Here is a 57,671-nt window from a genome sequence, read left to right on the forward strand (position 1 = left end):
TACCCCAGCTTCTGCAACTGAACCGCAGACTCAGGCGTCATCGCAACCCGATTCTCACCCTCATATATCTCTCTTGGTGTGCCTATTTTCACTGGCAATCTCCCGTGGTTCCAAGGCCGAGCAGGTCCTCGGTATTGATTGTTAAGAAAACGTGTATCTCGCGCAATTTTATTTCGCAAGCGCAGCATTTGTTACGTTGTGTCATTGCCGCCCCCTCCTAAACCCAGCGCCGTGTCTTGCGTTCGTAACGGGCGAAATCGGCGCGAAAGGTGCGGCGCAGCCGGTCTTCTTCGGGCAGGATGAAGCGCCGCTCCAACACCCAGACAAAGATCGGGACAAGAGCAAGCGACACGACCGCGTCGAACCGCAGGATCAGCCCCGCCAGAATAAGAACGTCGCCCAGATAGATCGGGTTGCGGCTGCGCTTGTAGATGCCGGACTGCACCATCGCGCTGGGTGTTCCATGGGGGATGACGGTGGTCTGATGCCGCCGAAACTCGACAACGGCCAGGACCGCCAGAAGGATGCCGCCGCCGATCAGCACTCCGCTGATCAGATCGGTCAGCCCCCCGTCAAGCGACAGACCAAAGCTGAGGAACCGCGCCTGCAGCCAGGCCAGCAGGACAAAACCCGCAAGCCAAACAGGGGGAACATCAATCCAGCGCATTGCAATCCTCGAAGATTGACGCCACGTAAGGGCACGTGTCGTTTCTGGGCGCTGTCCTATCGTTTTCAGACCAAAATAGCAAAACCCCAGTATGTCGCATCAATGGACAGGGCGGCGGGGATCGTTTACGCCCAAGGTAACCCGCGACTTTGAAACGATAAAGTGAGCTGCCATGACTGATTTCGCCGCAACCAAGGCCATGTTCACGCTGCCCGATGGCATGGTGTATCTGGACGGGAACTCTTTGGGGCCTGTACCCAAAGGGGCGGCGGACCGGGTTCAGGCCATGATGTCCGATGAATGGGGCCAGATGCTGATCACGGGCTGGAACAAGGCCGGGTGGATGGGGATGCCGGTGGGTCTGGGCGACCGGATCGGGCGGCTGCTCGGTGCCGAGCCCGGCAGCGTTGTTGTCGGCGACACGCTATCGATCAAGGTCTATCAGGCCGTTGCCTCGGCTTTGGAACTGAACCCGGACCGCCGGGTTGTGCTGTCAGACAATGGCAACTTCCCGTCCGATCTGTATATGGCCGAAGGGCTGTTGCGATCGCTCGGCGCGGAATACGAGCTGCGCGTGGTTGACCCCGAACAGGTGGCCGAGGCGCTGACGGACGAGGTTGCCGTTCTGATGCTGACCGAGGTCGACTATCGCACCGGGCGGATGCATGACATGAAGGCGCTGACAGAACAGGCCCATGCCAAAGGCGTGGTGACAGTTTGGGATCTGGCGCATTCGGCAGGTGCGATCCCGGTGGATCTGGCCGGGTGCAATGCCGATTTCGCCGTGGGTTGCACGTATAAATATCTCAACGGCGGACCGGGTGCGCCCGCCTTTATCTACGTCGCGCCGCGCCTTTCAGACCAGGTGCGCCCGGCCTTGTCCGGCTGGTTGGGGCACGAGGCTCCGTTTGCCTTTGATCTGGATTATCGCCCCGGTACCGGGATCGAACGGATGCGGGTCGGGACTCCGCCGGTTATTCAGATGACCGCATTGTCAGCAGCGATGGACATTTGGGACTTGGCTGAGATGGACGATGTGCGCGCCAAGTCCATCGAACTGACCGAACGTTTCATTGCCCGCGTCGAGGCCACCTGCCCCGATCTGGAACTTGCCAGTCCGCGTGATCCGGCCCAGCGCGGCAGCCAGATTTCATTCCGGTTCTCCGACGGTTATGCCGCGATGCAAGCGCTTATTGCCCGTGGCGTGATCGGTGATTTCCGGGCCCCGGACATCATGCGCTTTGGGTTCACTCCGCTTTATATCGATGAAGGGGACGTGGATCGGGCCGTCGAAATTCTGGCAGATATCATGAGCAACCGGCTTTGGGACCGGCCCGAATACAAGATCCGCCAGCGGGTTACCTGACCTCCAACCCGGCCCCGATCAATGCCGCCAACTGGGCAATGCGCCGTTCAAAATCCTGGGCACTGGATGAGGTCAGCTTGATGCCCTTCAGGCTTGCTGTAATGGTCGTGGCCGTCTCATGCGGCGCGGCGAAGATTTGCGCACGGCCTTCGGCTTGCATCCTGGTCAGCCACGCAGCGAAAAGATCGGTCAGATCGGCTTCACCCTGTTCGACTATGTCGGTCGACATGGATTTGGTCGTATCCAGCATTTCGACCCCGTGGGGCGAGGCCAGAATAGCCGCCATACCATCCATTTGTGCCCTGACAGCTGACGCAAGAATATCCGAAACCGATCCTTCGACCGCCAGAGCCTTGGCCACGGCGGCAATCTTCTCTGCGTAATGCAGTTGCGTCAGCTCGCGAACAATCGCCTCTTTGTTCTTGTAGTGCAAATAGACAGCAGGGCGGGACATTCCAGCGCCGCGCGCTATGTCATCCATCGAGGTCTTGCGGAAGCCATAGCTGGAAAACGCCTGAAACGCCGAGTCCAGGATGGCCTTTTGCCGTCTGTCTTCACTTGAATCCTTCATTTCCGAAGCTCTGACAGTTTTCGTCTATTTTGTCAATTGACACACTGACACTTTTCACCAATTATGTCAGAAACTGCCACAGCGAGCGAGAGGTGTGCCATGGCGACCACCCTGAAAATCAACGGAACAGCGCATCAGGTTGACCTGCCTGATGACGTCCCCCTGCTTTGGGTTTTGCGGGACGAGGTCGGATTGACCGGCACCAAATTCGGCTGCGGCGTCGCTGCCTGCGGGGCCTGCACGGTTCATATCGATGGCGAGGCTGTTCGATCCTGTCAGGTCGCCCTGTCGGATGTCTGGGGCGATGTGACCACGATCGAAGGCGTCGGCAGCCCCGCGGCGATGTCGGCGATCCAGCAGGCTTGGGTTGACCATCAGGTGGCGCAATGCGGCTACTGCCAGTCCGGGCAGATCATGCAGGCGGCGGCTTTGCTGGCCGAAAACCCCTCGCCCACGGACACTGACATTGACGAGGCGATGCAGGGCAACCTGTGCCGCTGTGGCACTTACCCCCGCATCCGCGCAGCGATCCACGACGCTGCTGGCAAGTTGAAGGAGGCGTAAGTTATGGGCAAAGTTGGAAAAATCCTGCGCCGCACCTTCCTGATCGGGTCTGCCGCTATTGTTGGCGGCGTGGCCTTTGGGGCCTATTACGTCACCCGGCCCGCCGCCAACCCGCTGAAACCCGGCGACGGCGAGGCCGCGCTGAACCCGTTCATCCTGATCGACCAGAACGGCGTGACGCTGTTTGCCCCCCGCGCCGAGATGGGACAGGGCGTACAAACCACCTGGGCCGCGTTGATTGCCGAGGAACTGGACGTCGATCTGGACCAGATCACCGTTCTGCACGGCCCCGCAGCGGCGGCCTATTACAACTCGGCCCTGATTGGTGAAGGTCTGCCCAACAAGGGCTACGATATCTCGAATTTCCAGCACAATCTGGGCGAGGCTCTGGGCGTTCTGGGCAGAACACTCAGCCTGCAGGTCACCGGCGGTTCGACCTCGATGAAGGACGGGTTCGAACGGATGCGGCAGGCCGGGGCATCGGCGCGTGAGACGCTGAAACGGGCTGCGGCGGATCGTCTGGGCGTTGATCCCTCGCAACTGCAAACCGCCTCGGGCCATGTGATCGCGCCGAATGGCGACAAGATTTCCTATACCGAGCTTGCGATGGACGCCGCTGGTTTGGAACCGGTCGAGGTGTCCCTGCGCGATCCGTCCGAATGGCGTTATCTGGGTCAGACCCAGCCACGTCTGGATATGGTGGAAAAGGCCACCGGCACCGCTGAATTCGGCGTCGATGTGCGCCTGCCCGGCATGAAATTCGCCGCCGTTCGTATGAACCCCAAACTGGGCGGAGCGATGAACGGCTTTGATGACAGCACCGCAAAATCCATGCCCGGCGTCGAACAGATCGTCGATCTGGGCACCGGCGTTGCGGTCATTGCCAACAACACCTGGCTCGCCAATCAGGCGGTCGAGGCCATCGAGGTCGACTGGGGCGACGCCTCTTACCCACCCGACACCGATGGCATTTTCGCCAAGATCGCCGAGGCCTTTGACGACTCGCCGAACTCGACCATGCGCGACGACGGCGATGTCAGCGTCACCCCCGAAGGCGCAACCGAGATCACGGCGGAATACCAGCTGCCCTACCTTGCCCACGCGACGATGGAGCCGATGAACGCCACTGCGCTTTACACCGGAGACGCGCTGGAACTGTGGTGCGGCAACCAGGCCCCGACCCTGATCCAGTTCCGCGTCGCCAACACCGCCGGGCTGGAGACCGAACAGGTGCAGATTCACACCACCTATCTGGGCGGCGGTTTCGGTCGGCGCGGAGAGCTGGACTTTGGTGAGATCGCCACCAAGGTTGCCATGGCCATGCCCGGAACCCCGGTGCAAACCACCTGGAGCCGCGAAGAAGACATGCGCCACGACTATTTCCGCCCCGGTGCCATCGCCCGGATACGGGGCGCGGTTCTGGACGGCAAGGCAGTTCTGATCGACGGTCAGGTGGCGGCACAATCCTGCACGCAACAGGCGGTTCAGCGCTATACCGGCATGCCAGGCGCAGGCCCCGACAAGGTTCTGGTCGAAGGGTTCTTTAACCAGCCCTATGCGGTCCCGAACTATCGCGTGAGCGGCCATATCGCCGATCTGGATGTCCCCGTGGGCTTCTGGCGCTCGGTCGGGAACAGCCATAACGGGTTTTTCCATGAAACCTTCATGGACGAACTGGCCCACGCCGCTGGCCGCGATCCGCTGGAATTCCGGCTGGAGTTGATGAAGGGTGAACATGCACCCTCGGCCGGTTGCCTGGAAGCAGTGAAAGAAATGTCCGGCTGGACGGGTCAAACACCCAACGGCGTCGGGCGCGGCGTGGCCTTCACCTACAGCTTCGGAACACCTGTAGCTCAGGTCATCGAAGTGGTCGACAAAGACGGCACCATCCGCATCAACAAGGCGTGGATCGCGTGCGACATGGGGCTGGCGCTGGACCCGGAAAACGTCAAGGCCCAGATGTTTGGCGGCATGATGTATGGCCTGTCGGCGGCCTGTTACGGCGAGATCACCTTTGCCGAAGGCGAGGTCGAGCAGTACAACTTCCCCGACTACGACGCGATCCGCATGCACACAGCCCCGCAGGTCGAGGTGCGCGTGCTGGAAACCAACCGTCATATGGGCGGCGCGGGCGAGCCCGGCACGCCGCCTTCAATGCCAGCACTGGGCAACGCACTGTTCGACCTGACCGGCGAACGCGCCCGCACCCTGCCGTTGATGAAGCAGTTCAATCTGCTGATCTGAGCGAACACCCCGGCCCTGTCCGTGCAGGGCCGGGGATCAATCTGCATTCGACACAGTCAGAAATTGACCGACAGGAAGATGGATGCCTCGGTCGCATCCAAATCATCCTCGAACAGACCCAGATATCCCAGTGTCGCTTCCAGGAAAACGGCCTCGCTAGCACGTCCCCGTACGCCGATACGCGTAGCCCATGTCACATCTGACTGCGATGTTGCGCTGACCCCAATTTCGTCCCGCTCGAACCAGTAGGTTGCGCTGAGCGACGCAAACGGAGATACAACGGACCGCGACGTGACAAACGGCCTGCTCACCTCCAACTCCGGCGTCAGGGCACTGTATCTGACTTTGGCAACCTCGCCGATTATGTTGGTAGGCTGGCCCAGAACCGTGCCGGTCAGGTCGTACTCTTCGGCGCTGTAATTGTAGTAGTCAAAGGCGATAGACGGTCTGATCAGGTACCGCCCGGCCTCGTATTGGCCAATAGCTTCCAGATTGGCGCGCCATCGCGTGCGGTCGAAATCGCCGCTCAGCTCAAGCACACCGACATCCGTTGAAAACTTACCAAACGTTGCCAAGCCATTGAGGACCCATCGGTCTGACATGCGCCAGGCGAAATAGGGACCGGCCGCGAATCCTTGGGTGTCCTGCGTGAACTGACCCTCAAAACCTTCGACATCAATACTTTCCATCTCGACCTGAAAGCCAATCACCAGATCTTCTCGTACCAGCCGATCGATACCAGCAGCGAAATACCTGTCATTGACATCAACCTCATTGACGCCGCGCGTATCCTCGATTTCCGTGTAGGAGAAATCCGTCCAGACGTTCCATGGCGATGGCAGCGCAAGATCCCGGCCTTCCGTCAATGGCGGCCCGGCAACAATAGGAACAACTTGAGGGTCACATAGCGCGGGATCCAGCTTGCCTGTCGCCGCGTTTACACATTCCGCTCGGGCAACGCCGGTTCCACCACCAGACGAGCCGGGCTGTGTACGCGGCACAACGACCGCTGTCGACCCACCTCCGGGAAACCCGCCAGATCCTCCAGAACTCCCCGCGAAACCACCCGTTCCGCCGCTGCTGCCAGTGCCGCCGCTGCTGCTGCCAGTGCCGCCGCTGCTGCTGCCACCGGTGCCGCCGCCGCTGCCACCGGTTCCACCACTGCTACTGCCGCCGCCAAAACCGCCGCTTCCGCCGCCAAAGCCGCCACCGCTGCTTCCGCCACCGAAGCCACCACTGCCGCCACCGGTTCCACCACTGCTACCACCGGAACCGCCGCTACCGTTCCCTCCACCGGACCCGCCGTTGCTGCCACCAGAGCTACTGCCACCACCGGGCAAGCTCCAATTTCTTTGTTGGTTTTGGGTGTCGATCAAACAATCGCGACCGTTTGGGGCTCCGCCTACCTCGAACAGCCGATGCACGCCGCCGTTTCCGTTCGACACAAAAGGTGAAAAACTCAGATGAACGCCACTGCGTGACCTGCTCCATGTATCGACCGTTGTGTTGCGCTGCGCGGCTTCAAGACGGAATTTTCCTTGCCCTGTCGCGGATAGCCAAACGGATGACGCCGAGTTCGGGGTGCGACCGATATAAAGTAACTCACCCAAAGAACCGCATTGCTGCGCCGCTACATCAGCGGCAATACCAAAAGTCGCAAAACACGCGGCCATAAAGAGACCAGAGTACCGCCGCATCCGCTTTAAAGGTCGTCGCATATCAGGCCCCAAAGTTGCGTTTCGGGCAAACGGCCCAAGGCAAAGCACGATGGCCCAAGCCTCTCAAACGCAAACACGGCCAAGCAAGCCAAATTGGCTACAATAAAATCTAAATTTGAGAATGTGGCGGATATGCAAACGCCCGATACGTATCAGGCCGATTTCTGAAAGGCACCTGTTTTGTGGCCGCAACTCCATAAATGCACAGCCGCCCCAAAGGCTTCGAACAATGGGCGGGACACCGGGTCGTTGACCGCATCCCATTCCGGATGCCACTGTACCGACAACGTAAAGCCCGGCGCATCCTTGATATACATCGCTTCTGGCGTCCCATCCGGCGCGTGACCATCGATCACAACCCGCTGGCCGACGGTCTTGATCCCCTGTCCGTGCAACGTATTGGTCATCACCTCGGAAGCACCAAACAGGTCGTGGAAAACGCCACCTTCGGTCAGCGTCACCACATGGCGCAAGGCGAATTTCTCCTCCAGCGTACCGTCCGGCGGCATCCGGTGGTTCATCCGGCCCGGCAAGTCCCGGATCTCGGGGTACAGCGTACCGCCCATGGCCACGTTGACCTCCTGAAACCCGCGGCAAATGCCCAAGAAAGGCTGACCACGCTCCACACAGGCGCGCACCAGCGGCAAGGTGATCGCATCCCGCGCCCGGTCGAAATCGCCATGGGCATCGGTTGCAGGCTCGCCATATTCCTCGGGGTGCACATTGGGGCGACCACCGGTCAGCAGAAACCCGTCGCAGGTCTCAAGCAGCTCATCGACCGAGACAAACCGCGGATCCGCCGGGATCAGCAGTGGCAAACAGTCCGAGACATTGGCCACCGCATCCGAATTCATCGTCCCGCCCGCATGGGTCGGGTATTGATCATTCATCAGGTAAGAATTGCCAATGATGCCTACGACGGGCCGCGCCATTCCAATGTCCTTGCTGTTGCACTGATTGGAATGGACGCTAACGGCAGACTTGGGAACGTGCAACAGAACACGCCCTGCATGACAGCGCAACGCAATGTTCAACTGCGCACAAGCGTAAACCTGCGACCGGTTGATCAGATCTCCCCGGTCAACCCGGCGGCCTCGATCCCGGCCATGCCCGCCACGGCGTCGTTGTCCGAGGTATCGCCGGTCACGCCAACCGCGCCAATCACAGCGCCCTTCTTGTCCCGCAACAGAATGCCGCCCGGCACAGGAATGACCTGACCACCATAGGCGCCGTTCACCGAGGCCATGAAATAGGCCTGCGCCTCGGCCCGTTGCATCTGCGCCGTCCCCGCCATGCCCAGCATGACAGAACCATAGGCCTTGCCCTGCGCAATCGCGAACCGACCGGGGGCCGCGCCATCCTCGCGCTCAAACGCAATGACATGACCGCCCGCGTCCAGAACCACAACGGACAGAGGCTTCAGCTCCATCTCATGCCCCTTTTCCAGAGCCTTACGAATGATGGTGCGCGCCTTGCGCAAGGAAATGCCCATACCTGATCCCTTTCATCTGGCCAAAAATATCTTCGGGGGAGTGCGAGGGGGCAGACAGCCCCCTCGTTCCCGCCATTGCCGCCTAGCCCCGGCTGGCTTTGAATTCCAACCGCCGCGCATGCAGAACCGGCTCGGTATAGCCCGAAGGCTGAATGCGGCCCTTGAAAACCAGATCGCAAGCGGCCTGGAAAGCAATACCGTCGAAGCCGGGTGCCATAGGTACATAGGCCGCATCGTCCGCGTTCTGGCGATCCACCACTGCAGCCATCTTCCGCATCGCCGCCATGACCTGTTCTTCGCTCACCACGTCGTGGTGCAACCAGTTGGCCAGTGCCTGAGACGAAATCCGACAGGTCGCCCGGTCCTCCATCAGGCCGATATCGTTGATATCCGGCACTTTCGAACAGCCCACGCCCTGATCGACCCAGCGTACTACATAGCCAAGAATGCCCTGCGCGTTGTTCTCGATCTCGCGGTTGATCTCATCCGCGCTCAGGTTGCGCCCACCCAGCAGCGGGATGGTCAGCAGATCCTCCAGCGTGCCACGGGGTCCACCACCGGCCAGTTCGTCCTGACGGTCCAGGACACTGACTTTATGATAATGCGTCGCGTGCAGGGTCGCGGCAGTTGGTGACGGCACCCAGGCGCAGGTGGCACCGGATTGCGGATGGCCGATCTTGGCCTCCAGCATGTCTCCCATCCGGTCAGGCATCGCCCACATGCCTTTGCCGATCTGTGCCTTGCCTTTCAGGCCGCAGGCCAAGCCGATATCGACATTGCGATCCTCGTAAGACGCAATCCATGGCGTGTTCTTGATGTCGCCTTTCGGCAGCATCGGGCCGGCCTCCATCGAGGTGTGGATCTCATCCCCCGTCCGATCAAGGAACCCGGTATTGATGAACGCCACCCGCGATTTCGCAGCCCGAATACACTCGCCAAGGTTCACCGACGTGCGGCGTTCCTCATCCATGATGCCCAGCTTCACGGTATTGCGCGGCAGGCCCAGAATGTCTTCGACCATGTCGAAAATCTCGACCGAGAAAGCCACTTCTTCCGGCCCGTGCATCTTGGGTTTGACCACATAGACCGACCCGGCGACCGAGTTCCCGCCCTCGCGCTTGAGGTCATGCATCGCGATCAGAGTGGTACAAAGCGCATCCATCAGCCCTTCGCCGATCTCGCTCCCTTCACCGTCCAGTACCGCGGGGTTGGTCATCAGGTGGCCCACATTGCGCACCAGCATCAGCGAGCGGCCCTTCAGCGTTGCCTGCTCTCCCCCAGCGGTGGTGTAACCCACGTCATCCGCCAATTTGCGGGTAAAGGTCTTGCCGCCCTTTGTGACCTCTTCGGTCAGGTCGCCCTTCATCAGACCCAGCCAGTTGCTATAGGCCACCACCTTGTCCGCGGCATCGACACAGGCGACCGAGTCCTCGCAGTCCATAATCGTGGACAACGCAGATTCCAGACGCATATCCGCGATCCCGGCAGGGTCCGTCGCCCCGATATTGCTGGTTGGATCGATCATGATCTGAATGTGCAGGCCGTTGTTCTTCAGCAGCACAAATTCGGGCGCATCCGCAGCGCCTCCAAAGCCCACAAAGCCCGCCGGGTTGGCCAGAGCGGGCACCAGCGTACCGCCCGCGACGCGCAGGCCGGTAACATCTGCCCACGACCCTTCGGCCAGTGGCACGGCATCATCCAGAAACGATTTGGCCCAGGCGATCACGCGGGCGCCGCGCTCGGTATCGTACCCGCCACCTTCGGGCAGATCGCCCATCGCGTCGGTGCCGTACAGCGCATCATACAGGCTTCCCCAGCGCGCATTGGCGGCGTTCAGCGCAAAGCGAGCGTTGGTGATCGGCACCACCAGCTGCGGGCCGGGGGTCAGCGCGATCTCGGGGTCGACACTGGTGGTTTCGATCTGAAACGCCGCGCCGTCTTCGACCAGATAGCCGATCTCGCGCAGGAAGGTCTGATAGGCGGCGGCGTCATGATCCTGACCCATATTCGCCAGATGCCAGCCATCGATGCGGCCCTGAATCTCATTGCGTTTGGCCAGCAGCGCCTTGTTCCTTGGCCCCAACTCTTCGACCATTCGGGACAGGCCGGACCAGAATGTTTCCGGCGACACGCCCGTTCCCGGCAGCGCCTGACCTTCGATAAAACCGGTCAGTTCTGCGGAAATCTGCAGGCCGCTCCGGGTTTCTCTGCTGCTCATCTACCACGTCTCCCGCTTTTGTACGCCACTGTATGCCGTTCTCAATTAGGACGGATGTTTCCGATAGGCAACTCTTCTTGGGAAATTCATCCACCAAACCCACCACACACACCAGAGCAAACCAAAACCCGAGAACCGGATGGCCGACGCCACCCTGCTTGCAGCCCGGCGGCGCACCCCCTAACGTCGCGCCCGAAGCAATCGATACGAGGCCCCGATGCGCGACGCTGCCCCAACCACGATCTATCTGAAAGACTACACGCCCTTCGGCTATCTGGTGGATAATGTGCATCTGACCTTTGATCTGGCCGATCACGCCACCCGCGTCACCTCGCGCATTGCGTTCCGGCCGAACCCCGAGGCCACAGACCGCACGTTTTTCCTGCATGGCGAGGATCTGACCCTGATCCGCGCCGCCATTGACGGTGTCGATGTCACGCCCGAAATCACCGACAAGGGCCTGACTGCCACTGCCCCGGATGCCCCGTTCATCTGGGAGGCTGTCGTCGAGATCGACCCCGGCAACAACACCGCGCTTGAGGGGCTGTATATGTCGAACGGCATGTACTGCACCCAATGCGAGGCCGAGGGGTTTCGCAAAATCACCTATTACCCCGACCGCCCCGATGTGATGTCCACCTTCACCGTGCGCATCAATGGCGACCTGCCTGTGCTGCTGTCCAACGGCAACCCCACCGGCCATGGCGAGGGCTGGGCCGAATGGACCGATCCGTGGCCCAAGCCCGCATACCTGTTCGCGCTGGTCGCAGGTGACCTGATCGCCCACTCTGACCGTTTCACCACCATGTCGGGCCGCGAAGTCGATCTGAACCTCTGGGTCCGCCCCGGCGACGAGGGCAAATGCGCCTTCGGCATGGACGCCCTGAAAAAGTCGATGAAATGGGACGAGGACGTCTATGGCCGCGAATACGATCTGGATGTGTTCAACATCGTCGCCGTGGACGATTTCAACATGGGTGCGATGGAGAACAAGGGACTGAACATCTTCAACTCCTCGGCCGTTCTGGCCAGCCCGGAAACCTCGACCGATGTGAATTTCGAACGGATCGAGGCGATCATCGCGCATGAGTATTTCCACAACTGGACCGGCAACCGCATCACCTGCCGCGACTGGTTCCAGCTGTGTCTGAAAGAGGGGCTGACCGTCTTCCGCGATGCACAGTTCACGTCCGACATGCGTTCGGCCCCGGTAAAGCGCATCCATGACGCCATCGATCTGCGTGCACGGCAATTCCCCGAGGATAACGGGCCACTGTCGCATCCGGTGAGACCAGAAAGCTTTCAGGAAATCAACAACTTCTACACCGCGACCGTCTATGAAAAGGGGGCCGAGGTGATCGGCATGCTGAAACGACTTGTCGGGGATGAAGCCTACGCAAAGGCGCTGGGCCTGTATTTCGACCGCCATGACGGGCAGGCCTGCACCATCGAGGATTGGATCAAGGTGTTCGAGGACACAACAGGCCGCGATCTGACCCAATTCAAGCGCTGGTACAGCCAATCCGGAACGCCTCGGGTATCGGTTGCCGAACATTGGGAAGATGGCGCCTATACCCTGACGTTGCGCCAGCGCACCGAACCCACGCCGGGTCAGGACACCAAAGAACCGAAGGTGATCCCCGTCGCCGTGGGCCTGCTTGGCCCCAATGGCGATGAGGTCCGCGCAACCGAGGTGCTAGAACTGACCGAGGCCGAGCAGAGTTTTACCTTCACCGGTCTGGCGGCCAAACCCGTGCCCTCGATCCTGCGCGATTTCTCGGCCCCGGTGATCTTGGAACAAGATCACTCGAATGCCGAACGGGCGTTTCTGCTGGCCCATGATACCGACCCGTTCAACCGCTGGCAGGCGGGGCGCGCGCTGGCCGAGGATACGTTGCTGCGGATGATCTCGGATGAGGCGGTGCCGGATGCCGATTACCTGGATGGTTTGCTGGCGGTATTACGCGATGGCGATCTGGACCCGGCCTACCGCGCGTTGATGCTGGGCCTGCCCACGCAATCCGAACTGGCGGCGGCTTTGTATGAACGGGGCGAAACGCCCGACCCGATGGCAATCTGGACAGCGACCGAGACCCTGCGGCAGGCCACGGCACAGCATCTGCAAGACCTGCTGCCCCGCCTGCACAGCGAGGCTTTGGTGGACGCGCCCTACAAGCCGGATGCGGAACAATCCGGCAAGCGCGCGCTGGGAGGTGCGGCTTTGGCCCTAACCACGCGGTTGGACGGCGGCGCGATGGCGGCGGAGGCCTATTCCAAATCGGACAACATGACCCTGCAACTCTCGGCCCTGTCCTGCCTGTTGCGCGCCCGCAAGGGCGAGGCCGAACTGGCCGCGTTCTATGATCAGTGGCAGCATGACCGTCTGGTGATCGACAAATGGTTCGGGCTGCAGATTGCGATGGCCGCGCCCGAGGCAACGCCAAAAACCGCCCAAACGCTAACACAGCACGCTGATTTCAATTGGAAAAACCCCAACCGCTTCCGCGCCGTGATGGGCGGGCTGGCGATGAACCATGCCGGGTTTCATCAGGCCGATGGCGCAGGGTATCGCTTGCTGGCCGATTGGCTCATTCGCCTGGACCCGGTGAATCCACAGACCACCGCGCGCATGTGTTCGGCATTCCAGACATGGAGGCGATACGACGCAGACCGTCAGGACCTGATCCGCGCGCAACTGACCCGCATTTCCGAGACACCAGACCTGTCACGCGACACGACCGAGATGGTGTCGCGCATTCTGGGCGCATGACGACCTACACGTTCACGCGGCACAACCGGAACCCGCGTACGATCCTGATTCTGATCGGCGTCTATGCCGCTTTGCTGTCCCTGATCATCCTGTTCGACGCGGTGTGGTGGATCGTCGGGTTGCTGTCCCTTGCGACCTTGCCCGCCATCTGGGACGTCGTTCAGGACAGCAGCGCCGGCGTTCAACTGGATCAGGATCATCTGCGCTGGTTTTCAGGCAAAAGACAGGGCGAAATGGCCTTGGATGAAATCCAATACATCCGCTTTGACACGCGCTGGGATTTCTCGGTCCGCGTCTCACTGGTTCTGCACTCGGACAAAAAGGTCCGCCTGCCGGATGAGTCGATTCCACCGCATCGCGCATTCGAAACCGTGCTGGAACAGGCCGGTTTTCGCGTCAAACGCCACCATTTTACCGTTTTCTGAAACGATCCGTGCAACAATGCAAGATTGCGCAGAATTCATAAAAGGTAACGAGCATTTAACTTGAAATAGCCGCAGTTTCCGGCCAATTTTGAGTCGTACGTTACCAGTTTTTAAGTTTTCGAGTTCCACCATGTTCCGGTTTGCACGGGCGCTTTCTGCCCGATTGACAGCTTCCAAACCCCAAACCGCGTCTGATTTCAGCGCAACGTCCGCCTTGGCTGCGGCCTTGCCCGAGCAGGGTCAGCTGAATATTCCCGTGGCCAAATTGGGCCCCGAGGACATGGTCGGGCGCGAAACGATTGAGCGTGGCCGCCATCTGGCGCGTCAGGATCGCTGGGCTGAACTGTCCAAGGAAATGCGTGCCGCTGACGACGCGTGCAAGGCGGCCCCGGACGGGATGCCAATCGCCGATCTTTTGGCCTTTGGCGCGCGTTCCGATGTGGTGCTGGCGGCAGAACATGCCCTGTCCGACGGCAAACCGATTTCGGATTACGACCTTCTGGGTGGCATTTCAGATCTGGAATCCGAATTGCGCGACAATCCCGACGACCCGATGATCGCTCTGGTCGTGGCGCTGGCCCATATCGACATCGCATGGGCGTGGCGCGGAAACGCGGCGGATGCGACCCTACCGCCGCTGCATCGATCGCGCTGTGCGGCGCATTTCGACCGGGCGGCGCAAATCTTGCCGGATTGCAAAGCCGCCGCCCCCAACAGCCCGCTGATCGCGGCTGCGGCATGTGCCTTGCTGGCCGGTCAACGCAAGGCGACGGCGCGGGTTGCAGATGAATATGAACGCCTGATCACCCTGGACCCGAATAATCAGCGCCACATGCGCGCGATGGGCAGCCACCTGCTGCCCCGTTGGTTCGGAAGTTACGAGGAGCTGGAAATTCAGGCCCTGCGCAACGCTGCCCGCACCCATAAGACATGGGGCGCAGGTGGTTATACCTGGGTTCAGTTCGACGCCATCGCGCTGGATGAAGAGGCCTGCGCGCGGTTGGATGTCGAGTATTTCCTGGAAGGTCTGCGGGATATCCTGCAACGGCGACCCGATCAGCAGATGGTCAACATGCTGTCCGCCTATTGCGCAATCACGCTGCAAAACGGGCTGGGCCTGAACGAACAAGCCGATCTGGTGCGCAGCCAGATGCGCGAAGCTGCAAACTGGCTGATCCGCGATCACCTGACCGAGCTTCACCCGCTGATCTGGGCCCATGCGGCGGCCGGATTTAACAACTCGGTCCGCATCAACTCACCCGAGCGGTTTGCCGCGCGCGGACAGCGCGATGCTTTGCGAGCGATTGGCGATTTCTTCCGGGATGAGCTGGGCAGCGGCAAGGATGTGACCTTCACTCCGACCGGCCTGCGGTTTTCGCAGCACTGAATCGCGCCTTCCCCCTTGCCCCTTTGGCGCGCCGGGCATAATACGCTGGTCTAGATTTCTGCGGATATGAGGCGCGCCATGCTCGACCTGACATACGATATGCCCAAAGTCAAAACCATTGCCGGGGCCAAGCACGATTGGGAACTGGTGATCGGGATGGAGGTGCACGCTCAGGTCTCGTCCAATGCCAAGCTGTTTTCTGGCGCATCGACCCAATTCGGGGCCGAGCCGAACGCAAACGTGGCCTTTGTGGACGCGGCGATGCCGGGGATGCTGCCGGTGATCAACGAGTTCTGCGTGGAACAGGCCGTGCGCACCGGGTTGGGCCTGAAGGCGGATATCAATCTGAAATCGGCGTTCGACCGTAAGAACTATTTCTACCCCGACCTGCCGCAGGGCTATCAGATCTCCCAGCTGTACCACCCCATCGTGGGCGAAGGTGAAGTGCTAGTTGAGATGGGCGACGGCACCGCGCGTATGGTCCGCATCGAGCGTATCCATATGGAGCAGGACGCGGGCAAATCGATCCACGACATGGACCCGCATATGTCCTTTGTGGACCTGAACCGCACCGGCGTTTGTCTGATGGAGATCGTGTCGCGCCCCGATATTCGTGGCCCTGAAGAGGCCGCCGCTTATATCGCAAAGCTGCGCCAGATCATGCGTTATCTGGGCACCTGCGACGGCAACATGCAGAACGGCAACCTGCGGGCGGACGTGAACGTCTCGATCTGTTTGCCGGGTGCGTATGAGAAGTATCAGGAAACGCAGGATTTCTCGCATCTGGGCACGCGTTGCGAGATCAAGAACATGAACTCGATGCGCTTTATCCAGCAGGCAATTGAGGTCGAAGCCCGCCGTCAGATTGCCATCGTTGAAGGCGGCGGCACGGTTGATCAGGAAACCCGCCTGTACGACCCGGACAAGGGTGAGACGCGGTCGATGCGGTCCAAGGAAGAAGCGCATGATTACCGCTATTTCCCTGACCCAGATCTGCTGCCGCTGGAGATTGAACAGGCGTGGGTAGACGACATCGCCGCCAAGCTGCCCGAACTTCCTGACGACAAAAAAGCGCGCTTTATCAGCGAATTTGGCCTGACCGATTATGACGCATCCGTTCTGACCGCCGAGGTCGAAAGCGCCGCCTATTTCGAAGAGGTCGCACAGGGCCGCAACGGCAAACTGGCCGCCAACTGGGTCATCAACGAGCTGTTCGGCCGGTTGAAGAAAGAAGATCACGAGATCACCGACTCGCCGGTTTCTCCTGCACAGTTGGGCGGGATCATCGACCTGATCGCCTCGGACGCCATTTCCGGCAAGATCGCCAAGGATCTGTTCGAAATCGTCTATACCGAAGGCGGCGACCCGGCGCAGATCGTCGAAGAACGCGGCATGAAGCAGGTGACGGACACCGGCGCCATCGAGGCTGCCTTGGACGAGATCATCGCCGCCAACCCGGCGCAAGTCGAAAAGGCCAAGGTGAACCCGAAACTGGCGGGCTGGTTTGTTGGTCAGGTGATGAAAGCCACCGGCGGAAAGGCCAACCCCAAGGCCGTGAACGAACTGGTGGCCAAAAAGCTGGGATCGTAAGCCCCCGCTCACCCGGATAGAACGGAGTCAGGCCATCGGCTTGACTCCGTTTTCATTTGCGCCCTTTCTTCGGCAGAGATGACGGAAGGTGCCATGCAGAATAGATTTGATCAGGAACTCGAGGACCGTCTGGTCCGCTACGCGGCCATCGACAGCCAAAGCGATGAGACCTCGGCCACCACCCCCAGCACCGACATTCAGTTCGACATGCTGAACCTGCTGCGTGACGAGCTAAGGGCAATCGGCGCGCAGGATGTCGAACTGACCGGCGACAGCGTGGTTGTGGCGACCATCCCCGGCACCGCGCCCGGCCCGACCATCGGCTTTCTGGCCCATGTCGACACCGCCCCCCAGTTCAACGCCACCGGAGTCAAACCGCGTGTGATCAAGGGGTATAACGGCGGCGACATCTCCTTTCCCGATGATCCCGATCTGGTGCTGTCACCTGCGGAACATCCTTATCTGGCGGAAAAGATCGGTCATGACCTGATCACCGCATCCGGCACCACGCTGCTGGGCGGCGACGACAAGGCGGGCGTGTCGATCCTGATGACAATGGCGCGGCATCTTATTGAAAACCCTGACATCCCCCACGGCCCGATCCGCATCGCCTTCACCCCCGACGAGGAAATCGGCCGTGGTGTGACCCCGCAACTGCCCAAAGATCTGGGGGCCGATTTCGCCTATACGCTGGACGGTCAGGAAGTGGGCGAGATCGAATACGAAAGCTTCTCGGCCGACCGCGCGGTGATTAAAATTACCGGCGTCTCGATCCATCCCGGACTGGCGAAGGACAAGATGGTCAATGCCGCCCACCTCGCCGCCAAGATCGTGCAGACCTTGCCGCAGGCGACCATGACCCCGGAAACCACTGATGGGCGTGATGGTTTCATCCATATCACCGATATGAATGGCGGCTCATCCGAGATGGAGCTCAAACTGATCCTGCGCGATTTCGAGATGGAGGGGCTTGAGGCGCAACGGCAGATCGTGCGTCAGGTCTGCGACGCCGTGCAGGCCACCGAACCGCGTGCGACCATCACCTGCGACATCAGCCATCAATACCGCAACATGCGCTATTGGCTGGAAAACGACATGACGCCCGTCGATCTGGCCCGCGAAGCCTGTCAGGAGCTTGGCATCGAACCACTGTCCGTTCCCATTCGGGGCGGCACGGATGGGTCCCGTCTAACCGAGTTCGGAACCCCCTGCCCCAACCTGTTCACCGGGATGCAATGCATTCACGGACCGCTGGAATGGATTTCGGTACAGGACATGGCACAGGCAACCGAACTGTGCCTGTCGGTTGTGGCCAAGGCGGCGCAGAAAACCGGCTGAATGACGCCATTTTCGCAACCTCCCTTTCGCCCATGGACTGGCGTGCTAAGTTGGCCGCAACAGGCATTAGGAAACAATTGATGCAGCGCTACGAATACAAGGTGATCCCCGCCCCGCAAAAAGGCACCAAGGCCAAGGGCGTCAAAACGGTCGAGGGGCGCTTTGCGGCCTCGGTTGAGCAGGTTTTGAACCAAATGGCGCAGGACGGGTGGGAATACCAGCGGGCGGAACTGCTGCCTAGCGAGGAACGCTCGGGCCTGACCAAATCGACCACGAACTGGCGCAATGTTCTGGTGTTCCGGCGGATGATCGCGGCGGCTGTTGTGCCCACCCCGTCCCCGACCGAAACACCCGAAGGCGTGCCGCTTGCGCAACCTGTTCCGGGGCCGGAGGCCGTGCAAGCGCCCGAGCCCATCGCCGAAGAAGCAGACGAACCGCCCCTGACGCTGAAACACAGCGATGATGCGGCAAAAGAGCCGGACAAAGCCTAAGCCCTGCCGACTGTACCCAACCGCTAAGACGTGACTTCCGCGATCAGGTCATCCCAGACCGAAAACACAAGGTCCGGCGCCAGCCGGTGGCGGATGTCAGTGTGATTGGCCGCCATTTCCGTGCGCATGTGCGGATCCTGTATCAGCTGCAAAGCAGACGCGGCCAGCGCATCGACATCTCCGGTCGGCACCAAAAAACCATTTCGACCGTGATCAATAAGATCGGATGGGCCATAGTCGCAATCGAAGGACACAATGGGGATACCACTGACCGCCGCCTCGGCGACAACATTGTGAAACCCTTCAAAGCGGGACGTCGCCAAAACGATCTCACTGTTTTTTGCCCAAAGACCGACCTCGGGCGTATTGCCCGGCAAATTCACAACGCCCTCAAGCCCCAGATCCCGACGCAGCGTTTCCAATGCGCCGCGTTCGGGGCCCTCTCCGTATATTGTCAGAGTCGTTTCGGGGCTGTGCGCGTGAATACGTTGCATGGCTTGCAAAAGCATATCGAAGCCCTTTTGGGGCACCAGCCGTCCGATCGAAACCAATTGACTCGCGGGTCCGGTCTTTGTCGGGGCAACGACATCAAAGGGCGTAATCGGGTTCGGAATAACAATGCCGCGCTTGCGCAGTGTCGGTGGCAAATCCGCCAGACCTTTCTGTGTCAAAGCGACCACTTTGGCAGCCCGCATCCCCAACACGGCCTTGAGCTTCAACCACAAGGGATGGGCATTTTGCCGTTTTGGGTTGTTGCGCTCGCAAATGATGACTGGAATGCGCTTGTCCAGCGTCGCCAGCAAGGTCAGCACGTTGACCTTGGTCAGAAATGAGATCACCAGATCTGGCTTGAATTGGCGCACTGTTTTTCGGATGTGCATCAAGCGCCTGAGCTGCCCCGACTTCCCGGTCAGCGCGCTGATTTCAACATCGGGGTGATTTTCGAAGTACGGCCCCTGCTCGGGCATGCTGAAGGCCGTCACATGCACCTTCAGCCCACGCCGGGCGAAATGCCCCGACAACATTGAGATGACTTTTTCCGCCCCACCCGGCCCAAATCCGGCCTGTACAAATAGTACTCGCACCAAAACACCCTAAAACAAATCAGCAGGCTTCGTGACGCTAAACCACGCCAGATGTTCGTACAACAAATCGTTTGTTAAATTAAAATTAAGACGAAAAACGGCGCTCTAATTGGTCCCTGGCCTGTTTCTATAACTCTCGCCAAAGTCATAGCCTGAACAATCGCTCTGCAAGTCCGGAATCCCATGCGAATTAGAAACGCAATTTTGACGGCGACCGCTGGAAAACGGCCCAAGCGATTCTGTGATTTGCTTGGAACAGGGTCAGACGTCGATATCCAGCGCCAAAGCATGGATCCGGGGCACAATATCCCCCAACGCCTTGTGCACCGCGCGATGGCGGGCGACGCGGGACTGCCCCTCGAATGCAGAGGCTCGGATGCGGACGTTGAAATGGCTCTCGCCTCCGTCCTGATACCCCGCATGCCCACGATGGCTTTCGCTGTCATCGACAACCTCAAGCTCGCGCGGATCGAATGCGGCTTGCAGGCGGGTTCGGATTTCGTCGGTCACGCTCATTTTTATGCTCAGCGGCAAAAATTTTGCCGCGCCCCTCTTCTACTTTCGGCTGCTTAGACTAAACTGCTGCCTCCGAGTCGAAAAGATGCGTTCGTGAGGATCACAGCATGGCGAAGTCAGACCCCTTCGGATTTGATATGTCCGTTTCCAGCGCCAAGAAAAAGAACCCGCGCGGGCGTCGGGGTATGTCGGGCGCGTCTGAGACCTCGGTGCGGATCTGCGACCACCCGGGATGTGAAGAACCCGGCAAGTACCGCGCGCCCAAAGCACCGGATGTATTGGATGATTTCTACTGGTTCTGCCAGCAGCATGTGCGCGAATATAACCAGAAATGGAACTTCTTCGACGGCACGACCGAGGCCGAGCTGAACGCGCAGCGTTCGAAAGACAAGGTTTGGGAACGTGAAACCAAACCCATGGGCGATCCCGAAGCCCGTGCCTGGGCCCGCCTGGGCATCGAAGACCCCCATCAGGTGTTGGGTTCGAACAGCACCCAGAACAAGGGCCGCACCTCAGGCGGAGGAGGCCGTCGCCTGCCGCCCACCGAGCGTCGTGCAATCGAGATTCTGGAAGCCAATGACAGCTGGTCCAAAGCCGAGGTCCGCAAGGCCTACAAGAAGCTGATCAAGGTACTGCACCCGGACATGAACGGCGGCGACCGCTCGCAAGAGGAACAGCTGCAAGAGGTCGTCTGGGCCTGGGATCAGATCAAGGATAGCCGGAACTTCAAGTGACGTCTGGCCCAAGCCTCGCTTGTTAATAGGGTTGTGGGATCATCAGATACGCCTGATTTGAAGATCGAATTGCACGGGCTGGAATCCCCCACCCCATGCAATAGGTCTTGCCAAGCACAATCAGAATTTACCGTTGTCGTGGGCCATTTCGTTTGGGATGGGCGAAACGACGTCCCAGTGTTCGACGATTTTGCCATTCTCGACGTGCCAAAGATCAAAAAACGCCCACGGCTCGCCACCCATGACGGCATCCGACGCCACGAAGACAAAGTTCCCCTCGGCAACAACAATCTGCGGTTCGAACTTGGTGATGACCATCCCTTGCGCCGCAAATGCCTCGACCGCTGCCATTAGGCCATCCAAGCCATCCGCGATGTTCGGATTGTGCTGACGATAAACGGCAGGGTCCATGTAATCGGTGACTTTCTCGGGGGCATTTCCGGCAAGGACATCCCGCACGAAGCCGACGACAAGCTGTTTGTTTTCAGCCGTTTTCCCATGATCGGCCAACTCGACCGGCCCATCTGTCATTGAGCGTCCCGACGCCGTGGTCTCAGGCGGGGCTTGCAAGTTGTCCCAGTGTTCAGCAACCAGCCCGTCTTCGACCCTGAACACATCGAAGGCAACAAGGGTCGGGGCGCCAAAAGCATCGGCGTTTTCAAAAGTGTTGTGCAAGACGACATAATCCCCCTCGGCAATGACGCGGTGGGTTGTGACGGTCATGCCTGAGGCTTCGATTGCCGGAATAACGCTCAGCAATGCGTCGGCCCCGGTTGGAATTGAAGGATTGTGTTGAATGTAGTCCGGGGCCAGCAGATCTTTGGCCGCTTGCGGGTCATGTTCAACAAAGGCTGCTGTAAACAGAGCCATAACCAGTTCCTTAGGTGTCATCGTGCGTCCTTTCGATTCGCGTTATGGCAATAGCTGGTATCAAAAATGCACTACGTTTCAATTACGCACTAAAATGAAACAAGGTATGTTTTAGGATACCTGGTCTGGTCCAATGGCGCTTGAATCGCCGAACATCGGTATGGTAATCGACGCTGGTATTCAATTTGCACCGAGGCGAAAATGCTACCCATAGGCGTTGAAAGCAAAGCCGAAGCATCGAACTGCCCCATTCGCTCCGTTCTGTCGAATGTTACGGGCAAGTGGCGCATGATCATCATCTTGTCGCTTGAGGATGAACCGAAAAGGTTTGGAGAGATCAAGCGCTGCATCGGCGATGTGACACAGCGGGTTCTCACCGAAAACCTGCGGGGGCTTCAGCGCGATGGGTATTTGACACGGACCGTTGATCCTGGTCCTCCGGTCGCTGTGTCTTACGAACTGACCCCGTTGGGTCGTAGCCTTCTGGAGCATCTGAAACCGTTGGTCTTCTGGTCCAGCACGCGACAGGAGCAGGTCAAGGCTGCGCGGCTGGAATATGAAAAAGCGCATCAGGACTGAGCGGTTCTGGCCGATCACCGGCGCTAGTAAATTGCAACTCTGACGCCTGCATGCGGTGGCCCCACAGCCCTCAAACGTGACGTCCAATACGAACCTGATCGTTCAGAGCATCTCGTCGTCCTCAACCTGTTACAAACCCTTGTTACGGCCTGTCCCGTGGGCCGCGTACTCTGCCCATATCCGATTTGACGCGAACAGCGAGTTTGGACTGCGATATGGACAACCTGATCTATACCGTACACGAGGTCTCACTAGTGCTGGCCCTCGGTTCGGCCCTGATGCTGAGCCTGTATCTTGCCCTGAACCTGCGCTTGCCGCGTTTGGGTCTGTGGCCCAGCGCCAGCGGGTGGCGGCATCACGCGGCGTTCGGGCTGTTTCGGCTGTTTTGTGGCGCCACCGTCGTGTTCGCCTTGTCCGAGGTTTGGGTGAACGGCTGGGGCCATTGGGTGCGTTACGCCATCGGCGTGCCGATCATGGTTCTGTCATTCGGTATTACTCTGCGCGGGTACAGGTTTCTGGGGCTCGACAATACCTACTGCGAAAGCGACGGGCTAGTGACAGGCGGCATGTATGCCTATTCGCGCAACCCGCAATATGTCGCCTCAGTGCTGGCAACGGTGGGTCTGGGGATCTCCAGCGGATCGTGGCTGACCCTAGCCTTGGCCGTCATTCTGTTCCTGATCTACTTTCTGTTCGTTCTGAACGAGGAAAGATGGCTGCTTCAAGGCTATGGCCGCGCCTTTCAGGACTACATGCGCCAAACGCCACGATTTGTTGATGAGCGCAGCCTGATCAGATTGCGCAAAGCGATCCTGCACTAATCGTTTCAGACCAACCGATAAGGCCAGTTGAAAAGAAACATCCGGTCAGCTTCTTCAAGTGGCGGCTTTCCCTTGCCCTTGCCTGCAATATGTTGCACCACACACGGGTTCAAACCCGGCAATACGGGTCAAAGGATAAGGACAAGGCGCATGGCTGACGGATCGATCGACATCAACGCAAAACCAACCGAAGAGATCTCGGTCCGTGAAGTGTTTGGCATTGACAGCGACATGGCGGTCAAGGGCTTCGCCGAGGCCAGCGACCGGGTGCCTGCCATTGATCACACCTACAAGTTCGACCCGGAGACGACGCTGGCGATTCTGGCAGGCTTTGCCCATAACCGCCGGGTGATGATCCAGGGCTATCACGGCACCGGGAAATCGACCCATATCGAACAGGTCGCCGCCCGTCTGAACTGGCCCGCCGTGCGTGTGAACCTGGACAGCCACATCAGCCGGATCGACCTGATCGGTAAAGACGCGATCAAGCTGCGCGACGGCAAGCAGGTGACTGAATTTCACGAAGGCATCCTGCCTTGGGCGCTGCGCAACCCGGTCGCCATCGTTTTCGACGAATACGACGCAGGCCGCGCCGACGTGATGTTCGTGATCCAGCGTGTTCTGGAGCATGACGGCAAGCTGACCCTGCTGGACCAGAACGAGATCATTACGCCGAACCCGAACTTCCGCCTGTTCGCCACCGCCAACACTGTTGGTCTTGGCGACACCACGGGCCTTTATCACGGCACGCAGCAGATCAACCAAGCGCAGATGGACCGCTGGTCACTGGTCTCGACCCTGAACTACCTGAGCCACGACGCCGAAACGATGATCGTTCTGTCGAAGGCCCCGCATTACAACACCGAGAAGGGCCGCAAGACCGTCAGCCAGATGGTCACAGTCGCCGACCTGACCCGGACCGCGTTCATGAATGGCGATCTGTCCACCGTCATGAGCCCACGGACCGTGATCAACTGGGCCCAGAACGCCGAGATTTTCCGTAATGTCGGCTATGCCTTCCGTCTGTCTTTCCTGAACAAATGCGACGAGTTGGAGCGTCAGACCGTGGCCGAGTTCTATCAGCGTTGCTTTGATGAGGAACTGCCGGAAAGCGCGGCGAGCGCGAGCTTGGGGTAAGCACCCGAATTGCGCCCGTTTCGGGCGCAATGCCTCCGGCGGGGATGTTTTTGGCCAGATGAAGGCGGATCCGTTAGTCTTCTCCGCGTTTGGCAGGTCACTTTGATGAGGGCTTAGGACATGGCACAGAAGAACGACAACCCTGCTGATCCGTTCAAGAAGGCCCTGGCCGAGGCCACCAAGGTCATGGCCGATGATCCCGAACTGTCGGTGACCTATACAGTCGATCCCTCGGGCATGTCGGGTGAGTCGATGCGGCTGCCTCAGGTGTCGCGCCGGATGACTCGAGAAGAGGTGTTGCTGGCGCGCGGCACGGCGGATGCCTTGGCGTTGCAACGCAAATACCATGATGACGCGACCCATGCGCGCTATGCGCCTCCGGGCGACATGGCGCGGGATCTTTATGAAGCGATGGAGGTCGCGCGGTGCGAGGCGATGGGTGCGCGGGATATGCCCGGCACGGCGTCGAACATCGACGTAAAGATTGGCCACGAAGCGCTGCGGCGCGGGTATGATCAATGCAAGCAACCGGCCGAAGCGCCCCTGTCGGTGGCGGCAGGCTATCTGATCCGGCATCTGGCCACCGGGCGCGATCTGCCGCCTGCAGCGGAAAACGTCATGAACCTGTGGCGCGGGTTTATCGAGGAACAGGCGGGCGGCACGCTGGAAAACCTCGACGATATTCTCTCGGATCAGGCCGAGTTTGCCAAATTCACCCGTCAGGTGATCAAGGATCTGGGCTATGGCGACCAGCTGGGCGATGACCCGGATGAGCTGGATGACGAGCAGGAAGATCAGGCCGAGGACGACGCGGACGAACAGCCCGATCCCGACAGCACCGGGCAGGATGATCAGGACGAGCAAGACGCCGACGCCACGCCCGAGCAAACGCAGGAAGAACAGCAAGATCAGTCTCAGGCACAGGTCTCGATGGATGAGACGGCCGAAGATGAGATGGGCGATGAGGCCGAGATGCCGGACGGCGAGGCCCCACTGGAACCGCCTGCCCCGCCCCCCGCGTCCGAGGCTGACCCGGATTACAAGGTCTACCTGAACACGCATGACGAAGAGATCGCCGCCGAGGATCTGGCCGAACCGGCCGAGCTTGAACGGCTGCGCGCCTATCTCGATCAGCAGCTGGACCAGTTGAAAGGGGCTGTCAGCCGTCTGGCCAACAAGCTGCAACGCCGTTTGCAGGCGCAACAGAACCGGTCGTGGGAGTTTGACCGCGAGGAAGGCATTCTGGATGCCGGGCGTCTGGCGCGTGTCGTGGCAAACCCGACCACACCGCTGAGCTTCAAGGTCGAGAAAGACACCGAGTTCCGCGATACCGTGGTGACCCTGCTGCTGGATAACTCAGGCTCAATGCGCGGGCGTCCGATCTCGATCGCCGCCGTCTGTGCTGATGTTCTGGCAAGGACGCTGGAGCGCTGCAATGTGAAGGTCGAGATTCTGGGCTTTACCACGCGCGCGTGGAAAGGCGGTCAGGCGCGTGAGGCATGGCTGAACGATGGCCGCCCGCAACAGCCCGGGCGTCTGAACGATCTGCGCCATATCATCTACAAAGGGGCCGATGCGCCCTGGCGGCGCGCTCGGGCCAATCTGGGTCTGATGATGAAAGAGGGGTTGCTTAAGGAAAACATCGACGGTGAGGCGCTGGAATGGGCCCATCGCCGCATGCTGGCGCGGCGAGAACAGCGCAAGATCCTGATGGTGATTTCGGACGGCGCTCCGGTCGATGATTCAACGCTGAGCGTGAACCCGGCAAATTATCTGGAAAAACACCTGCGCGATGTAATCGCCATGGTCGAAAAACGCAAGATGGTCGAATTGCTAGCTATCGGGATCGGCCACGACGTGACCCGGTATTATGATCGGGCCGTCACGATCACCGATGTCGAGCAGTTGGCTGGCGCGATGACCGAACAACTGGCGGCGCTGTTTGACAGCGATCCACGCGCCCGCGCCCGTGTGATGGGAATGAAAAAGGCCAGCTAAGGCTGGCCTTGCCTCCGGCGGCTGTATTTTAGACAAGAAGAAGAGGCGGCGTTTCAAGCCGTCCTTCGGTTTGAGGGAGGGAATGATGTTTCAGTCTTTTGAAGTTACGGCGCGTCCGGAACAGGGGCCGCCGCGCTTGGCTGCATTGCGGGCCGAGATGGAGCAAGAGGGGCTGGACGGGTTTCTGATCCCGCGCGCAGATGCGCACCAGGGGGAATATGTGGCCCCACGGGAAGAGCGGCTGGGCTGGTTGACCGGGTTTACCGGCTCGGCCGGGTTCTGCGCTGCGCTGCGCGATGTGGCCGGTGTGTTTGTCGATGGGCGGTATCGGACGCAGGTCAAGGCGCAGGTTGCCGAGGTCTACACTCCGGTCCCCTGGCCGGATGTCAGCCTGAGCACCTGGTTGAAAGAGCAGTTGCCGCAGGGCGGCAAGGTCGGGTTTGACCCCTGGCTGCACGCGGCCGGTCAGGTCTCGGCCGTGGCGAAAGAGCTTGCGGGTAGCGATATTGAACTGGTGCGCAGTGACAATCTGGTAGACCGGATCTGGGCGGATCAGCCTGCCCCGCCAATGAACCCTGTGGCAGCCCATCCGATTGAATTTGCCGGGGAAACCGCCGAAAGCAAGATCGCGCGACTGGCGGAGGGTTTGAATACGTCCGGGCGCGCGGCGGCGCTGATCACCTTGCCGGATTCGATCATGTGGCTGCTGAATATTCGCGGCTCGGATATCGCCTATAACCCTGTGGCGCATGGGTTCGCGATTTTGCACGCCTCTGGGCAGGTTGATCTGTTCATGGCCGCCGGAAAGCTGGACGGTGTACGCGAGCATTTGGGGGATCAGGTCTCGGTCCGGGACCCTGCGGCGTTTCTGGATGCTGTCGGTCGGTTGGAAGGACGCGTTCAGGTGGATCCGAACACGGTACCTCAGATCGTTGCAGACGCTTTGGGGGACAAGATGGTTGACGGCGGCGATCCCTGCGCCGTGCCGAAAGCCTGTAAAAACCCGGCTGAAATCGCAGGCAGCGCCGAGGCGCATTTGCGTGATGCGGTTGCGGTGATCGAAACCTTATGCTGGTTGGATGGACAAGGCCCCGGTACCGTCTCTGAAACCCAGGTCGTGACGCGGCTGGAAGAGAGCCGGCGTAAAGACAATGCGTTGCAGGACATTTCGTTCGACACAATCGCGGGAACCGGCCCCCATGGAGCGATCATGCATTACCGGGTGACCGAGGCGACCGATAGCAGGTTGGAAAATGGCCATCTGCTGGTGCTGGACAGTGGCGGGCAATATCTGGACGGGACCACCGATATCACCCGAACCATTGGGATAGGTGAGGTCGGAGAGATCGAGAAAGCCTGCTTCACCCGCGTTCTGAAGGGCATGATCAATCTGTCGATGCTGCGCTGGCCGGTCGGGCTGTCTGGACGTGACATTGAATGCATCGCCCGGGTGCCGCTGTGGCAGGCGGGACAGGATTTCAATCACGGGGTCGGTCACGGTGTCGGCGCTTACCTAAGCGTGCACGAAGGCCCGCAGCGCCTGTCGCGGATCAGCCACGTGCCATTGGAACCCGGCATGATCCTGTCGAACGAGCCCGGATATTACCGCGAAGGCGCGTTTGGTATCCGCATCGAAAATCTTGTCGTGGTCGAAGAAGCCCCCAACCTACCTGACGGCGATGATGAACGCGCCATGCTGCAATGGCGAACGCTGACTTACGTGCCGATTGACCGGCGCCTGATCTTGGTAGATATGCTTACCTCCACCGAACGCGCCTGGCTGAACAGCTATCATCAGGCCGTTGCAGAAAAGATCCGGCCAAGGCTGGGCCCTGAGGCTCAACTGTGGTTGGATGCCGCAACAGCGCCGATTTGACATCGGACTGTTACATGGAACGGGCAGAGGAGAGGCCCGAAAAAGGCGAGGAAAAGACGAAATATGACTGAGATCACAATCGAGAAGGCGGACGGAAAGTGGAGCGTTCGCTCGGGCGGTGCGGTTCTGGGCGAAAGCAGCAATGCTCTGGTACTGCTGGAAGGCGATCTGGATCCAGTGGTCTATTTTCCTCGCGCGGATATCGCGATGGCGTTTCTGGATCAGACGGACAAGGTTACGCATTGCCCGCATAAGGGCGACGCGACGCATTATTCGATCGTGAACAAGTCATCGGTGACAGAAAACGCCGCCTGGAGCTATGAAAACCCGATCCCTGCCATGGCCGAGATCAAGGGTTATCTGGCGTTTTATCCGGCGGAGTCAGTGAAGGTTGAACAGATTTAAACCTGTTTGGCTCACCTGTATTTGCCCTGGGCTGCGGCGCGGATCAGACATAGCCCTTGCGCACCAGCGTGCGGTAGCTTGATCGCATCTCGCCCCGGTCGATGTAACATCCCCGCAGATAGCGTTCTCCGCTTGTGGCAGAATACGCCTCGCGGCCATGAACGATCCGGTGGTTGTCGAAGACAAAGCACTCTCCGGCCTGCATGCGAAAGCGGTTGAGGTATTTGGGGCTGTTGATTGCCCGCAGGAACTTGCTGAAAGCCGGGTAATAGGCATCCAGAACGTCCTGGGGCAAATCAAACACATCCGCCATATGCTGCGAGATGGTCACGCCTGACACGGTGCCATTGGTATCCAGTTCGATCACGTGCTGATGCGCGCGCCAGTCGAAATCTTCGTGGTCATAGAAAAACGGCACTTGATGCTGGACCAGTAGATCAAAGTCTTCGGGATGTTCGGCGCGGAAGTCTTCGGCCACGGCGGCCCCGTCGACAAACAGGCTGTAGCCCCCATCCACGCTGTTTCTGCGGCAATGCAGAAACTGAACACCGGGCGCCATTTCTTCTGACGGTGTGTCGGTATGCATCTCCAGCGCATTGGCCGTGAACGCAAGATTGACGGGGTCTATGTGGACCTTCACATCAAAATACTCACCAGCGACCGAGGGCCGGACCAGCCCGAGGCAATTGGCGAGCTTGGTCAAGGACTCGTCGCTGTCCTCCATATCCGTGATGACGGCGACGCCTTCTTCAAGCAAGGCACGGGCCCAGGCCGCGCGGGTTGGCATGTCGTGGATCACGTCATGTTGGCTGAACCGTGGAAAGCTGTCGCTGTGCCCGGACCGCCAAAGCTTTCTGGGAAGCACCGCCGGATCATCCCGCCCGCCGCGTGTCTGAAATTCCATCAGCCAGTCGATTGAATACCGGCTTTGGTGGTCTTCACCCAGCCAATCGATGATCAGATCATTGTCCTCAACCTCGGCCGATCTGGCCTGCGGGGCTTGAGTCAGCGAAGTAATGTCAAACGTGCGCTCACGCAGTTCGGGGTCAAAGGACGAGGTGCAATTGTCCCGCAGCCAATAATAGTTGAAATAGACGTCCTGCCCACCGGTGTGGAGAACGAGCCCCTGATCTTTCAGAGCAACCGCACCATTTGTGTTCGACATCGCTGGCCCCTGGCAAATGAAACAACCGCATGTGTTAATCCCGTTTCCGGGGTTCTGTAGCGACCATGACGAGGTTCGAAATTCTACGCAAAGCCAATTTCAAATTCGCGTATCCTGCTCACGCGACTGTGGTGTGCATGTGAAGCGTGTGGCGTGCACACTGAGTGTGGATGCGAACAGGAGGGTGCCATGTCTGTTTCACGTCGCAGATTTGCCGGGTTGATCGGGGTCGGAGCGTTAGTGCCGGGGTCGGTATGGGCGCAAAGCGATCCGGTGCTGGAGGCCATACGCAGCACGCTGTATTCCGGTCGTACCGATTTTGAAGCACAGATGGCTTACCTGATACGGCGAGGAAACCCGGATGTGGTTCCGGCCCTGATCACCGCGATGCGGTTTTCTGACCGGCGGCGGGACGAGATTTCCGAAGTGATTGAAACCCTCTCGGGCCAGAAATACGGCACTGACTGGTTTGACTGGATGCTCTGGCAGGAACGGAACCCGCAACTGGTCCCCCATCCGTCGCTCATCCCGTTCAAACGCGAAGTTCTGTTGGGGATCGATCAGAATTTCGATCTGTTCCTGCGGCCCGAATACCTGACGCGCGACAGGATGAAAATCCGGCTGGAAGAGATCGCATGGGGCGGCGTTTACAAGGATGGCATTCCCTCATTGGACAATCCGACGCTGATCTCGGCCTCGGATGCCAGTTACCTCAGGGACGATGATCTGGTCTTTGGCGTCTCGATCAACGGCGACACGCGCGCCTATCCGCTGCGGATCATGGGCTGGCACGAGATGTTTAACGAGGTGATCGGCGGGGTCCCTGTCGCCCTGGCCTATTGCACCCTATGCGGGTCCGGTATTTTGTTCGAAACGCAGGTCGCGGGTCGGCGCAAGCCCTTTGTGTTTGGCTCGTCAGGGTTCCTTTACCGTTCGAACAAGCTGATGTTTGACCGCGAGACGCATTCGCTGTGGAACCAATATACCGGCAAGCCCGTCGTCGGCCCACTGGTTGACAGCGGGATAGAACTGAAACAGCGGCCGGTTGTCATCACCACCTGGGATAGCTGGAAAACCTCGCACCCTGACACGCGGGCCTTGTCGTTGAACACCGGGCATCGACGGAACTATGGCTCGGGCGTGGTGTATCGCGAGTATTTTGCCTCACCCGAACTGATGTTCCCGGCGCAGGTGGATCAGTCACAGCACCGGCAAAAGGACTATGTGTTTGCGATCCGTCAGTTTGGCGCGGCACGGGCCTGGCCATTGGATGCGTTCAGCCGAACCCGCGTGATCAACGATGCGATTGCGAACCGGCCTTTGGTCCTGATCGGCAACCCGGATCGGCGCACCGTACGCGCCTATGAACGTGCCGGGCACAGGTTCAAGGCTGCGGATGGCGGTCTGGTGGATGAAGCAGGCCGAAAGTGGACCTTGACCGAAGAAATGCTGATCGGCCCGGATGGCACCCAATTGCCACGGGTGGCCGGGCATATCTCGTACTGGTTTGCCTGGGACAACTATCTGGGCGACGCCGCGAGCGTGTATCGAGGCTAGGAATGCTCCTCGGCCGCTGTGGCCGCAAGCGCGCGGTTATACGCCTTCAGCGCATCGACGTGATACAAGGCACCAACCGGGGTTTCGGTCCCGTCGCCTTCCAGGATAATCACCGGGATGCATGGAATGTCGTCCCGATCGAAATAGGGCATTGCAGCCTCCAACGTGGCGCTGGCTTTGACACACAGGCCCTGCTCGATCAGCGCGTGCGCCTCGTCGGCGGTGATCGAGCGCGCGTCGCCAATTGGCCGCATCACCGCCCCGGCCCGCAGCATGGCCAGCAGATAGGCCTGCGGCCCGGCGGCCAGATGCACATTGCGACGTTCAAGCTGGGTCAGGAAGAACGACCTATCCACCAGACGCGAGGCCAGCGCTGTGGACATCGACACCGACACCATCACGGCCAGACCGATCTGCCAGTCTCCGGTCAATTCAAACACGATCAATGTGGTCGAGATCGGCGCACCAAGAACGGCCGCCGCAACCGCCCCCATCCCCGCAAAGGCATAGAGCGTGTGGGTTCCCGACACGTCGGGCAACAAACCGGTGGCAATCAGACCAAAGGCCAGCCCCGTCAGCGCCCCGATCATCAACGCGGGTGAGAATACCCCGCCCCCCATGCGCCCGCCCATTGTGATGGCAACCGCAACGGTCTTGACCACGGCAAACAGGATGGCCGTCGTCAGCACCAGATCGCCGGTCAGGGCGCGGGTCGTCGTCTCGTACCCCACACCGATGATATGCGGGAACCAGATCGCCAGCAGGCCCAGCATCGCACCGGACACAGCCGGGCGCAGCCAACCGGGCAGAGACAGGCGGTTCTGGATGTGGTTGCCAATATCCTCGGCAAAGAAGATCGAGCGCATCAGCAGCAAGGCGACGAACCCGCAGATCAGCCCGAGGATCAGAAAGGCGGGCAGTTCCACGTAGAATTGCAGCGATCCGGGCGTATCCAGCGTAAATTCGGTGACATCGCCATATTCCAGACGGTTGATCACCGTCCCCGCGACCGAGGCGATGACAATCGGCGCAAAGGCGTGCACGGCGAAGTGGCGCAACACCACCTCAAGCGCAAACAGCGCCCCGGCGATGGGCGCGTTGAAGCTGGCTGAAACGGCGGCGGCGACCGCGCACCCCAGCAGATCCCGCCCGGTGATCCCGTCGGCATGGATGCGGTTGCTGACCCAGGTCGAGATGACACCGGCCATATGTACCACCGGCCCCTCCCGACCGGTTGAGCCGCCCGAACTCAGCGTGATCAGCGAGGCGAAGAACGAGGCGATACCAGCCTTGGTTTCTACCCGGCCATCGCTGACGGCGGCCCCTTCGATCACGTCCGCGACAGACCGCACGCGGCCATCATCGGTGAACTTGTTCAGGATGATACCGACGATCAGACCGCCAATGATCGGGATGATCAACACCATGAACCACGGCAGCATCTCTGCATGGCTGTGCAGCAGCAGAATATCCTCGGTGTCGTAGAGATACGCCTGCAGCGCGCGGATCGCCTTGCGGAACCCCAGCGCCATGAACCCGGCGGCGATCCCGATGGCCAGCGCAATGAACCAGAACTGAATCTGGCTGGGCCCACGCCGCCGCATCACCCGCCACGCATCCTTGATCGCGGCCATGGCCTGATTGAGCTGGTTGCGCAGAACGGTGCGGGTTGACTGGGTCATTGGCCCTCGGGGATCAATACATACCCCTTAGTAAGCCACGGGGCGGCCATATAAAAGTGCGATAGCGACGGTGGAGGCACCAGGAAACGCCACAAGCGGCGTCAGGCGTCCAGCAAGGCGCGGGCGGCAGCGCGCGCTTCGTCGGTGATCGTGTCGCCCGACACCATTCGGGCGATCTCATCCACGCGATCACCTTCGGCCAAGGGCACAACTGTCGAAAGGGTCTGACCCGCGTCTACCTGCTTCTGCACCCGCCAGTGATGCGCAGCCCGCGCGGCCACTTGGGGTGAGTGTGTGACGACCAGCACCTGCCCGCCTTGCGCAAGGGCTGCCAGTCGGCGCCCAACCGCATCGGCAGTGGCACCGCCGACGCCCCGGTCAATCTCGTCAAAGATCATCGTTCGGGCACTGTCATCACCGGACAGGCAAACCTTGAGCGCCAGCAGAAACCGGCTGAGCTCACCACCCGAGGCGATCTTGTTCAGCGGCCCCGACGGTGCGCCGGGGTTGGTGGCAACCGTGAAGGCCACCGCATCGGTGCCTTCGGGGCCGGGATCGGCTGGCGATATTTCTGTCTGAAACACCGCCCGTTCCATTTTCAGCGACGCAAGCTCGGCCATGACCGCCGCATCCAACTGCCCGGCGGCCTTTTGGCGGGCCGTGCTGAGCCTGGCCGCAGCCGTATCATATGCGGCTTGCGCAGCGTCGACAGCGGCCCGACGCTCGGCCAGATCAGCGTCACCGGCATCCAACTGACCCAGACGATCCCGCAGAGTATCTGCAAACGCGCCCAGATCATCCGGTGCCACGTCATGCTTGCGGGCCAGCGCGCGGATCGCGAACAGGCGTTCTTCGGCGGCTTCCAGTTCCGCCGGATTGAAATCCAGCGCCTGAAGGCAGGCGTTCACACCGTCCTGCGCCTCACCCAATTCGATCAGGGCACGCCCCAGCGCAGCGATGGGGTCTTCCAACTGCCCGCCTGCATTGTCGGACACACCTTCCAGCCAGCGCATCGCATCCGACATCGCGCCTTCGGCACCTTCACCGCCCAACAGGTCAAATGCGCGGGCGACGTCATCGCGGATCCGCTCGGCCCCCTGCATCATGCGGCGGCGCGCATCCAGATCGGCATCCTCACCCGGTTGCGGGTCCAGCTTGTCCAACTCGGCCACGGAATGACGCAGAAATTCCTCTTCAGCGCGCATCGCGGCCAGCGCGGCCTCGGTCTCGGCCAATGCCTTGCGGCTGCGCGACATCTCGGACCACGCACGGCGTACCAATGCCAACTGTTCCGAGACCTGAGCGTAGTCATCCAGCAAAACCCGGTGGCCGCGCGGGTTCAGCAATCCGCGATCATCATGCTGGCCGTGCAACTCGATCAGCGTTTCGGACAGCGCCCGCAGCACCTCGCCCGAGCAACGACGGTCATTGACCCAGGCGGTCTTGCGGCCCTCGGCGGTATTAACACGGCGCAGGATCAACTCCTCTCCGCCCGGCAAACCGGCCTCGGCCAGAACCGCATGGGCCGGATGGTCGTCGGGCAGCTCAAACTCGGCTACAACTTCACCCTGCGCTGCACCCTGCCGAACCAGTTCGGCCCGACCGCGCCAACCCAGAACGAACCCCAGCGAATCCAAAAGGATCGACTTACCCGCCCCGGTCTCACCCGTCAGCGCGTTCAGACCCGGCTGGAACGTCAGTTCCAACCGGTCGATGATCAGCATGTCACGGATATCTAAGGCGCGCAGCATCGGGTGTTAGCATCCCCAGACCGTCACCAGCTTACAACCACTGACCCTTGATCGTCTGGCGATAGATCTGGCTGAGCCAGTTGTTGCCACGGCTCTTCAGATCCAGCCCGCGCGAAGTCAACAGCTTGTAGGCATCGTCATACCATTCCGAGGACTGGTAGTTGTACCCAAGGATCGCGCCTGCGGTCTGCGCCTCATCAAACAGACCCAAGGACAGATAGGCCTCGACCAAACGATACAGCGCTTCGGCTGTGTGCGACGTGGTCTGGAAATCCTCGACCACGACACGGAAGCGGTTGATGGCCGCGATATAGTGATCCTGACGCAGGTAATAGCGCCCGATCTCCATTTCCTTGCCCGCCAGATGGTCAAAGGCCAGATCGAACTTCAACACTGCCGAGGTGGCATACTCGCTGTCGGGGTAAACCTCGATCACCGTGCGCAGCGCTTGCAGGGCCTGAAAGGTCAGGCCCTGGTCGCGGCCAACTTCGTCGATCTGGTCATAATAGCTGAGCGCCAGCAGATACTGCGCATAGGCCGCATCTTCGTCGGTCGGATAAAAGTCGATATAGCGCTGCGCGGCGGCGCGGCTTTCTTCGTAATTCTTGTCGGCATGGAATGAAAACGCCTGCATGATCAGCGCGCGTTTGGCCCAATCCGAATAGGGGTACAGCCGTTCGACTTCCGAGAAATACCAAGCCGCGTCGTCCGAGCGATTCTGCGACAGCTCATATTCGCCACGCGTATAAATCTGCTCGGGCGTGAAGCCTTCAAGGTTCTGTTCGCGGTCAGCGCCCCTGTTACCACATGCTGTCAAAACTGCTGCCAGAAGAATCGCGCCCGCGAACCTGACTGCCGCTTTGCTGCCAACCATACCGCCCATCCTTGTCATCATACTCAACGAGGTTTGCCCCGAATTGAGCCATGGTCTAGCATAGATATTTCCGGTGCAAAACGCCTTATGCGCGCTCTGTCGCAAATGTCGTCAGAGTTGATTGAATCAGGCGACCGCCGGAATTTCATCCAGAACAAGGCCCTGGCCCGGCAGACGGGCTGCCTGTTCAGGTGTGCACAGGATCGGACGCACGGCGCCGGGTGTCTCGAACAGCTTGCGCAGCAGGGTGTTGGTCATCGAATGACCCGACTTGTCACCGGTGAAATGACCCAGGATCGGACCACCCGCCAGATAAAGATCGCCCAACGCATCCAGCATCTTGTGGCGAACGGCTTCGTCCGCATAGCGCAGGCCACCCGGGGTCAGAACCTCGTCACCCTGCACCACAACCGCGTTTTCCAGCGTACCACCCAGGGCCAGACCGTTTTCGCGCATGGCTTCCACGTCGATACGGCGGCAGAAGGTGCGGCAATCGCTCAGCTCGCGCACGAAGGATCCGTTGCGCATATCCAGCGTTTTGGTCTGATTGCCGATAGCGGCATCTTCAAAGTCGATATGGAAATCGATGATCAGCCCATCCGCCGGAGCGATAGATGCGCTGGCCCCCTCGCGCGATGCGGTGACGGGTTTCAGCACTTCATAAGCCAGAACCGGGCTGGCCTGACGGCGCACGCCCTTGGCCATGATGCCCCGGACAAAGTCGATGGACGACCCGTCCATGATCGGCACTTCGGGCCCGTCAATCTCGATCAGCGCGTTGTGCACGCCGCAACCCGCCAGCGCCGCCATGATATGTTCGACGGTCGACACCGACACGCCTGCATCATTGATCAGTCGGGTGCACAGCGGCGTACGTTCGACAATGTCATAGATGGCAGGGATCAAAGCGTTGCCCAGCTCGATATCCGTCCGTTTGAACCAGATGCCATGACCTGCTGCTGCCGGTTTCAGAACCATGACAACAGGCTGACCGCCGTGCAGTCCGACGCCTTTGAACGTGACCGGAGATTTGAGCGTATGTTGCAAAATGGGCCTCAGCGAGTGGTTTCCAGCCTCGGACGGCTGTGTTGGACACCCAGTTAAGGAAGCGGGCGGTCAGGCTCAACTCACTCTTTGCAACTGAATGAAACATCAATGTAACAGATCGGCAAAACCCTGCTTATCTGCTCATAAATCCTTAACAAATATAGAAAAAGGGCCGCCTGATGGCGACCCTTGACGCTCATTTTGTTACCGCGATCAGTTGGCTTGACGGCGCAGGAAAGCCGGAATTTCGATCCGCTCCTGGTCGGGATCCGCTTCTTCATGCGCAGGTGCCGTGGCGTCAGCCTGCCGCATCGCGGGCTGCTGACGGACCGGCTGCGCGGGTGTATCCGCGGCGTGACCGGTCATCCGATCGATCAGTCGGTTAAAGCCAAAGCGGGGGCGCTCTTCGGCTTCAGCTTGCGGCTGCGGCGCGGGTTCCGGCGACCGTGTTGCGGTCAGACGCTGCGCTGCCGAGGGGACATTCTGCACCGCCGCCTGCAAGCGCTGCAGCGCTTCGGGCGAAGGCGTTCCCGCCGCGTGTGGATGCGCGGCGTAGGCGTCCGGCGCCTGCTCAACAGGTTCCGGCTGCGGTTCGAACTCAGCGACACGCGGTTGGTAGGCGGGTGGCGGAAGGCCATCATCGTCCTGTTCGTCACGCGGCTGGAATTGCGCGGGCTCTTCGGTTGCCTCAAACAGCGAGGGTTCGCGGTTTTCCGGCATCTGAGGCGCGGCCTCGGCCACTTCTGCCGCGGCAGATGCTTCTTCACGCACAGGTTCTTCGGCCGAAACAGTGCGGGTCAGCGGCTCGGACATCGAACGGCGCGCAACCGGCACATCGCTGGTTTTTTCCGTGGCATCGATCCCGGTTGCCACGACCGAAACGCGCATTCCGCCTTCCATCGCGGTGTCGAGGGTCGAACCGACGATGATATTGGCCTCGGGGTCCACTTCCTCGCGAATGCGGTTGGCGGCCTCGTCCAGTTCGAACAGTGTCAGGTCGTGCGAGCCTGTGATGTTGATCAACACGCCCTTCGCGCCTTTGAGGCTGATTTCGTCCAGCAGCGGGTTGGCGATGGCCTTTTCGGCGGCCTGAATGGCGCGATCTTCGCCGGTCGCCTCGCCCGTGCCCATCATCGCCTTGCCCATCTCGTCCATCACGGCGCGCACGTCCGCGAAGTCGAGGTTGATCAGACCCGGACGCACCATCAGATCGGTCACGCCCTTGACGCCCTGATACAGAACGTCATCGGCCATCGAGAACGCCTCGGTGAACGTGGTCTTTTCATTGGCCAGACGGAACAGGTTCTGGTTCGGGATGATGATCAGCGTGTCAACGACCTGTTGCAGCGCTTCAACGCCGTCTTCGGCCTGACGCATCCGCTTGGCACCTTCGAACTGGAAGGGTTTGGTGACAACGCCAACGGTCAGCACACCCAGTTCCCGCGCGGCCTGCGCGATGATCGGCGCGGCCCCGGTACCGGTGCCCCCGCCCATACCGGCGGTGATGAAACACATATGGGCACCTGCCAGATGATCGACGATCTGTTCGATGCTTTCTTCGGCGGCGGCGGCCCCAACCGTCGGACGGGCCCCTGCCCCCAGACCTTCGGTGACCTTCACACCCAGTTGCACCCGCGCCGAAGACTGGCTTTGCTGCAACGCCTGCGCGTCGGTGTTGGCGACGACAAAATCGACGCCGTCCAACTGTTTTTCAATCATGTTGTTGACCGCGTTGCCGCCTGCGCCGCCAACGCCAAATACTGTAATCCGAGGCTTCAGTTCGTCGTGCCCGGGCATCGAAAGATTCAATGTCATGCTCTGTCCGCCTGTATTTTTGTTCCGCCAAAGCGGTGTTTTTCTTACCTATCCTTGTTCGATTCTATCCTTGTGATGCGCAAAGGTCACGTCAAAAATCGCGCAAATCCACAAAATATGGAGGAAATAAGGCATCAAACGGCGGCATTTCGCACCTGCCGCCAAATCTTGCGGAGCGGCCTAAAGATGCCACAAGACAGCCGAAAACCGCGCCGTGGCGATTGATTTGCACACGGACGGAAATCCCGGTTTTGGTAGGGCGGAAAACTGCTCAATGTCCTGCCGCCGGGCCTCTGACGGGCCTTGTGGATATCTTTAGGGATAAATCCCGCAGCCGCAACCGGTTTCTTTAGCTGATCGGGGCACTTGGACAGTCCAAGCCGTTTTCGGTGATGCTGCGAACCTCTTGAATTTCGCCGTTTGTCAATGACGCCAGCCGGACCATCAGGCGGTCTTCGTGCAGAAACGGCCACCAGCAAACCGGAATGCCATCCGGGTCATTGTCATACAAAAAACAGATCTGGCCGTTGGGCGTGGTGATCTGCCCGTAGACGCAGCCCCTCCCTGCTTCCCGCCAGACCGAGGTTCTGTGGTTCAGGAATTCCTCCGTTCCGACCAGATCGCCGCTGCGGATCTCATAGAACATAACGGTTTTGCCGATAACGGAGTCCAGAAAAACCTCGGGCGTGATCAGGGTTTGGGCCGGGGCGAGACCCGGCCATAACGCCAGAATGGCGCCAACAAAGGTTTTACCAATTGTCACGGAACCACCGCACGGCGCGCTTGAACGGGCGCGCGGCATAGGTGTCGACCGGAATTTCGAAATCCCACCATTCGTCCTGCGGATGTGCCGCAAACAGGCTGAGACCCACGGCCGAAGAAAAGCCCGGCCCTGTCGCCGATTGCGGCAGGCCGTGAACGCGCAGCGGACGGCCCAGGCGGACCCTTTGACCCAAAATGCGCGTCGCCAAACCGTCCAGCCCCATGATCTGGCTGCCGCCGCCCGTCAGAACGATCTGCTGGCTGGGCATGTGTTCGAACCCGGCGGCATCCAGCCGCACGCGGACCTCTTCCAGAATTTCCTCGACCCGAGGCCGCATGATACCGATCAGCTCAGCCCGGCTGACGGTCCGGCGATCATGCTCCCAATCGCCGGTATCGCCGCCGATATCGATCAGGTCGCGATCATCGGCCCCGGTGGCATGGACGCCGCCGTTAAAGGTCTTGATCCGCTCGGCCACCGCCGTCGGCACGCCAAGCCCCATCGAGATGTCCTGCGTCACGTGATCGCCGCCCATGCGCACGCAGTCGGCATAGATCATGTGTTTCTTCATGAAGATCGAGACGCTGGTCGTGCCACCGCCCATGTCGATACAGGCGGCACCCAATTCCTGCTCGTCCTCGACCAGCGCCGAGATGCCCGACACATAGGCCGAATTCGCGATCCCCGCCAGTTCCAGATCGCAGCGTTTGATACAGCGCACGATGTTCTGGATCGCAACCGCATCGACGGTCAGCATATGCATATCCACGGCAAGGCTTTGGCCCAGTTGCCCGCGCGGATCGATCAGGCCCGAGCGGTTATCCAGCGCAAAATTCACCGGCTGGGCATGCAGCACCTCGCGCCCTGCCCCGTAATCCGGCACGTCGCAAGCGTTGAGCACTCGGCCCACCTCGGCCTCGGTCACAAGCTGGCCTTCCAGATCAACTTGCGCGTCCAGACCGTAAGAGCGCGGGTTCGCGCCCGAGAAACAGGCGATCACGTGATCGACACGAATGTCGGCCATCTTCTGCGCCGCCTGCAGGGCGGTGCGAATGGCGCGCTCAGTTTCCTGCATCGCGGTGACTTCACCGAACTGCACCCCGCGCGAGCGTGTGGTCGCCGCGCCAATCACACGGAACCCGGTCTGCCCGGCCATCGACCCGATGGTGTTGTCTTCGCTCAGCCGACCGGTCCCGTCAAAGCGCAGCACGAGGCATGCGATCTTGGAACTGCCCACATCCAGAATGGCGATAACGCCCCGTTGCATCGCTTGTCTGCGCATCTGCCGCATGGCGCGCTGGGACTGATAAAGATCGGTCATCATGGTTGCTACTGCCCGTTACTCGCGTTCACTTTTGTATTCCACCAGTCTTCGCTGGCGGCTTTGGTCATTCTTATGGTTGGCCGGTTCCCAAGGCGCATGTCGACCACGGCCACATCACGCTCCAGCAGGTCCTGCACCTCGTTCACCGCCAGTACCCGCTCAAGCGCGCGCACCGGGCGCTCGGTCGGCAACATGATGCGCTGGCCGCGATCCAGCACCAGATCCCAGCGGCGCTCACCCACGCGCACCAAGCCCCGGACACGAGTGCCAAGGCTGCGCGAGGTCTGGAAAATCTCAAGCGCCTCGGCCACATGCGCATCCGCACCTTCGCCCGCAATCAAGGGCAGGCCCGCATGATCCTTGCGCGAGGCCGCCTGATCCACGTGCACACCGGTCTCATCCAACAGCTCAACGCCGTCACGGGTGCGCCAGACGATCACGGGCTGCCGTTCGACCACATCGACCTGAAGGATGCCTCCGGGCCGGATTCGCACGGTCGCGGATTTCACCGGGTCCAGCCCGGTGATCGTGTCGCGCATCTGTTCGACATCCAGATCCCAGGAACTGATCGGGAAATCCAACGGCACCACTTCGCGAATATCGTCGGCCAGACCGGCCCCCGCGCCGTCAATGGCCATCAGGTTGACCATGAATTCCGGGCGCTCCTGAATCGAGGTGCGGATGTCGGCGATATAGGTGCTGACAGCCTCGCGCCGATCTTCCGACGCAAAATACAGACCGATCGCAGCAGCCACCGCGCAAATCGGCAGGCCCAGCTTGACGCCCAGTCGAATGCCCGGTGTCAGCATCCACCGCTGGAACCGATAGCTGAGCCGCGACGGCGCAGGGTCCGCCCGGCGCGCTGTGCGGTTGAACAGCTTTACTCCGCTCAAGCGCAGAACGGGCTGAGTGTCATGGGTTTCCGTATCCGCAGATTCGAAATCGGCATCCGGACCGGCCAGGGCCTTGGTCCGATGAATCACCGGTGCGCGGGTGGCTGTCAGCGGTCGCATGAGGCGTCCTCCACCATCCACACACAAAGCTGGCCGAATGTCATGCCCAGGTGCTGTCCCTGCTCGGGCACCAGCGAAGTCGGCGTCATGCCCGGCTGAGTATTGGTCTCCAGCAGGAACAAGCCGTCGCGCCCCTTGCTGTCGTCCCAGCGGAAATCGGTCCGGCTGACGCCTTTGCAGCCCAGCACATTGTGGGCGCGCAACGCGTAGTCCATGCACAGATCGAATATCTCGGACGGTATCTCGGCAGGCAACACATGCCACGAGCCGCCGGGCTTGTATTTGGCGTCATAGTCATACCAGCCGCCATCGGTCATGATCTCGGTCACGGTCAGGGCGCGGTCGCCCATCACCGTCACGGTCAACTCGCGCCCGGCCACGTATTGCTCGACCATCACCTGATCGGGCATGTCCTCGGACAGCTGCGGCGGTCCGTTCGCGTTTTCATGCACGATGTAGATGCCGACGCTGGACCCTTCGTTGTTGGGCTTGGCCACGTAGGGCGGTGCCATGACATGATCGGCCATCACATCTGACTTGGCGGCAATCACGCTTTCTGCGATGGGCAGCCCGGCCACCCGAAACGCCTCTTTGCTGCGCTGCTTGTCCATCGCCAGGGCCGAGGCCAGCACGCCCGAATGCGTATAGGGAATGCGCATCCATTCCAGCAGGCCCTGCACACAGCCATCCTCACCCCAGCGGCCATGCAGAGCGTTGAATACAACATCCGGTTTGATGTCCAATAGGCGCGCATAGAGGTCAGGACCCGCGTCCAGCTCGACCACTTCAATGCCTTCTCCCACAAGGGCGGCTGCGCATTCGCGCCCGCTGCTGAGTGACACCTCGCGTTCCGCCGAGGGGCCGCCCATCAATACCGCCACTTTGGGGTTTGTCCTGCTCGACAGTCCCACTTTGTGCGCCTCAATGTCCCCGGACCTTATGTCGTGGTCCGTACTGCGTTATGCCTTTGATCCGTCGCCTTAATTTGCCTGTTATGGTCTGACGGTTGGGGCTTTATTCTGTCAGCGGATCACCGACCCGCATGATTTCCCACTCTAGCGTGATGCCGCTTGTTTCGTAAACCTTTTTTCGCACCTCTTCGCCCAGCCCTTCGAGGTCGGCAGCGGTGGCGTCACCGGTATTGATCAGGAAATTCGAGTGCTTCGGGCTCATCTGCGCACCGCCCTTGGTGGCCCCGCGCATCCCCGCATCATCGATCACCTTCCACGCCTTGAGGTCATGGACATCATCTTCCCGCCCCGTCGAGGAAAAACCCGCCGGGTTGCGGAAGGTCGATCCGGCGCTGCGATCCTTGGTCGGCTGAGTTTCATCCCGCTTTTTCAGCTGCGCTTCCATGCGGGCATGCAGGTCTTCCGGATTGCCCGAGGGGCCTTCGAACGTCGCCGAAACCAGCACCGCACCTTCGGGCAGATCGGTCTGGCGGTATCGGAAGTTCAGATCCTCAGGGGTCAGGTCCACGACCTCGCCCTGCCGCGTGACGATGGTGGCTTTGCGCAGAACATCCGCTGTGTAACTGCCATAGCAGCCCGCGTTCATCCGCACCGCGCCACCGATTGATCCGGGAATTGTGCGCAGAAAAGTCAGGTCAACCCCCGCATCCGCCGCCTTCCGCGCCACATGCGCATCCAGCGCCGCCGCGCCTGCAGTGACGGTGTTACCCTCGACCGAGATACCATTGAACCCGCGCCCCAGCCGGATCACCACGGCACGCAAACCACCATCGCGCACGATCAGGTTAGACCCGACGCCCATCGGAAAAACAGGAGTATCTGCGGGCAGATCGCGCAGAAAGCCCCGCAAGTCTTCCAGATCGGCAGGTTGAAACAGATAGTCCGCCGGCCCTCCGACACGGAGCCATGTCAGGTCGTTGAGGCTGCGATTTTGGGACAGCCTGCCGCGTGTTGATGGAAGAATGCTCATGGCCGCTAGATCGCGGATTTAGGCGTCCAAGGCAAGACGTATAAGGGATACGTTTCTCAGACCCGCCGACGCAGCCACCGCCCCAGATAAATCACTGGCCACCGAAGCACGGACATCCCCATTCCCAGCACCAGCAAGCCAATCCAGGGGCCATGCTCGAACGTGACATACCCAACGATTGGGATGCCAACCGCGATCAGGATGTAGGCGCGGGTCCAGTGGTTGTCCTTGCTGGGGATCATCGCCAGCACGTTGGCGGCCACACCCCAAGCAGCGGCGAGAGCAATCGACCAGCTCATTCCGTGACCTCCCGGCCCGTCCATTTGCGCCAGTAAAAGCGGATGGGATTGCGGAACATCGACACGAACCCGGCAAAGGCCGCAACCGACCAGAACCAGCCGTGATCATAACCCAGCCACAGGATCAGGACCGGCGCGCAGATCAGCAGCAAGATACCCGGAGGGAATTGCAGCCGCATCGGCAACAGCGCCACGATAGTCGCGCAGATCACCCAAAGTGCGGCAAAGATCATCGAATAGTCCATTCGCCCCCTCCACGGGTACGCGGTATCAGTGAATACTCTATCACACTTTCAGGTTGTGCGGCAAATGAGGATGAACGTCAAACTGCTTGTTTTCTTTGCAATCTCTCAGGCAGCCCGTTGGCCCACGCGCTGATCGTACCGGCCCCGAGGCAGACGACCATATCGCCCGGACGAGCCTGTTCCCGAACGAGACGTTCCAGATCATCCTCGCTTAGGATCGCGCGCGCATGGCGGTGGCCGTGACGGATCAGACCTTCGACCAGATCGTCACGGGACGCGCCTTCGATTGGGTCCTCTCCGGCAGCAAACACTTCGGCAATGGCGACGACGTCGGCATCGTTAAAGCAGGTGCAGAAATCGTCGAACAGGTTGGACAGGCGGGAATAGCGGTGCGGCTGGTGGACAGCGATCACACGGCCTTCGGTCGCCTGACGCGCGGCTTTCAACACAGCAGCGATTTCGACCGGATGGTGGCCGTAATCGTCGATGATGGTGACTCCATCGACCTCGCCGACCTTGGTGAAGCGACGGTTCACACCGCCGAAATTGGCCAGTGCCTCTCGGATTTCCGCGGCCTTCATGCCCAGATGGCGGGCGACGGCCACCGCAGACAGCGCGTTTGAAACGTTGTGGTCGCCCGGCATCGGCAGGGTGCAGCCCTCGATCACTTTGTCTTCGTATTGCAAGTGGATGTCGAAATGCGCGACGCCGCCCTTGTAGGTCAGGTTCTCGGCCCGCACATCCGCCTGCGCGTTAAAGCCATAGGTGCGCACGCGGCGGTCGGTGATACGGCCCACCAGAGCCTGCACCTCGGCATGATCGGTGCAGCAGACAGCCAGACCGTAGAAGGGCAGGTTCGAGACGAACTCATAGAACCCATCGCGCAACGTGTCGAAATCGCCCCAATGCTCCATATGCTCGGGGTCGATATTGGTGACGATGGCGATGGTTGCAGGCAGGCGGTTGAATGAGCCATCGGATTCGTCGGCCTCGACCACCATCCATTCGCCCTGCCCCATTCGCGCGTTCGAGCCATAGGCGTGAATGATGCCGCCATTGATCACGGTGGGGTCGAAATCACCCGCGACCATCAGCTCGGCCATCATCGTGGTCGTGGTGGTTTTGCCATGGGTTCCGGCAATCGCGATATTTGACCGCAAGCGCATCAGTTCGGCCAGCATATCCGCCCGGCGGACAACAGGCAGGCCTTGGGCGCGCGCCTCATCCAGTTCCGGGTTGCCCGGTTTAATCGCGGTCGACGTGACAACCACTGCAGCGTTCTTGAGGTTCTCGGCCTTTTGCCCCACGAAAATCTCGGCTCCCAGCGAGGCCAGACGGTCGGTGATTTTCGACGCCTTCAGATCCGATCCCTGAACCCTGTACCCAAGGTTCAGCAACACCTCGGCAATGCCGGACATCCCGATCCCGCCGATCCCGACGAAATGGATCGGCCCTACGTCCTGCGGCAGTTTGGTTGCTGGGGTCATGTGGTCTCCTTCTGCGCCAGTTGCTCGACCTGGGCAACCAGACGCTCGGTGGCGTCCGGTGCCCCGACCGACAAGGCGGCGTGGGCCATTTTCTGTGCGGCTTCGGGGTTTGTCAGAACCGTGGTCATTTGCTCGGTCAACGCGGCCGCGTCAAGAGCATTTTCAGGGATCATGATCGCCCCGCCTGCCTGTACCAGCCCACGGGCATTGGCGGTCTGGTGATCGCCAGCGGCGGCAGCAAACGGGATCAGGATCGAAGGCCGCCCGATGACCGAGATATCGGCCACGCTGGACGCACCCGAGCGGCTGATCACCAGCTGCGCATCCGACATACGGCGGGGCACATCGTCAAAGAACGGTTGAACATCGGCGCGGATGCCATGGTCGGCGTAGAAGGCGGTGACGCGGTCGCCATCCTCGTCCCGCGCCTGATGCGAGACGCGGATGTAGGATCGAAGGAATTCGGGCAATGCAGCGATCGCTCCGGGCACGACATCGCTGAGGATGCGCGCGCCCTGCGATCCGCCCATCACCAAAACCGACATCGGGTATTCGCCCGGCGGGATATAGGGAGCGGCTGCCCGATCCAGAACGGCCGCGCGCACCGGGTTGCCGGTGTGGATGCCTCGCGCGCCCTCCGGCAGATCGGTGGGCCAGACACCGCAGGCCACCTGAGCGACGCGGGTGGCAAACAGTTGGTTCACACGTCCAAGAACGCCGTTCTGTTCGTGGATCATGCGCGGGATTTTCAGCAGTGTCGCCGCACCCAGCGCCGGGATCGAGGGATACCCCCCGAAGCCCACGACCACTTCCGGTTTGTCGCGCATCATCTGAAAGGCCATGCTGGCGACGCCGCCAGCAATCTTTGGCCCGACCAGCGCCTTGGCAGCGAGACCCCCACGCGCGAAAGTGGCCGAGGATGCCTCGACAATCTCAACGCCTTCGGGGAAGGCACCGGTATAGCGCGCGCCGCGCGGATCGGTGGACAGGCGCACGCGCCAGCCCTTGTGCAGCATCGCCTCGGCCAGCGCTTGCGCCGGGAACATGTGGCCCCCGGTGCCGCCCGCCGCAATCAGAAGGTAGGGTTTGCTCATCAACCTCGTCCGCGCAGAATATCGCCAAGCTCGCCCTGTGGGCGGGTGCGGGTGAAGGCCAGTAACATGCCGATGGCGATGCCGCCTGCGATCAGGGACGAACCACCATAGCTGACAAAGGGCAGCGTCATGCCCTTGGCAGGCAGCAGGCGCACCGCAACACCCATATTGATCATCGCTTGAACGCCGAACATGCAGGCCAGACCGGTGCCCGCCAGTCGGATGAACATGTCCCGTTCGCGCATCAGCCGCAAAAGCGAGCGTACAACGATCAGCGAATAGAGCGCGATGATGATCAGCACCAGGATCAGGCCGTATTCCTCGGCCGCCACAGCGATGATGAAATCCGTATGCGCATCGGGCAGAGACCACTTCACCTGCCCCTCACCCACGCCAACACCAAACAGACCGCCTTCACGGATGGCGTTGGTGGCATAGCCAAGTTGGGTGGTCGGATCGACCTCTTGATTCAGAAACCCGTCGATGCGGCGCGCAAAGTGGTCCGAGTTGGAATAGGCGAACATACCGCCCAGCACGACCACGCCCGCCATGCCAACCAGCAGCAGCATGGGCGCCCCGGCCACGAAATACATCACGCCCCAGCCGAACAGGATCAGACACGCCTGCCCGAAATCGGGCTGCATCACCAGCATCCCGACAATCGCCATGCACAGTGCAAAAGACCACAACCGCCCCGGAGGGCCGTTGATCTGCTGCGAGGCCGCCAGCAACCATGCGGCCACAACCACAAATCCGGGCTTCAGAAATTCAGAAGGCTGCAACGAGGCGAAGCCCAGCGAATACCACCGCACCGCCCCTTTGCCAAAATCGGTACCAAAGATCGGCAGGAAGGCCAGCGCGACGAACGCCCCCAGAAAGCCCAGAACCGCCAGACGGCGCACAAGGGTCGGAGACATCATCGACGTCAGCAGCATCGCAATCAGCGCCAGCCCGCCGAACAACACCTGCCGTTCGACATAGTGAAACGGATCAAACCCGTTGCGCCCGGCCAGCGGCGGCGATGAGGCCAACCCCAGCAACAGCCCGATGACAAACAGGATCAGAACGCAGGACATCGTCCAGCGATCAATCGTACGCCACCACTTTGGTAGAATCGGTTCCCCGCGCTGGTCCTGGACCGCGCCATACACCATCTCAGTCATGAGATACCGCCACTTACTGCCTCACTCGTGTCCCGTTTTCGGGATCTGGGTGAGAGTCTACAGGGATTTTGGAGATTGGGCTAGGGAAATGAGGGCTAGTGGCTGAAATAGAAGCGCTGTTGATCTCAAACGAGCGAAACACGGGTTAACACGCAAATCGCTACTACGAAAAAGAGGAACACGATCGACTTCAGCGACCAAATAGAGCAATGATTACCCGAGAGCGGGAGCCACTAGCATCCTATGTCCACACGATAAACCACCCGATCCCCCCAATAGGTGACTTGGGTCCGGTTTGAAATCAAGAGTTCGAACCAGGTGGATGACTCCAACATGATCTCAGGTGTTTCCCAAGCGAAGCCTGAAAGTCGATAGCCGGAACTGTTTTCCTCTTTCACCTCGATCGGCCATCGTTCAGTAGTCTGCCCGTAGCTCACTTGGACCCATTCGGGTTCGGAACGAAGAAGATAAAGACGATACGAGCCTCCCGGAAAGCTGAGCGTCCAATCCGAAACATTTAGATTCAGCACCTGTGTCTCTGGAATACGATTCCATTTATTCATTTAGCGACAAGACTCAGTTAACCGCTTTATCGCCAGCTTCATGCGCAGACATCGATTTTGTCAATGGATACAAAATCTGACGATACAAAACGACGTTTCTTACAAACCGACCAAGGCACCAGTACTGGTGGCACCGCAACTATTGCCATTTGTCGGAAACCCAGCCATCCCCCATCCATGACCTACGACACGATCATCCTCGGGGCCGGTGCTGCCGGTATGATGTGCGCGACCCATTGCGGCGGGCGCGTAATGGTGATCGACCATGCAAAAGCCCCCGGCGAGAAAATCCGCATTTCGGGCGGCGGGCGCTGCAATTTCACCAACATCTATGCGGGACCAGCAAATTTCCTGTCCCAGAACCCGCATTTCTGCAAATCCGCCCTGGCGCGCTATTCTCAGTGGGATTTCGTCGATCTTGTCGGACGCCACAATATCGCGTGGCACGAGAAAACGCTGGGGCAGCTATTCTGCGACGGGTCCTCGAAACAGATCATCCAGATGCTGCTGACCGAGATGGAGCGTGCCGGGGCCGAACTGTGGGTGCGAACTGAACTCAGGGACCTGCGCAGGACCGAGGCCGGGTTTGCGCTTGAGGTCGACCGCGAAGGTCAGCGCCTCAGCCTTACTTGCAGCAACCTCGTGCTGGCCACAGGCGGTAAATCGATCCCCAAGATGGGGGCGACCGGGCTGGCCTATGACATCGCGCAGCAATTCGGGCTGCGGATCACCGAAACACGTGCCGCTTTGGTCCCGTTCACCTTCTCGGACGGGAAATTCAAAGACCTCTCGGGCGTCTCGCTGCCAGCACGCTTGTCAAACAACCGTACTAGCTTTGACGAGGCGCTGCTGTTCACTCATCGCGGCCTCAGCGGTCCGTCGGTGCTGCAACTGTCGTCCTATTGGCGCGAGGGTGAGGTGATCCGCGTCAACCTGATCCCCGATCTGCCTCTGTTCGACCTGCTGCGGGATCAACGCCAAAACGGCGGGCGCAAGGCGCTGACCACAGAATTGGCCCGCCACCTGCCCGCGCGGCTGGTGGATTACCTCAGCCAGCATATCCCGATGCAGGGCAATCTGGCCGACCAGTCCGACGCCGCATTGAAAGACCTGATCGCCGCCCTGTCCGAGTGGCATCTGACCCCTTCAGGCACAGAAGGTTATCGCACCGCCGAGGTCACTCTGGGCGGGATCGACACAGACGACCTGTCGTCAAAAACGATGGAGGCCAGGGAGATCCCCGGCCTCTATGCGATTGGTGAAGCGGTGGATGTCACCGGCTGGCTGGGCGGATACAACTTTCAATGGGCGTGGTCCTCGGGGCATGCCGCCGGAACCGCCATTGCAAGCCGTCAGCACCCTTAGCCGACGACGTTATACCCGCGCCCGCGCATGCAGTTGCGCACGATGACTTCCTGGTTCTGGTTGTTCTGCAACGCGCTTGCGCCCGCGCCCAGCAACGCCCCTGCGACAGCCGTACGGCCAAGGTCGCTGGCGCTGTCATCAATGATCGCCTTCGCACCCGCCGCACCCGCAGCACCAATGGCCGCCGCACCTGCCGTTCGGCCATCAACAGTTGGCTGCGTCCGTGCCAGAGCCTGACACTGCGCCAGATCCGCATTGTAATTCGGGCCAATATTGCCGTCGATGATCGGCGTATAGTTGGCACCCGAGCTTGCACAGGCCCCAATCAGCAGCACCGCTGGCAAGGCCATCAATTTCTTTCGGTTGGACATATCCGTAACCTCGTTTTCTAACGTCCCGCTAAGGCAAGACCAAATCCGGTGGGGCGTCAAGCCGATAGCGACCCAGAGCAGATGAACCGGCGGTCGATTGCAACCGCGTTATTCAGCCAGCCTTTGCCGCACATTGTCGGCAAAATCCTCACCGCGTTGTTCAAAGTTATCATATTGGTCGAAACTTGCAGCAGCGGGCGCAAGTAACACAGTTTCACCTGCCTCGGCATCCGCCATCGCCTGCTCGACCGCTGCGACCATGGTCGTGCACACTTGCGCATCCACGTTCAGTTGCATGGCGAAACCTGCCGCCTCGCGCCCGATCACATAGGCCTTCAGCACATCGCTTGCAGCATCGTTCAGCGCGTCCAGCCCACCCTCTTTCTCCAACCCGCCGCAGATCCAGCGAATCCGCTTGAACGCGCCCAGCGCCTTCACCGCGCTGTCGACATTGGTGGCCTTGGAATCGTTCACATAAGTCACGCCCCCGGCTTCGGCGATGATCTGGCTGCGATGGGGCAGGCCCGGATAGCTGTGCAGAGCGTCCTCGATCACCCGAGGCGCCAACCCCAGCGAACGGCAGGCCGCATAGGCCGCGCAGGCGTTCTGGTGGTTATGCGTCCCCGGCAGGCCCTTGATCGCCCGCAGATCGATCGAACCCGCCTGCCGCCCTTTGCGGTATTCCGACAAGAACCCCTTGCGGGCAAAAACCTGCCAGCCCGGACCGGTCAGCTTGCGCTCGACCGATATGCGGATCACCCGATCATCCGCTGGCCCCTCGGCCATCTGCCCAGCCAGAAACGCGCCCTCGGCCTCATCCACGCCAATGACGGCGCGATCCGGGCCGCCCTCGGCAAACAACCGTCTTTTGGCAGCAAAATAGCCCCCCATACCGCCGTGACGGTCCAGGTGATCCGGTGAAAGGTTAGTAAATACTGCCACATCCGGCGTCAGAGAGCGGGCGAGTTCCGTCTGATAGCTGCTAAGCTCCAGCACCACGACCGAGCCATCGCCCCCCGGATCAATATCCAGCACCCCGCGCCCGATATTTCCGGCCAATTGCGCATCGCGCCCAGCCTCGGTCAGAATGTGATGGATCAGCGCCGCCGTGGTCGATTTTCCGTTCGACCCGGTCACCGCGATTACGCGCGGCGGGGTGTCATAATTGTTCCATTCCGGCCCGGCAAAGGAACGGAAGAACAGCCCGATATCATTATCGACCGGAACGCCCGCGTCCAAAGCCGCCGCGACAACCGGATTGGGCGTCGGATACAAATGCGGAATGCCCGGAGACACGATCAACGCCGCAATACCCTCAAACGCCCCATTCCGAAGCAGATCGGTACACACAAACCCCTCGGCCTGAGCCCTCTCCCGCGCATCCGGATTGTCATCCCAACACACCGGCTGTGCCCCCCCCGCACGCAACGCCCGCGCGGCGGCCAACCCCGACCGGCCCAGCCCCAGAACCGCAACTTTCTGTTCTGAAAACCCTTTGACCGGGATCATTTGCACGCTCCGTCTTTGTATTTGATGGCGGGGACCACCCTGTACCGATGGCTGTCAGGAATGCAAGCGGGGCTAGTCGTGCTTTCTGGATAGAAAATGCTCCAAGTTCTTGCGAGCCGTCATCGTGTTTGGGTGGTCAAACCCTAAGGTTTTCTTGAGAATCTCCAACGCCTCACGATAGAGAGCTTCGGCCTCTTCATTGCGGCCCGTTGCTTCTATTAACTGAGCTAGGTTGTTTAAATCAATCGCATAGGAAGGATGTTCGACACCTAGAGCTTTGCGGTCAATTTCTATCGCCTCCCTATACAATTCCTCGGCCTCGCCATTTCTCCCCTGTGCCGCGACTACCAAAGCGAGATTGTTAAAGCGGGTAGCATAATCTGGATGCGCTGAGCCAATCGTCGCTTCTCCGATTTCCAACGCTTCACGATACGCCCGTTCAGCTTCTTCGTAACGCTCCTGCTCTAGAAGCAAACTCGCTAAGTTTGTGATGCGAATAGCGTAGTGCGGATGTGATCGACCAATCGTCGCCTCATCAATTTTCAACGCCTCGCGGAATAGCTTCTCAGCCTCACTATCCTGCCCTCGCTTACCAAGCGAAAGGGCGAGGTTATTCAGGCAATTTGCATAGTCTGGATGGAACTCGCCGAATGTTGATTTAGCAATCTCCAATGCCTCACGCATCAGTTCTTCTGCCTCGTCATTTTTTCCGCGCGCGCGGAGCGTGATCGCATGCTCATTTAATGCGCTTGCAAGGTTCTCTTGGACCAATTCCGCGCGCGCTACATTCAACAGTTTTTGACCGTAGTGAAACGCCAAGTCTAATTCTCCCGCGCGCCAAGTGAATTCACGGGCTTTGAACAAAGTGTCGAATGTCATATTTAAGTTCGCCGCTCTCACATAATGTGCTGCGGCATCAGCCCAGCGCACTTCGGCCTCGGCAATCTCACCTCGTCCAAACGCCGCGCGTGCGGCCTCTTGAATCTCCAAGTTACGCCGTTCTTCGATCTCGGCGAAAAGGTCATCCGCAACAGAGTAGTCGCCTTTTTCCAAAGCGGCGCGCGCCTCTGATAGCCGATCCCCGCCGATCTCATTGCCTGATCGTTCCAACAGCGCCTCAAGTTCGGCATTACGTTTTTGCAGTTCGGCCAGACCTTCTTCCGGGTGTGAGATTTGCTTTTCCAACTCGGCGATCCGCGCCCGCAGTTGATCTTTCTCGGCGTCTTGCGCAGCGGTAAGTTCCTCTTCAAGGTCCGCCTTGAGTTCACGTCGAAGTCGGATGAACTCTGGCACCGTCAACGCTGGCCTGTCCGCTGCTTTCAACGGTGCAAGCGCTGACTTGGTTTCCTCATCCAGTTTTACAGTTTGAGTGCCACCAAAGAGCTTCCGAAACGGCTTAAACACTGTTTCGATGATTGCGAGAGCCGCCGCAGCTCCACCCAGAGGAACTCCATATTGAGAAAAAAACGTGAGAAGCCAATCCAACGCCGCACCAATCCAAGAAATGTTGGAACAGCATACGCGTTAGAGACGCAATTTGAAGGAGCACTTCTCCTTGTCTTGGGGCCGAACGTAAGAAACGTTAGTCTTTACCGAACCTTCAACGTCGCCAGACCAATCATCGCCAGGATCAGCGAGATGATCCAGAAGCGGATCACAATGGTCGGCTCGGCCCAGCCCTTTTTCTCATAGTGGTGATGGATCGGGGCCATCAGGAAGACGCGTTTGCCGGTGCGTTTGAAGTAGAGGACCTGGATGATCACGCTCAGCGCTTCGACCACGAACAAGCCTCCGACCACGGCCAGAACCAGCTCGTGTTTCGTGGCCACGGCGATGGCACCCAGCGCGCCGCCCAGCGCCAGTGACCCGGTGTCGCCCATGAACACAGCCGCAGGCGGCGCGTTGTACCACAGGAAGCCAAGCCCCGCGCCGAAGAGGGCCGAGGTGAAGATGAAGATCTCACCGGTGCCGGGCACGTAGTGCACGTCCAGATACTCGGTAAAGTCGACCCGGCCCACGGCGTAGGCGATGATCCCCAGGGTCGAGGCCGCGATCATCGCGGGCATGATGGCCAGACCATCCAGACCATCGGTCAGGTTCACCGCATTTGCGGCCCCCACGATAACGACAATAGCGAACGGGATATAGAAGATGCCCAGATTGACCAGAGTGTCCTTGAACACCGGCACGGCCAGCTGGTTTTGCAGGATTTCAGGATGATGCAAAGTGGCCCAGAGCGAGGCCAGAACGGCGATGATAACGCCCAGCGCAAGCCGCATCCGGCCCGAAACACCCTTAGTATTCTGCTTTGAAACCTTCGCGTAATCGTCGGCAAAGCCGATGGCCGCGTAGGCCAGTGTCACGAACAGCACCATCCAGACATAGGGATTGTCCCACCGCGCCCAGACAAGCGTCGATGTCACCAGCGCGCCGACGATCAGCAACCCGCCCATGGTCGGTGTTCCGGCCTTGGAAAAATGCGCCTCTGGCCCGTCATCGCGGATAGGCTGGCCTTTGCCCTGCTTCCTGCGCAGCACGTTGATCAGCGGCTTGCCGAAGATGAAGCCAAAGATCAGCGCGGTCATGAAGGCGCCGCCTGCGCGGAAGGTAATGTAGCGGAAGAGGTTCCAGAAATCCCCTCCGTCCGACAAGGCGGTCAACCAATACAGCATTACAAAACCCTTCTCACACGAGGCTCATGGGTGCGTTCACCCGTTAAGCGCGCCCCCTTGCCCCATTTTGCGCAGACCGTCAACAATCCGCGCCAGAGCCATGCTCAGCGAGCCCTTGGCCAGCACAGTATCGCCGGTTTTGATCAGATCAGGCAGGTGCACGGCCATCTCGGTGCTGGTTTCAAACCACAGTCCGCGCTTGTTGGCTGGCAGGGCCTGATGCAGAGCCTGCATAAGCGGACCGATGCAATGCACTTGGTCCACACGCGCCATCGCATCGACCTGGGCCATGGCTGCGTGCATGGCCTGTTCCTGCGGCCCCAGTTCTTTCATGTCACCCAGAAAGGCGATGCGGCGCGCGCCTTGCGATGCAGCAAGCACATCCAAGGCGGCCTCCATCGAGGTGGGGTTGGCGTTGTAGCTGTCGTCCAGCAGTTCGATCTGTCCGCCAGCGGCCAGCGGCAAGGTCTCGCGCACGCCGCGCCCCTTGACCGGCGACCATTGTCGCAGACCGGCGATGGCCTGATCCAGATCGACGCCCAGTTCGACGCAAGCGGCCAGAGCGCCCAATGCGTTCATCGCAAAATGCGTACCGGCGGATTGGACGTCGAAGGTGAACTGCGTGTCACCAACCGCGGCTTGGGCCTGAACCGAATCCGGCCCGGCAGTCACATCCGCCAGCTTGTAATCTGCGGCCTGACGGCCAAATTCAACGATCCCTGCACCGTGATCTTGCGCCGTGTGACGCAGAATTTCGGCGTGTTCTATATCGGCGTTCACGATGGCTGCGCCGCCGGGTTCCAGCCCCTCGAAAATAGCCGCCTTTTCGTGGGCGATCCCTGCAACCGACTCAAACGCCTCAAGATGAACCGCAGCCACGGTTGTCACCAGCGCCACATTCGGGCGGGCCTGGCGGGCCAGCGGAGCAATCTCGCCGGGGTGGTTCATGCCGATCTCGATCACCGCAAACTCGGTGTCCTGCGGCATCCGTGCCAGTGTCAGCGGCACGCCCCAATGATTGTTGTAGCTGGCGACGCTGGCATGGGTTTTGCCCTGAGTTTCAAGAATGGTTGCCAGCATTTCCTTGGTCGAAGTTTTGCCGACGCTACCTGTTACCCCGACCACGCGCGCATCTGTCCGCGCGCGCGCGGCCTGCCCGAGCGCCTCGAGCCCGGCTTGCACATCCTCGACGATCAACAGCGGCGCATCCTCGGACACACCCTCGGGGATATGGGAAACCAGCGCCGCCCCTGCACCTTTCTCAAGCGCCTGAGCCACGAAATCATGCCCGTCACGTGCAGCCTTCAGCGCAACAAACAGATCGCCCGGCTGCAACGTTCTTGTGTCAATCGACACGCCATTTGCCTGCCAATCCGTGGTTGCCCGCCCGCCGGTGGCCTCGGCAGCCTCTGCCGCTGTCCAGAGTGTCATGCGACCCTCCCGTCGAGAGCGGCCACGGAAATGCTCGCCTGCTCGACATCGTCGAAGGGCAGAACCTGATCGCCGACGATCTGGCCGGTTTCATGCCCCTTGCCGGCGATCAGCAACGCGTCGCCCGGCTGCAAGGCGTCGATACCGCGAAGGATGGCCTCGGCCCGGTCGCCTACCTCGGTCGCACCCGGTGCGCCGTCCATGACAGCGGCGCGGATGGTGGCCGGATCTTCGCTACGCGGGTTGTCATCGGTGACGAATACGGTATCCGCATGGTTCGTTGCTGCCTTGCCCATCAGCGGACGTTTGGTGGCATCGCGATCTCCACCTGCGCCAACAATGGCGATCAGACGGCCCATCACGTGCGGGCGTAGCGCCTTTAACGCCGTGGCAACGGCGTCAGGCGTATGGGCATAGTCCACAAACACCGCCGCGCCGTTGTCACGGGTGGCCGCCAGTTGCATGCGCCCCCGAACCGTTGTCAGGTGCGGCAGGGTTTCGAACACCCGCTCGGGCTCATCCCCGGCGGCGATGACCAATCCACAGGCGAGCAGGATGTTTTCGGCCTGAAACCCTCCGATCAGGTTCAGGCGGGTCTGGAAAGTCTTGCCTTGCCAGGAAAACCGCAAATCCTGCCCGGTCGAGTCAAAGCGTTGGTTCATTAGGCAAAGATCGGCCTCGCCCAATCCGACTGTCAGCACCGACTGCCCCCGCGCCTCGGCAATCTTGCGCACGCGGGCTCCCTTTGGGTCGCTGAGGTTGATCACTGCGGTCCCATCATGAGGCAGAACCCGGTCAAACAGCCCCATCTTGGCTGCAAAATAGGCCTCGAATGTTTCGTGGTAGTCCAGATGATCCTGCGTGAAGTTCGAAAATCCGGCGGCGGTTAGCTGTACGCCATCCAGCCTGCGCTGCTCTAGCCCATGCGAAGACGCCTCCATCGCCGCGTGGGTCACGCCATTCTCGGCGGCCTCGGACAGACAGCGATGCAGGGTGATCGGTTCGGGCGTGGTGTGGGCCAGCGGAGCAGTCCAAGCGCCCTCGACACCGGTGGTGCCCAGATTGACGGCGGCATGGCCAAGCTCGGTCCAGATCTGGCGCACAAAGCTGGCAACCGAAGTTTTACCGTTGGTGCCGGTGACCGCCACGATGGTTTGCGGCTGCTGTCCAAACCACAGCGCCGCTGATCCGGCCAGCGCCTGACGCGGGTCTTCGACCACGATCAGGGCGGCGTCGGAAGCGGCCAGTTCGGCTGTCGCGATCCGTGCGCCTTCGGCGTCGGTCAGAACGGCAGCGGCCCCCATGCGCAGGGCAAATTGGATGAACTCGCCGCCGTGGACACGGGTGCCGGGAAGGGCCGCAAACAAGTAGCCGTCTTTGACCTCGCGGCTGTCAACGGCCAGCCCGGTGATATCCGGATTTGCGCCACCGCGTGCGGTCAGGGCCAGTTGGCTGAGTTTCTTTGTCGTTGCGCCCATGACCCACCTGTTCTCTGGCACCCTAATTCGAGGTCAGGGTTATAGCAGCGCCCGCCTCAGGCTCAAGCCGAGGACGCAGGCCCAGCAAAGGGGCAACCCGCCCGATCAGCTCAGCCGCAACCGGGACAGCCGTCCAGCCTGCGGTGCGGCGCTTTTCGCCATAGGCCACGATTGACGGTTCATCCAGCGTGACGATCAGC

Annotated in this window: 51 protein-coding genes (1 of these 51 running past the window's edge); 18 read left to right on the forward strand and 33 right to left on the reverse strand. The window is 60.3% G+C overall.

The window, feature by feature from the left end; translation table 11 throughout:
* Positions 1 to 217 precede the first annotated feature (217 nt).
* Positions 218 to 667 (reverse strand): methyltransferase family protein, encoded by a 450-nt coding sequence (locus tag ACR0E6_RS07940; RefSeq protein ID WP_170452009.1) that lies wholly within the window; start codon positions 665 to 667, stop codon positions 218 to 220.
* Between the two features lie 172 nt (positions 668 to 839).
* On the opposite strand from ACR0E6_RS07940, the gene kynU reads away from it, so the two are divergent.
* On the forward strand, positions 840 to 2,033 hold the full coding sequence (gene kynU / locus ACR0E6_RS07945) for a kynureninase (protein ID WP_480582242.1): 1,194 nt from the start codon (positions 840 to 842) through the stop codon (positions 2,031 to 2,033).
* Here the strand turns inward: kynU and ACR0E6_RS07950 are convergent.
* Positions 2,026 to 2,604 carry a TetR/AcrR family transcriptional regulator gene (locus ACR0E6_RS07950; protein ID WP_480582244.1) on the reverse strand — a complete coding sequence of 193 codons (579 nt, stop codon included), beginning with the start codon at positions 2,602 to 2,604 and terminating at the stop codon, positions 2,026 to 2,028. The two genes, kynU and ACR0E6_RS07950, sit on opposite strands and share 8 nt — an antisense overlap.
* Positions 2,605 to 2,703: 99 nt before the next feature.
* Between ACR0E6_RS07950 and ACR0E6_RS07955 the strand changes: the two genes are divergently transcribed.
* Together ACR0E6_RS07955 and ACR0E6_RS07960 are read left to right on the forward strand one after the other, a co-directional pair.
* Positions 2,704 to 3,168, forward strand: coding sequence for a (2Fe-2S)-binding protein (locus ACR0E6_RS07955; RefSeq protein WP_170452014.1), 465 nt, complete (start codon positions 2,704 to 2,706; stop codon positions 3,166 to 3,168).
* Positions 3,169 to 3,171: 3 nt separating this feature from the next.
* On the forward strand, positions 3,172 to 5,412 hold the full coding sequence (locus tag ACR0E6_RS07960; RefSeq protein WP_480582246.1) for a xanthine dehydrogenase family protein molybdopterin-binding subunit: 2,241 nt from the start codon (positions 3,172 to 3,174) through the stop codon (positions 5,410 to 5,412).
* Positions 5,413 to 5,468: 56 nt separating this feature from the next.
* Here ACR0E6_RS07960 and ACR0E6_RS07965 read toward each other — a convergent pair whose 3' ends face one another.
* From ACR0E6_RS07965 to ACR0E6_RS07985, 5 genes are all read right to left on the reverse strand, one after another.
* Positions 5,469 to 6,413 carry an autotransporter outer membrane beta-barrel domain-containing protein gene (locus ACR0E6_RS07965; RefSeq protein WP_480582248.1) on the reverse strand — a complete coding sequence of 315 codons (945 nt, stop codon included), beginning with the start codon at positions 6,411 to 6,413 and terminating at the stop codon, positions 5,469 to 5,471.
* Positions 6,350 to 6,742, reverse strand: a complete 393-nt coding sequence (locus tag ACR0E6_RS07970; RefSeq protein ID WP_480582250.1) for a hypothetical protein — start codon at positions 6,740 to 6,742, stop codon at positions 6,350 to 6,352. Before ACR0E6_RS07970 ends, ACR0E6_RS07965 begins: the two co-directional genes overlap by 64 nt.
* Positions 6,743 to 7,282: 540 nt before the next feature.
* A complete protein-coding gene (locus ACR0E6_RS07975; protein WP_170452023.1) occupies positions 7,283 to 8,062 on the reverse strand; it encodes a gamma-glutamyl-gamma-aminobutyrate hydrolase family protein in 780 nt (259 codons plus the stop codon).
* Between the two features lie 134 nt (positions 8,063 to 8,196).
* Complete coding sequence (locus ACR0E6_RS07980) at positions 8,197 to 8,622, reverse strand: heme-binding protein (protein WP_170452025.1); 426 nt, start codon at positions 8,620 to 8,622, stop codon at positions 8,197 to 8,199.
* A gap of 82 nt (positions 8,623 to 8,704) precedes the next feature.
* Entirely contained in the window at positions 8,705 to 10,840 is a 2,136-nt protein-coding gene (locus tag ACR0E6_RS07985) for a malate synthase G (protein WP_480582252.1), read from the reverse strand.
* Positions 10,841 to 11,057: 217 nt separating this feature from the next.
* Between ACR0E6_RS07985 and pepN the strand changes: the two genes are divergently transcribed.
* The 6 genes from pepN (at position 11,058) to ACR0E6_RS08015 (ending at position 18,841) form a co-directional block, all read left to right on the forward strand.
* Positions 11,058 to 13,610, forward strand: coding sequence for an aminopeptidase N (pepN, locus tag ACR0E6_RS07990; RefSeq protein WP_480582254.1), 2,553 nt, complete (start codon positions 11,058 to 11,060; stop codon positions 13,608 to 13,610).
* A complete protein-coding gene (locus tag ACR0E6_RS07995) occupies positions 13,607 to 14,035 on the forward strand; it encodes a hypothetical protein (RefSeq protein ID WP_170523442.1) in 429 nt (142 codons plus the stop codon). Before pepN ends, ACR0E6_RS07995 begins: the two co-directional genes overlap by 4 nt.
* Before the next feature lie 130 nt (positions 14,036 to 14,165).
* Complete coding sequence (locus ACR0E6_RS08000) at positions 14,166 to 15,422, forward strand: hypothetical protein (RefSeq protein WP_480582256.1); 1,257 nt, start codon at positions 14,166 to 14,168, stop codon at positions 15,420 to 15,422.
* 78 nt (positions 15,423 to 15,500) lie between these two features.
* Positions 15,501 to 17,012: an Asp-tRNA(Asn)/Glu-tRNA(Gln) amidotransferase subunit GatB gene (gatB, locus tag ACR0E6_RS08005; protein WP_480582258.1), complete on the forward strand. Its 1,512-nt coding sequence runs from the start codon at positions 15,501 to 15,503 to the stop codon at positions 17,010 to 17,012.
* Between the two features lie 93 nt (positions 17,013 to 17,105).
* A complete protein-coding gene (pepT, locus tag ACR0E6_RS08010; RefSeq protein WP_480582260.1) occupies positions 17,106 to 18,350 on the forward strand; it encodes a peptidase T in 1,245 nt (414 codons plus the stop codon).
* A gap of 80 nt (positions 18,351 to 18,430) precedes the next feature.
* Positions 18,431 to 18,841 carry an MSCRAMM family adhesin gene (locus ACR0E6_RS08015; protein ID WP_170452043.1) on the forward strand — a complete coding sequence of 137 codons (411 nt, stop codon included), beginning with the start codon at positions 18,431 to 18,433 and terminating at the stop codon, positions 18,839 to 18,841.
* A gap of 23 nt (positions 18,842 to 18,864) precedes the next feature.
* Here ACR0E6_RS08015 and ACR0E6_RS08020 read toward each other — a convergent pair whose 3' ends face one another.
* Positions 18,865 to 19,926 carry a glycosyltransferase family 4 protein gene (locus ACR0E6_RS08020; protein WP_170452045.1) on the reverse strand — a complete coding sequence of 354 codons (1,062 nt, stop codon included), beginning with the start codon at positions 19,924 to 19,926 and terminating at the stop codon, positions 18,865 to 18,867.
* 261 nt (positions 19,927 to 20,187) lie between these two features.
* Positions 20,188 to 20,442 (reverse strand): BolA family protein, encoded by a 255-nt coding sequence (locus ACR0E6_RS08025; protein ID WP_170452047.1) that lies wholly within the window; start codon positions 20,440 to 20,442, stop codon positions 20,188 to 20,190.
* 107 nt (positions 20,443 to 20,549) lie between these two features.
* Between ACR0E6_RS08025 and ACR0E6_RS08030 the strand changes: the two genes are divergently transcribed.
* Complete coding sequence (locus ACR0E6_RS08030; protein ID WP_170452049.1) at positions 20,550 to 21,176, forward strand: J domain-containing protein; 627 nt, start codon at positions 20,550 to 20,552, stop codon at positions 21,174 to 21,176.
* A gap of 120 nt (positions 21,177 to 21,296) precedes the next feature.
* Here the strand turns inward: ACR0E6_RS08030 and ACR0E6_RS08035 are convergent, their stop codons facing one another.
* Positions 21,297 to 22,046 (reverse strand): nuclear transport factor 2 family protein, encoded by a 750-nt coding sequence (locus ACR0E6_RS08035; RefSeq protein ID WP_480582262.1) that lies wholly within the window; start codon positions 22,044 to 22,046, stop codon positions 21,297 to 21,299.
* 201 nt (positions 22,047 to 22,247) lie between these two features.
* On the opposite strand from ACR0E6_RS08035, the gene ACR0E6_RS08040 reads away from it, so the two are divergent.
* The 6 genes from ACR0E6_RS08040 to ACR0E6_RS08065 all read left to right on the forward strand — a co-directional run bounded on the left by ACR0E6_RS08040 (position 22,248) and on the right by ACR0E6_RS08065 (position 28,862).
* Positions 22,248 to 22,625 (forward strand): winged helix-turn-helix transcriptional regulator, encoded by a 378-nt coding sequence (locus ACR0E6_RS08040; RefSeq protein WP_170452054.1) that lies wholly within the window; start codon positions 22,248 to 22,250, stop codon positions 22,623 to 22,625.
* 215 nt (positions 22,626 to 22,840) lie between these two features.
* Positions 22,841 to 23,446, forward strand: a complete 606-nt coding sequence (locus tag ACR0E6_RS08045) for a methyltransferase family protein (RefSeq protein WP_480582265.1) — start codon at positions 22,841 to 22,843, stop codon at positions 23,444 to 23,446.
* Between the two features lie 150 nt (positions 23,447 to 23,596).
* A complete protein-coding gene (cobS, locus tag ACR0E6_RS08050; RefSeq protein WP_170452058.1) occupies positions 23,597 to 24,583 on the forward strand; it encodes a cobaltochelatase subunit CobS in 987 nt (328 codons plus the stop codon).
* A 120-nt stretch (positions 24,584 to 24,703) separates the two neighbouring features.
* Positions 24,704 to 26,581 (forward strand): cobaltochelatase subunit CobT, encoded by a 1,878-nt coding sequence (cobT, locus tag ACR0E6_RS08055; protein ID WP_480582267.1) that lies wholly within the window; start codon positions 24,704 to 24,706, stop codon positions 26,579 to 26,581.
* A gap of 85 nt (positions 26,582 to 26,666) precedes the next feature.
* A complete protein-coding gene (locus ACR0E6_RS08060) occupies positions 26,667 to 28,457 on the forward strand; it encodes an aminopeptidase P family protein (protein ID WP_480582269.1) in 1,791 nt (596 codons plus the stop codon).
* A 63-nt stretch (positions 28,458 to 28,520) separates the two neighbouring features.
* Positions 28,521 to 28,862, forward strand: coding sequence for a DUF427 domain-containing protein (locus tag ACR0E6_RS08065; protein WP_170452064.1), 342 nt, complete (start codon positions 28,521 to 28,523; stop codon positions 28,860 to 28,862).
* A 43-nt stretch (positions 28,863 to 28,905) separates the two neighbouring features.
* On the opposite strand, the gene ACR0E6_RS08070 is transcribed toward ACR0E6_RS08065, so the two are convergent.
* Complete coding sequence (locus ACR0E6_RS08070; RefSeq protein ID WP_480582271.1) at positions 28,906 to 30,027, reverse strand: TauD/TfdA family dioxygenase; 1,122 nt, start codon at positions 30,025 to 30,027, stop codon at positions 28,906 to 28,908.
* A gap of 189 nt (positions 30,028 to 30,216) precedes the next feature.
* Between ACR0E6_RS08070 and ACR0E6_RS08075 the strand changes: the two genes are divergently transcribed.
* Positions 30,217 to 31,584 carry a DUF3179 domain-containing protein gene (locus tag ACR0E6_RS08075; RefSeq protein WP_480582273.1) on the forward strand — a complete coding sequence of 456 codons (1,368 nt, stop codon included), beginning with the start codon at positions 30,217 to 30,219 and terminating at the stop codon, positions 31,582 to 31,584.
* Here ACR0E6_RS08075 and ACR0E6_RS08080 read toward each other — a convergent pair.
* The 15 genes from ACR0E6_RS08080 to ftsW form a co-directional block, all read right to left on the reverse strand.
* Positions 31,581 to 33,266 carry a chloride channel protein gene (locus ACR0E6_RS08080; protein ID WP_480582275.1) on the reverse strand — a complete coding sequence of 562 codons (1,686 nt, stop codon included), beginning with the start codon at positions 33,264 to 33,266 and terminating at the stop codon, positions 31,581 to 31,583. The two genes, ACR0E6_RS08075 and ACR0E6_RS08080, sit on opposite strands and share 4 nt — an antisense overlap.
* A gap of 101 nt (positions 33,267 to 33,367) precedes the next feature.
* Positions 33,368 to 35,017 (reverse strand): DNA repair protein RecN, encoded by a 1,650-nt coding sequence (gene recN, locus ACR0E6_RS08085; RefSeq protein ID WP_480582277.1) that lies wholly within the window; start codon positions 35,015 to 35,017, stop codon positions 33,368 to 33,370.
* A gap of 31 nt (positions 35,018 to 35,048) precedes the next feature.
* On the reverse strand, positions 35,049 to 35,891 hold the full coding sequence (locus ACR0E6_RS08090) for an outer membrane protein assembly factor BamD (protein WP_170452073.1): 843 nt from the start codon (positions 35,889 to 35,891) through the stop codon (positions 35,049 to 35,051).
* Between the two features lie 126 nt (positions 35,892 to 36,017).
* The gene (lpxC, locus tag ACR0E6_RS08095) at positions 36,018 to 36,938 is read right to left on the reverse strand and encodes a UDP-3-O-acyl-N-acetylglucosamine deacetylase (protein ID WP_170633564.1); all 921 of its coding nucleotides are present in this window, start codon (positions 36,936 to 36,938) and stop codon (positions 36,018 to 36,020) included.
* Between the two features lie 213 nt (positions 36,939 to 37,151).
* Positions 37,152 to 38,753 carry a cell division protein FtsZ gene (gene ftsZ, locus ACR0E6_RS08100; RefSeq protein WP_480582279.1) on the reverse strand — a complete coding sequence of 534 codons (1,602 nt, stop codon included), beginning with the start codon at positions 38,751 to 38,753 and terminating at the stop codon, positions 37,152 to 37,154.
* A 349-nt stretch (positions 38,754 to 39,102) separates the two neighbouring features.
* A complete protein-coding gene (locus ACR0E6_RS08105; protein ID WP_480582281.1) occupies positions 39,103 to 39,516 on the reverse strand; it encodes a hypothetical protein in 414 nt (137 codons plus the stop codon).
* On the reverse strand, positions 39,503 to 40,837 hold the full coding sequence (ftsA, locus tag ACR0E6_RS08110; RefSeq protein WP_170452079.1) for a cell division protein FtsA: 1,335 nt from the start codon (positions 40,835 to 40,837) through the stop codon (positions 39,503 to 39,505). Before ftsA ends, ACR0E6_RS08105 begins: the two co-directional genes overlap by 14 nt.
* A gap of 8 nt (positions 40,838 to 40,845) precedes the next feature.
* Entirely contained in the window at positions 40,846 to 41,853 is a 1,008-nt protein-coding gene (locus ACR0E6_RS08115) for a cell division protein FtsQ/DivIB (protein ID WP_170523382.1), read from the reverse strand.
* Entirely contained in the window at positions 41,841 to 42,764 is a 924-nt protein-coding gene (locus ACR0E6_RS08120; RefSeq protein ID WP_480582283.1) for a D-alanine--D-alanine ligase, read from the reverse strand. Before ACR0E6_RS08120 ends, ACR0E6_RS08115 begins: the two co-directional genes overlap by 13 nt.
* A gap of 103 nt (positions 42,765 to 42,867) precedes the next feature.
* A complete protein-coding gene (gene murB / locus ACR0E6_RS08125) occupies positions 42,868 to 43,794 on the reverse strand; it encodes a UDP-N-acetylmuramate dehydrogenase (RefSeq protein WP_480582285.1) in 927 nt (308 codons plus the stop codon).
* A 56-nt stretch (positions 43,795 to 43,850) separates the two neighbouring features.
* Positions 43,851 to 44,093, reverse strand: coding sequence for a DUF2484 family protein (locus ACR0E6_RS08130; protein ID WP_170452087.1), 243 nt, complete (start codon positions 44,091 to 44,093; stop codon positions 43,851 to 43,853).
* Complete coding sequence (locus tag ACR0E6_RS08135) at positions 44,090 to 44,338, reverse strand: DUF2484 family protein (protein ID WP_170452089.1); 249 nt, start codon at positions 44,336 to 44,338, stop codon at positions 44,090 to 44,092. Before ACR0E6_RS08135 ends, ACR0E6_RS08130 begins: the two co-directional genes overlap by 4 nt.
* A 77-nt stretch (positions 44,339 to 44,415) precedes the next feature.
* Positions 44,416 to 45,825, reverse strand: a complete 1,410-nt coding sequence (murC, locus tag ACR0E6_RS08140) for a UDP-N-acetylmuramate--L-alanine ligase (RefSeq protein ID WP_170523373.1) — start codon at positions 45,823 to 45,825, stop codon at positions 44,416 to 44,418.
* Positions 45,822 to 46,919 carry a UDP-N-acetylglucosamine--N-acetylmuramyl-(pentapeptide) pyrophosphoryl-undecaprenol N-acetylglucosamine transferase gene (locus ACR0E6_RS08145; protein ID WP_480582287.1) on the reverse strand — a complete coding sequence of 366 codons (1,098 nt, stop codon included), beginning with the start codon at positions 46,917 to 46,919 and terminating at the stop codon, positions 45,822 to 45,824. The genes murC and ACR0E6_RS08145 overlap by 4 nt, the downstream gene beginning before the upstream one ends.
* Entirely contained in the window at positions 46,919 to 48,082 is a 1,164-nt protein-coding gene (gene ftsW, locus ACR0E6_RS08150) for a putative lipid II flippase FtsW (protein ID WP_170452095.1), read from the reverse strand. The genes ACR0E6_RS08145 and ftsW overlap by 1 nt, the downstream gene beginning before the upstream one ends.
* Positions 48,083 to 48,822: 740 nt before the next feature.
* On the opposite strand from ftsW, the gene ACR0E6_RS08155 reads away from it, so the two are divergent.
* The gene (locus tag ACR0E6_RS08155) at positions 48,823 to 50,010 is read left to right on the forward strand and encodes a BaiN/RdsA family NAD(P)/FAD-dependent oxidoreductase (RefSeq protein ID WP_480582289.1); all 1,188 of its coding nucleotides are present in this window, start codon (positions 48,823 to 48,825) and stop codon (positions 50,008 to 50,010) included.
* On the opposite strand, the gene ACR0E6_RS08160 is transcribed toward ACR0E6_RS08155, so the two are convergent.
* The 7 genes from ACR0E6_RS08160 to ACR0E6_RS08190 all read right to left on the reverse strand — a co-directional run.
* The gene (locus ACR0E6_RS08160; RefSeq protein ID WP_170452101.1) at positions 50,007 to 50,381 is read right to left on the reverse strand and encodes a glycine zipper family protein; all 375 of its coding nucleotides are present in this window, start codon (positions 50,379 to 50,381) and stop codon (positions 50,007 to 50,009) included. The genes ACR0E6_RS08155 and ACR0E6_RS08160 overlap by 4 nt on opposite strands.
* Positions 50,382 to 50,489: 108 nt before the next feature.
* Positions 50,490 to 51,890 carry a UDP-N-acetylmuramoyl-L-alanine--D-glutamate ligase gene (gene murD, locus ACR0E6_RS08165; protein WP_480582291.1) on the reverse strand — a complete coding sequence of 467 codons (1,401 nt, stop codon included), beginning with the start codon at positions 51,888 to 51,890 and terminating at the stop codon, positions 50,490 to 50,492.
* Between the two features lie 72 nt (positions 51,891 to 51,962).
* Positions 51,963 to 53,375 (reverse strand): tetratricopeptide repeat protein, encoded by a 1,413-nt coding sequence (locus ACR0E6_RS08170; protein ID WP_480582293.1) that lies wholly within the window; start codon positions 53,373 to 53,375, stop codon positions 51,963 to 51,965.
* Positions 53,376 to 53,479: 104 nt separating this feature from the next.
* The gene (gene mraY / locus ACR0E6_RS08175) at positions 53,480 to 54,562 is read right to left on the reverse strand and encodes a phospho-N-acetylmuramoyl-pentapeptide-transferase (protein ID WP_170452107.1); all 1,083 of its coding nucleotides are present in this window, start codon (positions 54,560 to 54,562) and stop codon (positions 53,480 to 53,482) included.
* A 36-nt stretch (positions 54,563 to 54,598) separates the two neighbouring features.
* On the reverse strand, positions 54,599 to 55,993 hold the full coding sequence (locus tag ACR0E6_RS08180) for a UDP-N-acetylmuramoyl-tripeptide--D-alanyl-D-alanine ligase (RefSeq protein ID WP_480582295.1): 1,395 nt from the start codon (positions 55,991 to 55,993) through the stop codon (positions 54,599 to 54,601).
* A complete protein-coding gene (locus ACR0E6_RS08185; RefSeq protein ID WP_480582297.1) occupies positions 55,990 to 57,471 on the reverse strand; it encodes a UDP-N-acetylmuramoyl-L-alanyl-D-glutamate--2,6-diaminopimelate ligase in 1,482 nt (493 codons plus the stop codon). The genes ACR0E6_RS08180 and ACR0E6_RS08185 overlap by 4 nt, the downstream gene beginning before the upstream one ends.
* A gap of 22 nt (positions 57,472 to 57,493) precedes the next feature.
* Positions 57,494 to 57,671, reverse strand: partial view of a peptidoglycan D,D-transpeptidase FtsI family protein gene (locus ACR0E6_RS08190; RefSeq protein ID WP_170633589.1) — the end only. Its footprint extends 1,610 nt past the window's final position; the window shows 178 of its 1,788 coding nt (coding positions 1,611-1,788); its start codon lies off the right edge, out of view; its stop codon occupies positions 57,494 to 57,496.

Source organism: Ruegeria sp. AP12, from assembly GCF_056540025.1.

Coding starts and splice junctions, on each gene's coding strand:
- ACR0E6_RS07940 (WP_170452009.1), bottom strand. CDS start 667: ATGCGCTGGATTGATGTTCCCCCTGTTTGGCTTGCGGGTTTTGTCCTG.
- kynU (WP_480582242.1), top strand. CDS start 840: ATGACTGATTTCGCCGCAACCAAGGCCATGTTCACGCTGCCCGATGGC.
- ACR0E6_RS07950 (WP_480582244.1), bottom strand. CDS start 2,604: ATGAAGGATTCAAGTGAAGACAGACGGCAAAAGGCCATCCTGGACTCG.
- ACR0E6_RS07955 (WP_170452014.1), top strand. CDS start 2,704: ATGGCGACCACCCTGAAAATCAACGGAACAGCGCATCAGGTTGACCTG.
- ACR0E6_RS07960 (WP_480582246.1), top strand. CDS start 3,172: ATGGGCAAAGTTGGAAAAATCCTGCGCCGCACCTTCCTGATCGGGTCT.
- ACR0E6_RS07975 (WP_170452023.1), bottom strand. CDS start 8,062: ATGGCGCGGCCCGTCGTAGGCATCATTGGCAATTCTTACCTGATGAAT.
- ACR0E6_RS07980 (WP_170452025.1), bottom strand. CDS start 8,622: ATGGGCATTTCCTTGCGCAAGGCGCGCACCATCATTCGTAAGGCTCTG.
- ACR0E6_RS07985 (WP_480582252.1), bottom strand. CDS start 10,840: ATGAGCAGCAGAGAAACCCGGAGCGGCCTGCAGATTTCCGCAGAACTG.
- pepN (WP_480582254.1), top strand. CDS start 11,058: ATGCGCGACGCTGCCCCAACCACGATCTATCTGAAAGACTACACGCCC.
- ACR0E6_RS07995 (WP_170523442.1), top strand. CDS start 13,607: ATGACGACCTACACGTTCACGCGGCACAACCGGAACCCGCGTACGATC.
- ACR0E6_RS08000 (WP_480582256.1), top strand. CDS start 14,166: ATGTTCCGGTTTGCACGGGCGCTTTCTGCCCGATTGACAGCTTCCAAA.
- gatB (WP_480582258.1), top strand. CDS start 15,501: ATGCTCGACCTGACATACGATATGCCCAAAGTCAAAACCATTGCCGGG.
- pepT (WP_480582260.1), top strand. CDS start 17,106: ATGCAGAATAGATTTGATCAGGAACTCGAGGACCGTCTGGTCCGCTAC.
- ACR0E6_RS08015 (WP_170452043.1), top strand. CDS start 18,431: ATGCAGCGCTACGAATACAAGGTGATCCCCGCCCCGCAAAAAGGCACC.
- ACR0E6_RS08025 (WP_170452047.1), bottom strand. CDS start 20,442: ATGAGCGTGACCGACGAAATCCGAACCCGCCTGCAAGCCGCATTCGAT.
- ACR0E6_RS08030 (WP_170452049.1), top strand. CDS start 20,550: ATGGCGAAGTCAGACCCCTTCGGATTTGATATGTCCGTTTCCAGCGCC.
- ACR0E6_RS08035 (WP_480582262.1), bottom strand. CDS start 22,046: ATGGCTCTGTTTACAGCAGCCTTTGTTGAACATGACCCGCAAGCGGCC.
- ACR0E6_RS08040 (WP_170452054.1), top strand. CDS start 22,248: ATGCTACCCATAGGCGTTGAAAGCAAAGCCGAAGCATCGAACTGCCCC.
- ACR0E6_RS08045 (WP_480582265.1), top strand. CDS start 22,841: ATGGACAACCTGATCTATACCGTACACGAGGTCTCACTAGTGCTGGCC.
- cobS (WP_170452058.1), top strand. CDS start 23,597: ATGGCTGACGGATCGATCGACATCAACGCAAAACCAACCGAAGAGATC.
- cobT (WP_480582267.1), top strand. CDS start 24,704: ATGGCACAGAAGAACGACAACCCTGCTGATCCGTTCAAGAAGGCCCTG.
- ACR0E6_RS08060 (WP_480582269.1), top strand. CDS start 26,667: ATGTTTCAGTCTTTTGAAGTTACGGCGCGTCCGGAACAGGGGCCGCCG.
- ACR0E6_RS08065 (WP_170452064.1), top strand. CDS start 28,521: ATGACTGAGATCACAATCGAGAAGGCGGACGGAAAGTGGAGCGTTCGC.
- ACR0E6_RS08070 (WP_480582271.1), bottom strand. CDS start 30,027: ATGTCGAACACAAATGGTGCGGTTGCTCTGAAAGATCAGGGGCTCGTT.
- ACR0E6_RS08075 (WP_480582273.1), top strand. CDS start 30,217: ATGTCTGTTTCACGTCGCAGATTTGCCGGGTTGATCGGGGTCGGAGCG.
- ACR0E6_RS08080 (WP_480582275.1), bottom strand. CDS start 33,266: ATGACCCAGTCAACCCGCACCGTTCTGCGCAACCAGCTCAATCAGGCC.
- recN (WP_480582277.1), bottom strand. CDS start 35,017: ATGCTGCGCGCCTTAGATATCCGTGACATGCTGATCATCGACCGGTTG.
- ACR0E6_RS08090 (WP_170452073.1), bottom strand. CDS start 35,891: ATGGTTGGCAGCAAAGCGGCAGTCAGGTTCGCGGGCGCGATTCTTCTG.
- ftsZ (WP_480582279.1), bottom strand. CDS start 38,753: ATGACATTGAATCTTTCGATGCCCGGGCACGACGAACTGAAGCCTCGG.
- ftsA (WP_170452079.1), bottom strand. CDS start 40,837: ATGACCGATCTTTATCAGTCCCAGCGCGCCATGCGGCAGATGCGCAGA.
- ACR0E6_RS08115 (WP_170523382.1), bottom strand. CDS start 41,853: ATGCGACCGCTGACAGCCACCCGCGCACCGGTGATTCATCGGACCAAG.
- murB (WP_480582285.1), bottom strand. CDS start 43,794: ATGAGCATTCTTCCATCAACACGCGGCAGGCTGTCCCAAAATCGCAGC.
- ACR0E6_RS08130 (WP_170452087.1), bottom strand. CDS start 44,093: ATGAGCTGGTCGATTGCTCTCGCCGCTGCTTGGGGTGTGGCCGCCAAC.
- ACR0E6_RS08135 (WP_170452089.1), bottom strand. CDS start 44,338: ATGGACTATTCGATGATCTTTGCCGCACTTTGGGTGATCTGCGCGACT.
- murC (WP_170523373.1), bottom strand. CDS start 45,825: ATGACCCCAGCAACCAAACTGCCGCAGGACGTAGGGCCGATCCATTTC.
- ACR0E6_RS08145 (WP_480582287.1), bottom strand. CDS start 46,919: ATGAGCAAACCCTACCTTCTGATTGCGGCGGGCGGCACCGGGGGCCAC.
- ftsW (WP_170452095.1), bottom strand. CDS start 48,082: ATGACTGAGATGGTGTATGGCGCGGTCCAGGACCAGCGCGGGGAACCG.
- ACR0E6_RS08155 (WP_480582289.1), top strand. CDS start 48,823: ATGACCTACGACACGATCATCCTCGGGGCCGGTGCTGCCGGTATGATG.
- ACR0E6_RS08160 (WP_170452101.1), bottom strand. CDS start 50,381: ATGTCCAACCGAAAGAAATTGATGGCCTTGCCAGCGGTGCTGCTGATT.
- murD (WP_480582291.1), bottom strand. CDS start 51,890: ATGATCCCGGTCAAAGGGTTTTCAGAACAGAAAGTTGCGGTTCTGGGG.
- mraY (WP_170452107.1), bottom strand. CDS start 54,562: ATGCTGTATTGGTTGACCGCCTTGTCGGACGGAGGGGATTTCTGGAAC.
- ACR0E6_RS08180 (WP_480582295.1), bottom strand. CDS start 55,993: ATGACACTCTGGACAGCGGCAGAGGCTGCCGAGGCCACCGGCGGGCGG.
- ACR0E6_RS08185 (WP_480582297.1), bottom strand. CDS start 57,471: ATGGGCGCAACGACAAAGAAACTCAGCCAACTGGCCCTGACCGCACGC.